This window comes from Kitasatospora sp. NPDC058492 (assembly GCF_042720685.1).
Classification (GTDB): Bacteria; Actinomycetota; Actinomycetes; order Streptomycetales; family Streptomycetaceae; genus Kitasatospora.
In genome coordinates this window covers 66620-123323 of record NZ_JBHXMU010000010.1, presented here as the reverse complement: position 1 = coordinate 123323, position 56704 = coordinate 66620, and the positions used below count along the sequence as shown (strand labels likewise).

General features: G+C 73.2%; 48 protein-coding genes, 2 tRNA genes and 1 pseudogene (1 of these 51 only partly in view). 25 read left to right on the top strand and 26 right to left on the bottom strand.

The features are described 5' to 3' along the window. Nucleotides 1-336: the 3' portion of a hypothetical protein gene (locus ACFWPI_RS09845; protein WP_063348539.1), read on the top strand. 291 nt of this gene lie to the left of the window's left edge; 336 of the gene's 627 nt are visible here — the last part of the coding sequence; the start codon falls outside the window, past its left edge; its stop codon occupies nt 334-336. Between the two features lie 7 nt (nt 337-343). On the opposite strand, the gene ACFWPI_RS09840 is transcribed toward ACFWPI_RS09845, so the two are convergent. The 4 genes from ACFWPI_RS09840 to ACFWPI_RS09825 all read right to left on the bottom strand — a co-directional run bounded on the left by ACFWPI_RS09840 (nt 344) and on the right by ACFWPI_RS09825 (nt 5104). After that, a complete protein-coding gene (locus ACFWPI_RS09840) occupies nt 344-1321 on the bottom strand; it encodes a LuxR C-terminal-related transcriptional regulator (protein ID WP_380369844.1) in 978 nt (325 codons plus the stop codon). Beyond that, entirely contained in the window at nt 1321-2325 is a 1005-nt protein-coding gene (locus tag ACFWPI_RS09835) for a LuxR C-terminal-related transcriptional regulator (RefSeq protein WP_380369842.1), read from the bottom strand. The genes ACFWPI_RS09840 and ACFWPI_RS09835 overlap by 1 nt, the downstream gene beginning before the upstream one ends. Nucleotides 2326-2415: 90 nt before the next feature. Beyond that, nucleotides 2416-3405, bottom strand: a complete 990-nt coding sequence (locus ACFWPI_RS09830) for a LuxR C-terminal-related transcriptional regulator (protein WP_063348536.1) — start codon at nt 3403-3405, stop codon at nt 2416-2418. Between the two features lie 577 nt (nt 3406-3982). Further along, nucleotides 3983-5104: a TDT family transporter gene (locus tag ACFWPI_RS09825; RefSeq protein WP_063348535.1), complete on the bottom strand. Its 1122-nt coding sequence runs from the start codon at nt 5102-5104 to the stop codon at nt 3983-3985. A 70-nt stretch (nt 5105-5174) separates the two neighbouring features. On the opposite strand from ACFWPI_RS09825, the gene ACFWPI_RS09820 reads away from it, so the two are divergent. The 4 genes from ACFWPI_RS09820 to ACFWPI_RS09805 all read left to right on the top strand — a co-directional run bounded on the left by ACFWPI_RS09820 (nt 5175) and on the right by ACFWPI_RS09805 (nt 10962). After that, nucleotides 5175-6125: a LysR family transcriptional regulator gene (locus ACFWPI_RS09820; RefSeq protein WP_380369837.1), complete on the top strand. Its 951-nt coding sequence runs from the start codon at nt 5175-5177 to the stop codon at nt 6123-6125. A gap of 80 nt (nt 6126-6205) precedes the next feature. After that, nucleotides 6206-8812: an ATP-dependent chaperone ClpB gene (gene clpB / locus ACFWPI_RS09815; RefSeq protein ID WP_380369834.1), complete on the top strand. Its 2607-nt coding sequence runs from the start codon at nt 6206-6208 to the stop codon at nt 8810-8812. Nucleotides 8813-9124: 312 nt separating this feature from the next. Beyond that, nucleotides 9125-9682, top strand: coding sequence for a YbjN domain-containing protein (locus ACFWPI_RS09810; RefSeq protein WP_063348532.1), 558 nt, complete (start codon nt 9125-9127; stop codon nt 9680-9682). Nucleotides 9683-9801: 119 nt separating this feature from the next. Beyond that, entirely contained in the window at nt 9802-10962 is a 1161-nt protein-coding gene (locus ACFWPI_RS09805) for a pyridoxal phosphate-dependent aminotransferase (protein WP_380369830.1), read from the top strand. Here ACFWPI_RS09805 and ACFWPI_RS09800 read toward each other — a convergent pair. Continuing rightward, nucleotides 10942-11556, bottom strand: a complete 615-nt coding sequence (locus tag ACFWPI_RS09800) for a TetR/AcrR family transcriptional regulator (protein WP_063348530.1) — start codon at nt 11554-11556, stop codon at nt 10942-10944. The two genes, ACFWPI_RS09805 and ACFWPI_RS09800, sit on opposite strands and share 21 nt — an antisense overlap. A gap of 92 nt (nt 11557-11648) precedes the next feature. Here ACFWPI_RS09800 and ACFWPI_RS09795 point away from each other — a divergent pair, with 92 nt between their 5' ends. The 5 genes from ACFWPI_RS09795 to pyrE all read left to right on the top strand — a co-directional run bounded on the left by ACFWPI_RS09795 (nt 11649) and on the right by pyrE (nt 17503). After that, complete coding sequence (locus ACFWPI_RS09795) at nt 11649-13064, top strand: amidase (RefSeq protein ID WP_380369827.1); 1416 nt, start codon at nt 11649-11651, stop codon at nt 13062-13064. A 490-nt stretch (nt 13065-13554) separates the two neighbouring features. Further along, entirely contained in the window at nt 13555-14085 is a 531-nt protein-coding gene (locus ACFWPI_RS09790) for a DUF2617 family protein (RefSeq protein ID WP_063348528.1), read from the top strand. A gap of 139 nt (nt 14086-14224) precedes the next feature. Then, nucleotides 14225-15859, top strand: coding sequence for a polyamine aminopropyltransferase (locus ACFWPI_RS09785; protein ID WP_380369825.1), 1635 nt, complete (start codon nt 14225-14227; stop codon nt 15857-15859). Between the two features lie 93 nt (nt 15860-15952). Next, nucleotides 15953-16936, top strand: coding sequence for an SRPBCC family protein (locus tag ACFWPI_RS09780; protein WP_380369822.1), 984 nt, complete (start codon nt 15953-15955; stop codon nt 16934-16936). Nucleotides 16937-16966: 30 nt separating this feature from the next. Further along, nucleotides 16967-17503 carry an orotate phosphoribosyltransferase gene (gene pyrE / locus ACFWPI_RS09775; RefSeq protein ID WP_063348526.1) on the top strand — a complete coding sequence of 179 codons (537 nt, stop codon included), beginning with the start codon at nt 16967-16969 and terminating at the stop codon, nt 17501-17503. 101 nt (nt 17504-17604) lie between these two features. Here pyrE and ACFWPI_RS09770 read toward each other — a convergent pair whose 3' ends face one another. Next, nucleotides 17605-18324 carry a DedA family protein gene (locus ACFWPI_RS09770; protein ID WP_079135742.1) on the bottom strand — a complete coding sequence of 240 codons (720 nt, stop codon included), beginning with the start codon at nt 18322-18324 and terminating at the stop codon, nt 17605-17607. A 342-nt stretch (nt 18325-18666) separates the two neighbouring features. On the opposite strand from ACFWPI_RS09770, the gene fbaA reads away from it, so the two are divergent. Beyond that, on the top strand, nt 18667-19689 hold the full coding sequence (gene fbaA / locus ACFWPI_RS09765; protein ID WP_063348525.1) for a class II fructose-bisphosphate aldolase: 1023 nt from the start codon (nt 18667-18669) through the stop codon (nt 19687-19689). Nucleotides 19690-19803: 114 nt separating this feature from the next. On the opposite strand, the gene ACFWPI_RS09760 is transcribed toward fbaA, so the two are convergent. Beyond that, nucleotides 19804-20223, bottom strand: coding sequence for a DUF3151 domain-containing protein (locus ACFWPI_RS09760; protein ID WP_063348524.1), 420 nt, complete (start codon nt 20221-20223; stop codon nt 19804-19806). 122 nt (nt 20224-20345) lie between these two features. Between ACFWPI_RS09760 and ACFWPI_RS09755 the strand changes: the two genes are divergently transcribed. Beyond that, nucleotides 20346-21224, top strand: coding sequence for a DUF3152 domain-containing protein (locus ACFWPI_RS09755; protein WP_380369818.1), 879 nt, complete (start codon nt 20346-20348; stop codon nt 21222-21224). A gap of 19 nt (nt 21225-21243) precedes the next feature. Here the strand turns inward: ACFWPI_RS09755 and ACFWPI_RS09750 are convergent, their stop codons facing one another. The 4 genes from ACFWPI_RS09750 to purS all read right to left on the bottom strand — a co-directional run bounded on the left by ACFWPI_RS09750 (nt 21244) and on the right by purS (nt 25396). Continuing rightward, a complete protein-coding gene (locus ACFWPI_RS09750) occupies nt 21244-22071 on the bottom strand; it encodes a sterol carrier family protein (protein ID WP_380369815.1) in 828 nt (275 codons plus the stop codon). 117 nt (nt 22072-22188) lie between these two features. Beyond that, a complete protein-coding gene (gene purL / locus ACFWPI_RS09745) occupies nt 22189-24444 on the bottom strand; it encodes a phosphoribosylformylglycinamidine synthase subunit PurL (protein WP_380369812.1) in 2256 nt (751 codons plus the stop codon). Beyond that, the gene (gene purQ, locus ACFWPI_RS09740; RefSeq protein ID WP_363579827.1) at nt 24444-25145 is read right to left on the bottom strand and encodes a phosphoribosylformylglycinamidine synthase subunit PurQ; all 702 of its coding nucleotides are present in this window, start codon (nt 25143-25145) and stop codon (nt 24444-24446) included. The genes purL and purQ overlap by 1 nt, the downstream gene beginning before the upstream one ends. Further along, nucleotides 25142-25396, bottom strand: coding sequence for a phosphoribosylformylglycinamidine synthase subunit PurS (purS, locus tag ACFWPI_RS09735; protein ID WP_045692676.1), 255 nt, complete (start codon nt 25394-25396; stop codon nt 25142-25144). The genes purQ and purS overlap by 4 nt, the downstream gene beginning before the upstream one ends. 467 nt (nt 25397-25863) lie before the next feature. On the opposite strand from purS, the gene ACFWPI_RS09730 reads away from it, so the two are divergent. The 7 genes from ACFWPI_RS09730 (at nt 25864) to ACFWPI_RS09700 (ending at nt 30493) form a co-directional block, all read left to right on the top strand. Beyond that, complete coding sequence (locus ACFWPI_RS09730) at nt 25864-26181, top strand: Lsr2 family protein (RefSeq protein WP_063348519.1); 318 nt, start codon at nt 25864-25866, stop codon at nt 26179-26181. Nucleotides 26182-26318: 137 nt separating this feature from the next. Beyond that, nucleotides 26319-26391: transfer RNA gene (locus tag ACFWPI_RS09725), tRNA-Gly, on the top strand. A gap of 39 nt (nt 26392-26430) precedes the next feature. Next, nucleotides 26431-26506, top strand: a tRNA-Gly gene (locus ACFWPI_RS09720). 158 nt (nt 26507-26664) lie between these two features. Further along, entirely contained in the window at nt 26665-27678 is a 1014-nt protein-coding gene (locus tag ACFWPI_RS09715; protein ID WP_380339112.1) for an ABC transporter ATP-binding protein, read from the top strand. After that, nucleotides 27675-28508: an ABC transporter permease gene (locus ACFWPI_RS09710; protein ID WP_063348517.1), complete on the top strand. Its 834-nt coding sequence runs from the start codon at nt 27675-27677 to the stop codon at nt 28506-28508. Before ACFWPI_RS09715 ends, ACFWPI_RS09710 begins: the two co-directional genes overlap by 4 nt. Before the next feature lie 103 nt (nt 28509-28611). Then, entirely contained in the window at nt 28612-29844 is a 1233-nt protein-coding gene (locus tag ACFWPI_RS09705) for a sensor histidine kinase (protein ID WP_380369807.1), read from the top strand. 28 nt (nt 29845-29872) lie between these two features. Continuing rightward, nucleotides 29873-30493 carry a response regulator gene (locus ACFWPI_RS09700; protein ID WP_380369805.1) on the top strand — a complete coding sequence of 207 codons (621 nt, stop codon included), beginning with the start codon at nt 29873-29875 and terminating at the stop codon, nt 30491-30493. 31 nt (nt 30494-30524) lie between these two features. Here ACFWPI_RS09700 and ACFWPI_RS09695 read toward each other — a convergent pair whose 3' ends face one another. The 4 genes from ACFWPI_RS09695 to purD all read right to left on the bottom strand — a co-directional run bounded on the left by ACFWPI_RS09695 (nt 30525) and on the right by purD (nt 36700). Continuing rightward, a complete protein-coding gene (locus ACFWPI_RS09695; protein ID WP_063348514.1) occupies nt 30525-31424 on the bottom strand; it encodes a phosphoribosylaminoimidazolesuccinocarboxamide synthase in 900 nt (299 codons plus the stop codon). A gap of 73 nt (nt 31425-31497) precedes the next feature. Further along, nucleotides 31498-33117: a N,N-dimethylformamidase beta subunit family domain-containing protein gene (locus ACFWPI_RS09690; RefSeq protein ID WP_380369800.1), complete on the bottom strand. Its 1620-nt coding sequence runs from the start codon at nt 33115-33117 to the stop codon at nt 31498-31500. A gap of 219 nt (nt 33118-33336) precedes the next feature. Continuing rightward, nucleotides 33337-34920: a hypothetical protein gene (locus tag ACFWPI_RS09685; protein WP_380369798.1), complete on the bottom strand. Its 1584-nt coding sequence runs from the start codon at nt 34918-34920 to the stop codon at nt 33337-33339. A gap of 532 nt (nt 34921-35452) precedes the next feature. After that, nucleotides 35453-36700 (bottom strand): phosphoribosylamine--glycine ligase, encoded by a 1248-nt coding sequence (purD, locus tag ACFWPI_RS09680; protein WP_063348512.1) that lies wholly within the window; start codon nt 36698-36700, stop codon nt 35453-35455. Nucleotides 36701-37075: 375 nt separating this feature from the next. Between purD and ACFWPI_RS09675 the strand changes: the two genes are divergently transcribed. Next, complete coding sequence (locus ACFWPI_RS09675; protein WP_363619432.1) at nt 37076-37861, top strand: SLATT domain-containing protein; 786 nt, start codon at nt 37076-37078, stop codon at nt 37859-37861. Between the two features lie 52 nt (nt 37862-37913). Here ACFWPI_RS09675 and ACFWPI_RS09670 read toward each other — a convergent pair whose 3' ends face one another. The 3 genes from ACFWPI_RS09670 to ACFWPI_RS09660 form a co-directional block, all read right to left on the bottom strand. Beyond that, the gene (locus ACFWPI_RS09670; RefSeq protein ID WP_063348510.1) at nt 37914-38561 is read right to left on the bottom strand and encodes a hypothetical protein; all 648 of its coding nucleotides are present in this window, start codon (nt 38559-38561) and stop codon (nt 37914-37916) included. A gap of 115 nt (nt 38562-38676) precedes the next feature. Next, on the bottom strand, nt 38677-39825 hold the full coding sequence (locus ACFWPI_RS09665; RefSeq protein ID WP_380369794.1) for a GntR family transcriptional regulator: 1149 nt from the start codon (nt 39823-39825) through the stop codon (nt 38677-38679). A 202-nt stretch (nt 39826-40027) separates the two neighbouring features. Next, on the bottom strand, nt 40028-40825 hold the full coding sequence (locus tag ACFWPI_RS09660; protein WP_380369791.1) for a carbon-nitrogen family hydrolase: 798 nt from the start codon (nt 40823-40825) through the stop codon (nt 40028-40030). Nucleotides 40826-40998: 173 nt separating this feature from the next. Here ACFWPI_RS09660 and ACFWPI_RS09655 point away from each other — a divergent pair, with 173 nt between their 5' ends. From ACFWPI_RS09655 to ACFWPI_RS09645, 3 genes are all read left to right on the top strand, one after another. Then, nucleotides 40999-41820 carry a maleylpyruvate isomerase family mycothiol-dependent enzyme gene (locus ACFWPI_RS09655; protein ID WP_380369788.1) on the top strand — a complete coding sequence of 274 codons (822 nt, stop codon included), beginning with the start codon at nt 40999-41001 and terminating at the stop codon, nt 41818-41820. A 165-nt stretch (nt 41821-41985) separates the two neighbouring features. After that, the gene (locus ACFWPI_RS09650; RefSeq protein WP_380369785.1) at nt 41986-42819 is read left to right on the top strand and encodes a Bro-N domain-containing protein; all 834 of its coding nucleotides are present in this window, start codon (nt 41986-41988) and stop codon (nt 42817-42819) included. A 333-nt stretch (nt 42820-43152) separates the two neighbouring features. Continuing rightward, complete coding sequence (locus tag ACFWPI_RS09645) at nt 43153-44001, top strand: Bro-N domain-containing protein (RefSeq protein WP_380369782.1); 849 nt, start codon at nt 43153-43155, stop codon at nt 43999-44001. Between the two features lie 57 nt (nt 44002-44058). Here the strand turns inward: ACFWPI_RS09645 and ACFWPI_RS09640 are convergent, their stop codons facing one another. From ACFWPI_RS09640 to pdhA, 6 genes are all read right to left on the bottom strand, one after another. Beyond that, on the bottom strand, nt 44059-45420 hold the full coding sequence (locus ACFWPI_RS09640) for a nitrate/nitrite transporter (protein ID WP_079135739.1): 1362 nt from the start codon (nt 45418-45420) through the stop codon (nt 44059-44061). 98 nt (nt 45421-45518) lie between these two features. Further along, entirely contained in the window at nt 45519-46697 is a 1179-nt protein-coding gene (locus ACFWPI_RS09635; protein ID WP_380369776.1) for a M64 family metallopeptidase, read from the bottom strand. A 230-nt stretch (nt 46698-46927) separates the two neighbouring features. Next, nucleotides 46928-48151, bottom strand: a complete 1224-nt coding sequence (locus tag ACFWPI_RS09630; RefSeq protein ID WP_380369773.1) for a benzoate/H(+) symporter BenE family transporter — start codon at nt 48149-48151, stop codon at nt 46928-46930. Between the two features lie 253 nt (nt 48152-48404). Next, nucleotides 48405-49880, bottom strand: a complete 1476-nt coding sequence (locus ACFWPI_RS09625; protein ID WP_380369770.1) for a dihydrolipoamide acetyltransferase family protein — start codon at nt 49878-49880, stop codon at nt 48405-48407. A 15-nt stretch (nt 49881-49895) separates the two neighbouring features. Then, nucleotides 49896-50870, bottom strand: coding sequence for an alpha-ketoacid dehydrogenase subunit beta (locus tag ACFWPI_RS09620; RefSeq protein ID WP_063348502.1), 975 nt, complete (start codon nt 50868-50870; stop codon nt 49896-49898). Then, on the bottom strand, nt 50870-52024 hold the full coding sequence (pdhA, locus tag ACFWPI_RS09615) for a pyruvate dehydrogenase (acetyl-transferring) E1 component subunit alpha (RefSeq protein WP_380369767.1): 1155 nt from the start codon (nt 52022-52024) through the stop codon (nt 50870-50872). Before pdhA ends, ACFWPI_RS09620 begins: the two co-directional genes overlap by 1 nt. 426 nt (nt 52025-52450) lie before the next feature. On the opposite strand from pdhA, the gene ACFWPI_RS09610 reads away from it, so the two are divergent. Together ACFWPI_RS09610 and ACFWPI_RS09605 are read left to right on the top strand one after the other, a co-directional pair. Beyond that, nucleotides 52451-53110, top strand: coding sequence for a response regulator transcription factor (locus ACFWPI_RS09610; RefSeq protein ID WP_063348500.1), 660 nt, complete (start codon nt 52451-52453; stop codon nt 53108-53110). A 67-nt stretch (nt 53111-53177) separates the two neighbouring features. Then, nucleotides 53178-54278, top strand: coding sequence for a phosphotransferase (locus ACFWPI_RS09605; RefSeq protein ID WP_079135737.1), 1101 nt, complete (start codon nt 53178-53180; stop codon nt 54276-54278). Nucleotides 54279-54298: 20 nt separating this feature from the next. On the opposite strand, the gene ACFWPI_RS09600 is transcribed toward ACFWPI_RS09605, so the two are convergent. Together ACFWPI_RS09600 and ACFWPI_RS09595 are read right to left on the bottom strand one after the other, a co-directional pair. After that, nucleotides 54299-55945 (bottom strand): protein kinase, encoded by a 1647-nt coding sequence (locus tag ACFWPI_RS09600; RefSeq protein ID WP_380424715.1) that lies wholly within the window; start codon nt 55943-55945, stop codon nt 54299-54301. 264 nt (nt 55946-56209) lie between these two features. Then, nucleotides 56210-56704, bottom strand: a pseudogene (locus tag ACFWPI_RS09595) (hypothetical protein); the annotation flags it as partial.

Below are 56704 nucleotides of genomic sequence, written 5' to 3'. Positions count from 1 at the left end.
GGGGCGCCGCTGTCGGCCGGGGTGAGCCTGGAGCTGGGGTGGGCGTCGGCGCTGCGGAAGCCGATCGTCCTCCTCGTCGACGAGGCCATCACGCACAACCCGCTGATCGCCACCATCGAGCAGGTCGCCCCCGTCCTGCCGCTGGTCTTCGACGACACCTGGTCGCAGGAGGCCCTCAACCACACCGTGGAGACCGCGCTCGACTGGGCCGGCATGGCGCTGTCCCTGCGCGAGGGCTTCTGGACCGCCCCCGGTGAGCAGTTCAACGTCCCCCGGCAGCAGCCCCCCGTCGTCGGCCGGGCCGGCTACTGGCCGACCAGCGCCGCCACCGGCTGACCAGCGCTCACCCATCGGGCTCCCCCGTCCGGGCTCCCCGCAGCTGCCAGCCCAGCTGGAACAGCGTCTCCGCGTCGTGCAGTTCGCGCAGCCGGGCGATGTGGCCGGCCACCGTCCGCTCGCTGAGACCGAGGCGGCCGGCGATGGCGCGCTGGGTGAGGCCCTGGGCGAGGAGCCGGCCGACCTGCTCGTGGGCCGTCGACTCGGGAGCGGACGCCTGGTCGGGGTTCCAGAGGAGGCGGCCGGAGCGGGCCCAGTCCCGTTCGAACACGGCCAGGAAATGGTCGACGGTCGCCGGATCCTCGATGAAGGTCGCGCTCCGGAGGTCGTCGGCGGACTGGAGCACGGCGATCCGGCGGTCGAAGATGTGCAGGTGGCGGAACGGCTCGGCCAGGACCCGGAAGCGGGCGCCCAGTTCGGTGCCGCGGGCGGTGTGGTCGGCGGTCGCCTGGTCCCGGACGGCGCCGGGTGCGTAGATCACCCGGATCCGGCCGCCCCGGCCGCAGAACCGGCCGATCCGTTCCAGGGCGTCCTCCAACTGGTGGGCGTGGCGGGGCCGGCCGGGCTGGGCGACGAGGATCTCCTGGCGGCAGTCCGCCTCCACCTCGGCGAATCGCCGGATGACCACGCCGAGGCCCTGGACGTGATGCACCGTACCGGCGCGGTCGGTCGGGCGCGGGGCCGTGTCGTAGGCCTTGGTCAGGTCGTCGAGGGCCTGCGGGAGTTGCGCGGCCTGGACCAGCAGCCGGGTGCCCTCGGCCCGGAGCTCGGCACTGATCCGGTCGCCGACCGTACGCGGGTTGACGGCGGTGCAGACGTCGGATTCGGGCCGGGCGAGCAGCAGCCCGAGCGCGAGCAGGTGTTCCAGGGCCGGCCGGTCGGCGGCGGCCACCTCGGCCCGGTCGATCCAGCCGCCGTGCCGGAGGATGCGCAGGTACAGGTCGTGTGCGGCCTGGTCGGGCCGCCCGGTGCCGCGCCCGTGCATCACGGCACCCGCCGACGGGCGGCGTCGGCCGCCGACCGGAGCTGCCAGCCGAGCTGGAAGAGCGTCTCGGCGTCGTACAGTTCGCGCAGCCGGGCGATGTGGCCGGCCACCGTGCGTTCGCTCAGGCCGAGGCGGGTGGCGATGGCGCGCTGGGTGAGGCCCTGGGCGAGGAAACGGCCGACCTGGTCGGGCAGGGAGTCGGCCGGCTCGGGGGCTTCCGGGCCACGGGCCCAGCGGACCCGGGCGGCGCGCTGCCAGTCGCGTTCGAAGGCGTCGGCCATGAAGTCGACCACCACCGGGTCCTCGACGAAGGCCGCGCGGCTGTTGTCGGACGCGGCGGGGATGACGGCCACCTTCCGGTCGTAGATCAGGACCCGCCGGAACGGCTCGCCCAGCACCCGGTACCGGCAGCCGACCTCGGCGGCCGCGGCGGCGAAGGCTGCGGTCGCCGGATCGGCGGCCGCCGCCGGCTCGTAGATGCCCCGGACGGTGCCGCCGCGCTCGGCGAGTCGCCGCATCCGGTCGAGGGCGTCCGGGAGCCCCTCGACGGGCCGGGCCCCGCCGGGCTGGGCGGCCAGCATCTCCTGCGAGCACTCGGCGTCGAGTTGGGCCAGGCGCAGGCGGATCTGCTCGAAGCCGTGCACGTACGTGACCTCGACGGAGCACTCGGGGTGGCGCGGCGTGACGTCGAAGGCCTGCGCCAACTCGGCGAACTGCTCGGGCGTTTCGTCCGCCCTGGCCAGCAATTCGCCACCCGTGGAACGCAGTTCGGACCCGATTCGGCCGATGACGACACGCGGGTTCACCGCGGCGTAGGCCGCGTCCTCGACCCTCGGGACGACCAGTCCGAGGTCGAGCAACCGCCCCAGGACCGGTTCGTCACCCGGAGCCAGGTCGGCCGCCCGGAGGATGCCGCCGTTGCCGACGACGGCGAGGTACAGCGCCCGGGCGGCGTCGTCGGGCAGGGGGGAGTCGGGCAGGGGGGAGGTCGACGGGTCGGTCATGGGGCTCCCCCCGGAGCTGCCGGCCGAGGTGGAAGAGGGTGTGGGCGGAGGGCAGGCCGGTCGGCGGGGGCGCGCTCGGCGGGGCCGGGTTCATCGGTCATCGCGGGCGCCTCTCATCAGCCAGCCGAGTTGGAAGAGGGTCTGGGCTCCGTGGCGGTCGCGGAGGCGGGAGATGTGGGCGGCGACGGTGCGTTCGCTGAGGCCGAGGCGGGTGGCGACGGCGCGCTGGGTGAGGCCGCGGGCGAGGAGGCGGCCGATCCGGTCGGGGACGGTGCGGGTGGGACCGAGGGTGGCGGCGGTGTCGGCGGTTTCGGCGCGGGCCCAGTCGCGTTCGAAGGCGCCGACCAGGAAGGTGATGGCGGCCGGGTCGGTGATGAAGGCGGCGGTGCTGTTGTCGTCGTTGGCGGAGATCACGGCGACGGCGCGGTCGAAGACGAGCAGCCGCTGGAACGGCTCGTCGAGCACGCGGATGAGGGAGCCGTGCCGGGTGACCTCCTCGACGTAGGCGAGGGCGGGCGGGTCGGCGAGGGCGACGGGCTGGTAGATGGTGCGCAGGGAGCAGCCGCGCTGGAGCAGGTGGACGTCCTGGAGGAGGGCGACCTGCAGGGTGCCGGCGGGGCGGTGGCCGGGTTGGGCGGCGAGGACTTCGGAGCGGCAGTCGGAGGCGAGCTGGGAGATCCGCTGGCGGATGTGGACGTGGCCCTCGACGTGGACGGCGCCGCCGGCCCGGCCGGAGGGCCGGGGCATCGCGTCGTAGGCGCGGGTGAGGCCGTCGAGGGCGCCGGGGAGGTTCTCGGCGCGGACCAGCAGCCTGGTCGCCTCGCTGCGGAGTTCGGCGCCCAGGCGGTCGGTGACGGAGCGTGGGCTGATGGCGGTGTAGCAGTGGTCCATCGGGTTGGCGATGAGCAGGCCGAGGTCGACGAGCTGCTGGAGCGCGGCCTGGTCGGCGTCCGGGGTGTCGGCGAACGGGATGCGTCCGCCCCGGGCGAGGATCGCCAGGTAGAACTGCCGGGCGGCCTCGTCGGGCTCCTCGCCCGGGGGCTGTCCGTGCTGCGGCGCGACCGCCGGTTCCACCGTCACGTCGCACACTCCCTGCCGGACGCTTCTCCCTCGTTGCCGCCGTCGCGCCGTCCGGCGCGGGGCTCGGCGGTCACGGTACCGGGCTGACGGCGGCCTCCGGGGTCCGGGTGCCGTCGCACTCCGGGGGCCCGGGGGCCACCGTCGCTACGCCCATGCCCAGGCGCTTCCGTCGAGGCGGAGCAGCAACGCCTCGACGGCTCCGGTTCCGGGGGCCATCACCACACATGGCGCCCCGACCGGCGCTCTTCCCCCCCGTTTCACGCGTGCGGGACGTTGCACCCGTGGTCAGTTTCGAAGAGCAAGTCGCCACCATCGGGCTGCGGTGCCCGGTCGGCCTGGCGTGACTCCACCCTCACAGTGTGACGGCCGGTGAACAAGTGTCGCCCGAGTGCAGGTTCGCGCAATTGCAGCTATCTGCACGGCGGGTGGGGCGGGCGGGGTCGAGCGGCGGGACGGATTCCGGTAAAGGCCGAGGCCAGCGGGGCTCGCGGGGGGCACCCGCCCGTACGGTCGGTCGGCCGCGCGCGGTCGGGCCGCGGGTGCGGGTTCCTGCAACGGCGGCGTGCGGCGGGAATCGTCAGGCACGCGCCAGCAGCCGTCCGCGGGCGAGCCCGGCGGCGGTCCCGCCGGCGGCGAGCACCCAGGCGGTGGCCAGCAGCAGGTAGAGCCCGGTGGCGATCGCGGTGAAGCCGCCGAACCCGGTGTGCCGGGCGAGCGCGGAGGCGCCGGTGACGCAGGTGCCGATCGGGAAGGTGTACGCCCACCAGGTCATCGCGAACGGCATGCCGGCCCGGCGGGCGCGCAGGTTGGCGGTGAGCGCGACGGCCAGCCAGAGCATCGCGACGCCGAGCACCGCGACGCCGTACAGCTCGGCGAAGGGGAGCATGGCTGGGGCCAGCGCGGGCAGCACCGGGCGGGCGGCGTCGGCGAGTTGGTGGACGGCGGTGACGGACTGGCCGAGCGGGCCGAGCACCAGGAACAGCGAGGGGGTGAGCACCAGGGTGGGCAGCTTGCTGTGGAACAGCCCGGTGAAGACCACCGGCAGCAGCACCAGGGTGGCCAGCAGGCCGATCCCGAAGAGGGCCCAGCAGGCGTACAGCATGGTCTGCTGCGCCAGCCCGGCCGGCAGGTGCGGGATGAGGGCCGGGCCGGTGGCGGAGGCGACCAGCGGGGCGACCACCGGCAGCAGCCAGGTCGGGTTGGCCTCCAGGGCGGAGACCGGGTGTCGGGTGATCATCAGGTACGGGATGCCGCCGGCGACGGCCAGCGCGTACAGGGTGCCGACGCCCCACAGCACGGCGTCGACGGCGACCGCGGGGCCGGTGCCGATCACCCGGGAGCCGAGCAGCAGGGTGCCGAGGCCGACCGAGAGCAGGGCCATCGGCGGGCAGCCGTAGAAGACGGCGGTGGCCGGGTTGTCCAGCAGCTGGGTGCGGGCGGCCTCGCGGTGCCGGGTGAGGTGGACCAACCGGGCCGCGCCCAGCACCAGCAGGGCGGCGAGTCCGAGCGCCCACATCACCTCGCCGAAGCCGATCAGCCCGGGCAGCCGCAGCGGCAGGACGGCCGCGCCGTTGCCCAGGATCGCGGTGCCCATGACGGCGGCGTACCAGTTGGGGCCGAGCTGGGCGAGGTCGAGGCGGGCACGCAGCGAGGAACGGGAGGGGCGGGTGAGCGGGCGGGCATCGGCCAAGGTGGACATGGTTCCACCGTGCCGCCCCGGGCCGGGCTCCGGTAGCGCCGCGGGCTCTATGAGGACATAGCCTGGACCTATGGCCCTCTCCCCCCGCGTCCCCGAGCTCGGCGCCCTGGAACTGCTGCTCGCGGTGGCCCGGCTGGGCAGCGTCGGGCGGGCCGCGGCCGAACTGGGCGTGAGCCAGCCGACCGCCAGCGCCCGGATCAAGGGCATGGAGCGGCAGATCGGCGTCCCGCTGCTGGAGCGCTCCCCCCGGGGCAGTCGGCCGACCGTGGCGGGGCGGCTGGTGGTCGAGTGGGCCGGGCACGTGGTGGAGGCGGCGCAGGCGCTGGACGCCGGGATCGACGCGCTGCGCGAGCGGCGGGACGCCAAGCTGCGGGTGGTGGCCAGCCTGACCGTCGCCGAGTACCTGATGCCGGGCTGGCTGCTGGCCCTGGCCGAGGCCAGTCCGGGCACGGCGGTGACGCTGCGGACGGCGAACTCGGCGGAGGTCGCCGGGCACGTGCTGGCCGGGGACGCCGACCTCGGCTTCGTCGAGGGCCCGTCCACCCCACCCGGGCTGGCCGGCGCCGTGGTGGCGGCGGACCGGCTGGTGGTCGTGGTGGCGCCCGGCCACCCGTGGGCGCGCCGCCGGACGCCGCTGACCGGGCCGGAGCTGGCCGCCACCCCGCTGGTGCTGCGCGAGTCGGGCTCGGGCACCCGGGAGATGCTGGAGATGGCGCTGGCGCCGTACGGGGGCGCGGTGCGGCCCCGGCTGGAGCTGGCCTCGTCCACCGCGCTGAAGGCGGCGGCGATGACCGGGGCCGGGCCGGTCTGCCTGAGCGAGCTGGCGGTGATGGAGGAGCTGGCCGTCCGGCGGCTGGTGGCCGTCCCGCTGGCCGAGGGGCTGGACCTGCGGCGGCCGCTGCGCGCGGTGTGGCCGGCCGGGCAGCGGCCGAGCGGGCCGGCCCGGGAGCTGCTGGGGCTGACCCGCCAGGTGCCCCGCGCGCAGCGGGTGGAACGCACGGAACGCGCGGAACGGGCGTAAAAACTTGAGCGGAGTAGACTCAACTTAGTGCATGCTGTACGTAGCAGCATTGAAGGACGACGAGGGAGGACCCCCCAGCAGTGGACGCCAGCAAGTTCACCACCAAGACGCAGGACGCCCTGTCCGCCGCGATCCGGCAGGCGGGCGCGGCCGGGAACCCGGACGTCAAGCCGGTGCACATCCTGATCGCCCTGCTGGAGCAGCCCGAGGGCATCGCCCGGCCGCTGTTGGAGGCCGTCGGGGCGGACGTCACCCGGATCGACGCCGAGGCCCGCCGCCAGCTGACCGCCCTGCCCAGCGCGATGGGCTCGACGGTCGCCGCGCCGCAGCTCGCCCGGGACACCCTCGCGGTGCTCACCGAGGCCGGCAAGCGCGCCGACGACCTGGACGACCAGTACGTCTCCACCGAGCACCTGATGGTCGGCCTGGCCGCCGAGGGCGGGCCGGTCGCCGAACTGCTGGCGCAGCAGGGCGCGACGGCGAAGGGCCTGCTCGCCGCGTTCAAGGACGTGCGCGGCAGCGGCCGGGTCACCTCTCCGGACCCTGAGGGCACCTACAAGGCACTGGAGAAGTACGGCACCGACCTGACCCAGGCCGCCCGGGACGGCAAGCTCGACCCGGTGATCGGCCGGGACCAGGAGATCCGCCGGGTCGTCCAGGTGCTCTCCCGCCGGACCAAGAACAACCCGGTGCTGATCGGCGAGCCGGGCGTCGGCAAGACCGCGGTGGTCGAGGGCCTGGCCCAGCGCATCGTCGCCGGCGACGTGCCGGAGTCGCTGCGCGGCAAGCGGCTGGTCTCGCTGGACCTCAGCGCGATGGTCGCGGGCGCCAAGTACCGCGGCGAGTTCGAGGAGCGGCTGAAGGCCGTCCTGAACGACATCAAGCAGAGCAACGGCCAGGTCGTCACCTTCATCGACGAGCTGCACACCATGGTCGGCGCGGGCGCCGGCGGCGACTCCGCGATGGACGCCGGCAACATGCTCAAGCCGATGCTGGCCCGCGGCGAGCTGCGGATGGTCGGCGCCACCACGCTGGACGAGTACCGCGAGCGGATCGAGAAGGACCCGGCCCTGGAGCGCCGCTTCCAGCAGGTGCTGGTCGGCGAGCCCAGCGTGGAGGACTCGATCGCCATCCTGCGCGGTCTCAAGGGCCGCTACGAGGCGCACCACAAGGTGCAGATCGCGGACGCCGCGCTGGTCGCCGCGGCCACCCTGTCCAACCGCTACATCACCTCCCGCTTCCTGCCCGACAAGGCGATCGACCTGGTCGACGAGGCGGCCTCCCGGCTGCGGATGGAGATCGACTCCTCCCCGGTCGAGATCGACGAACTCCAGCGCTCCGTCGACCGGTTGAGGATGGAGGAGCTGGCCCTGGAGAAGGAGTCGGACGCCGCCTCGATCGACCGGCTGGCCCGGCTGCGGCGCGATCTCGCCGACAAGAACGAGCAGTTGAGCGCCCTGACCGCGCGCTGGGAGCAGGAGAAGAAGAGCCTCAACCGGGTCGGCGAGCTCAAGGAGCGGCTGGACGACCTGAACGGCGCGCTCGAACGGGCCCAGCGCGACGGGGACTTCGAGCGGGCATCGAAGCTGATGTACGCGGAGATCCCGGCCGCCGAGACGGAGCTCACCGAGGCCCAGGAGCGGGCGGCGGACCAGGACGCCTCCGCCTCGATGGTGAAGGAGGAGGTCGGCCCGGACGACGTGGCCGACGTGGTCGCCTCCTGGACGGGCATCCCGGCCGGCCGCCTGCTGGAGGGCGAGAGCGCCAAACTCCTGCGCATGGAGGAGGAGTTGGGCGAGCGCCTGATCGGCCAGGCGGAGGCCGTGCGAGCGGTCTCGGACGCGGTGCGCCGCACCCGTTCCGGCATCGCCGACCCGGACCGCCCGACCGGTTCGTTCCTCTTCCTCGGCCCGACCGGCGTCGGCAAGACCGAACTCGCCAAGGCCCTGGCCGACTTCCTCTTCGACGACGAGCGGGCCATGGTCCGGATCGACATGAGCGAGTACGGCGAGAAGCACTCCGTCTCCCGCCTGGTCGGCGCCCCGCCCGGGTACATCGGCTACGAGGAGGGCGGCCAGCTCACCGAGGCGGTGCGCCGCCGCCCGTACAGCGTGGTGCTGCTGGACGAGGTGGAGAAGGCCCACCCGGAGGTCTTCGACGTCCTGCTCCAGGTGCTGGACGACGGCCGGCTCACCGACGGCCAGGGCCGCACGGTGGACTTCCGCAACGCGATCCTGATCCTCACCTCCAACCTGGGCAGTCAGTACCTGGTCGACCCGGCCACCCCGGAGGACCGGAAGAAGGCCCTGGTGCTGGACTCCGTCCGGGCCACGTTCAAGCCCGAGTTCCTCAACCGGCTGGACGACATCGTGGTCTTCGACCCGCTGGGCACCGCCGAGCTGAGCCGGATCGTCGACCTCCAGGTGGCCCGTCTCGGCGACCGGCTGCGCGAGCGCCGGCTCACCCTGGACGTCTCCGAGGCCGCCCGCGACTGGCTGGCCCTCACCGGCTACGACCCGGCGTACGGCGCCCGCCCGCTGCGCCGGCTGGTCCAGTCCGCAATCGGCGACCAGTTGGCCCGGGCCATCCTGTCCGGCCAGGTGCACGACGGGGACACCGTCCTGGTCGAGCGGGACGAGGAGGGCGACCGCCTCACCGTCCGCAGCCGCGGACTGCTGGAGAAGTAGCACCACCAGACCGGGCCGCCCGCACTATCATGCGGGCGGCCCGGTCAACACCCTTGCCGCACAGCACAGTTGACGGCACACTCGGCCACGGTCGCACCCGCCGCACCCCGCCGGCGCCCCGGCCGCGGCGGCCCTCCAGCCGGACACGCTCCGTCACCATCACCGCTTGCGGCGGGCGTCGGGAGCGCCCCGGACGAAGATCGACGCGTGGCCGGGTGCCCCTGTGAGGCAGGCCCCGGATGAGGCAGGATGGGAAGTGGAAAGGGCGGCCTCTCATTGCCGGCCACCACGTGCACTGAGGAAGAGGACCCCATGAGCATCGACCCGTCGTCCATCCCGTCGTTCGGCGCGCCCCAGGGCGGCGGCCAGCCCGGCGACCAGGGGCGGCCGGCCGGCCCGCCGCCGATCATCGTCCCGGACCAGGGCCTGGTGACCCAGCTGCTGGACCAGATGCAGCTCAAGCACGTCGTGGACGAGGAGGGCGACCTCACCGCCCCCTGGGAGGGCTTCCGCGTCTACTACATGTTCCGCGGCGAGCAGAAGGAGCTCTTCGCGGTGCGCGCCTTCTACGACCGCGCGTACCCGCTGGAGAAGAAGGGCGAGATCCTCGACCTCATCGACGAGTGGAACCGCGAGACCCTCTGGCCCAAGGTCTACACCCACACCCACGAGGACGGCGTGGTCCGCCTGATCGGCGAGGCCCAGATGATCGTCGGCACCGGCGTCAACCTGGACTACTTCGTCACCACCACCGCCAACTGGACCCAGGCCGCCGTCGGCTTCGAGCAGTGGATCGTCGAGCGCCTCGGCCTGCAGAACGAGATCGAGGGCGAGGACGGCGAGACTCCCGAGGGCACCAACGAGGCGTGACCCTGCCCGCCCCGCGAGCGCACGGCCCGACCACTTGGCCCCAGGTGGTCGGGCCGTCCTTGTCCCCGGCCCCCGGCTGACCCAGGATGGGGCCGACGACGACGCGTGAGGAGCCACCGATGGGCAACAGGCCGCTGCTGAACCGCCGACTGGCCGGTATGGGGACGACCATCTTCGCCGAGATGTCGGCCCTGACCACGGCCACCGGCTCGATCAACCTCGGCCAGGGCTTCCCCGACACCGACGGCCCGGCTTCGGTGGCCCGGGCCGCTGCCGACGCCGTGCTGAACGGCCGCGGCAACCAGTACCCGCCCGGCCCCGGCATCCCGGAGCTGCGGGCCGCGATCGCCGAGCACCAGCAGCGCTTCCACGGCCTCTCCTACGACCCGGACACCGAGGTGCTGGTCACCGCCGGTGCCACCGAGGCCATCGCCGCCACCCTGCTCGCCCTGCTGGAGCCCGGTGACGAGGTGATCGCCCTCGAACCCTTCTACGACTCCTACGCCGCCTGCATCGCCATGGCCGGCGCCACCCGCCGCCCGCTCACCCTGCGCGCCCCGGACTTCCGCCCCGACCTGGACGAACTGCGCACCCTGATCACCCCGCGCACCCGCCTGCTGCTGATCAACACCCCGCACAACCCGACCGGCACCGTGCTCACCGCCGACGAGCTGGCCGCCATCGCCGCCCTCGCCGTCGAACACGACCTGCTGGTCGTCACCGACGAGGTCTACGAGCACCTCGTCTTCGGCGCCACCCACCACCCGATCGCCGCCCTGCCCGGCATGCGCGAGCGCACCGTCTCCATCTCCTCCGCCGGCAAGACCTTCTCCTTCACCGGCTGGAAGGTCGGCTGGGTCACCGCGAACCCGGCCCTGGTCACGGCCGTCCGCACGGCCAAGCAGTACCTCACCTACGTCAGCGCCGGCCCCTTCCAGTACGCCGTCGCCGAGGCGCTGCGGCTGCCCGACAGCTACTTCGACGGCTTCCGCGCCGACCTGCTCCGCAAGCGCGACCTGCTGGTCGACGGGCTCACCGCGGCCGGCTTCCGGGTGTTCACCCCCGAGGGCACGTACTTCATCACCACCGACATCACCCCGCTCGGCGAGAAGGACGGCATCGAGTTCTGCCGCGCCCTGCCGGAGCGCTGCGGCGTCGTCGCCATCCCGAACGCCGTCTTCTACGACAACACCGAGGCCGGCCGCAGCCTGGTCCGCTTCACCTTCTGCAAGCAGGACTCCGTGCTGGAGGAAGCGGTGTCACGGCTCCAGCGCCTCTGAGCCGTCGCCCGGCCGCCGCCCGAGGCCGGACAGGTGGGCGTTCAGGATCGCCCGGGCCTCGGGTGCGGTGAGGCGGCCGACGAGGACGTGCGTGGTGAGCCCGTCGGCAAGGGCCAGCAGCGTCTTCGCCTCCCGGGCGGCGTCCGGCCCGGCCGCCGGCGAGGCCTCGGCGATCAGCCGGGCGAACAGGCCCTCCAGGGCGGCGTAGTCGGCGTTCAGCGGGCCCGCCAGCCGCTCGTCGACGGCGGCCTGTGCGACGAAGGCCAGCCAGACCCGCGCCTGGGAGCGCTGTCCGTCGCCGAGCAGCGCCACCTCGGCGGCCGCGTGTGCCAGGGCGGCGGCGGGCGAGGGCGCCGGGTCGTCGGCGGGGTACGCCTGGACCCGGGCGGTGATCTGCTCGCCGACGTGGCCGAGGGCGAAGCGGAGCATCTCGTCCTTGGTGCGGAAGCAGCGCTGGACGGCTCCGGTCGACACCTGCGCGCGGTCGGCCACGTCGCGCAGGGTCACCCCTTCCAGGCCGCGTTCGTCGGCGAGCCGGCAGACGGCCTCGGCGATCCGTCGGCGTCGGCCGTCGTGGTCCACCTGTCTGGGCACGGGCTCCCCCTCCGATTTATTCGATGCACTCGTATCGGTTCCCAGGCTACGGTACCGATACGAGCGCATCGGAACGAGGAGGGGAGTACGTCATGCAGGACGCCCTGTGGCGACTGACGGCCACCGCGCAGGCGGCGGCGGTACGCGGCAAAGAGGTCTCGGCCGTCGAACTGCTCGACAGCCACCTGGAGCGGATCGGCGCGGTGAACCCGCAGGTGAACGCCGTCACCCAGGTCCTGGCGGAGCGCGCCCGGGCACAGGCCCAGGAGCTCGACCGGCGCCTGGCCGCGGGCGAGGACCCCGGCCCGCTGGCGGGCGTGCCGTTCACCGTGAAGGAGACCACCGCCATCGAGGGCGTGGCCACCACCTTCGGGGTGCCGCGCTTCCGCGACCTGGTGGCGCGGGCCGACGCTCCCCCGGTCGCCCGGCTGCGCGCGGCCGGGGCCGTACCGATCGGGCACAGCAACATGCCCACCATGATCCTGGCCGGGATGCACACCCGCAGCGAGCTCTACGGCGACACCGCCAACCCGTGGGACCGCGGCCGCACCCCGGGCGGGAGCAGCGGCGGTGACGGCGCGGCCGTCGCGACCGGCCTGGCCGCGCTCGGGCTCGGCAACGACTCCGGCGCGTCCATCCGCGTCCCGGCCTCGTTCTGCGGGGTCGCCGGGCTGAACCCGTCCAGCGGCCGCTTCCCCGCCGACCACCGCGCGTTCGGGCCACAGGACCCGGGGCCGGCCTCCCAGTGGCTGGTCTCCGACGGCCCGCTCGCCCGGAGCGTCGCCGACCTGCGGCTGGCCTACGAGGTGCTGGCCGGCCCCGATCCGCGCGACCCTCGCGCCCTGCCCGTGCCACGCTACGGCGAGCCGCTGCCCGGGCCGGTGAAGGTCGCGGTGGTGGCCGATCCGGGCGGCCACGGCGTCCACCCGACCGTCCGGGCCGCGGTCGAGCGCGCGGCGGCGGCGCTGCGGGACGCCGGGTACGACGTGCGCGAGGTGGCGGACGTCCCGCGGCTCGACGAGGCCCTGGAGGTGTGCGACCGGATCACCATGACGGAGTTCGCGCCCAAGTGGCCCGCCGTACGCTCCCTGCTCGGCCCGGGCGGCGACCGCTACATCGAGCTGACGATGGCCCGCACCCCGCCCGCGACGGCCGCCGAGCTCATGGAGCTGATGGGGAGCTGGCTGGGCATCCGCCGCTCCTGGGCCGAATTCCTGGACGAGTACCCGCTGCTGCTCGGACCGGTGTTCACCGAACCGCCGGTCGAGCCGGGCATCGAGTCCCGGGACGCGGCCGGGTGGGAGCTGGTCCGCACGGCGATGCGGCTGTGCAAGGTGACCAGCTTCGCGGGGCTGCCGGCGGTGGCGGTGCCCACCGGCCTGGCCGACGGACTGCCGACCGGGGTGCAGCTCGTCGGGCGGGCGTTCCGGGAGGACCTCTGCCTGGAGGCGGCGCAGGCGGTCGAGGACCGGCTCGGGGTCCTCGCGCCGATCGACCCCCGGCCGTGAGGGGAGCAATGATGGCCCGGCGAGCGGGCTGGACTTCCTCAACTCGCCTGACAGTCATGCCTGGTTGACACCTGGTTGACGATTGAATGATGCCTGTGAGGCAATTCCCTCAACCTCGGCGGAACGCTCCGACCGCCCTGCCCGCCCGGTGCGTGCAGGGCGGTGGCGCACGAGGCGCGTGCCCGGCGCACTACCAGCGTGCACGGCGCACGACCCGGTCATAGGGGCGCGCGCTGTGCAGAGTCGCACACCGGGTCGATCAGAGCCGGGAAGCAGGTGTGCTCGAAACGGTGAATGCTTGACAAAGTTGGGTAAATCACCGGCGGACCCGGCGTATTCATGCTTCTCTGCTGCTGAATCTCCAGCCGGAATCCCTCCTTCCACGGTCGGCCGCGCCCAGGGCCGCACAGCCACGAACAGCCTCGCCATCGCCTAGGCCTACTCGGTGCTGCTCGGCGGGCGCGCACGGAGCTGAAACGCGGAGCCGAGCATGCTCACCACACTGCAGACCTCCTACACGGACACCCGCGCCGGTGACCTGGCCTGGTGCCTGGGCGGCGACCCGCTGCCCGCTCTCGCGGTCCGCGACCTGAGACTCGACGGAGGCGGCCACCCCGCCACGGCCGGCACCCTCCAGCTGCGACTGCTGGGCGCTTCGCACCAGGTGGTGATCGCCGCCGGCCCCGGCGAGTGCCTGGAGACCGTCGCCTGCCTGCCCGGCCGCCGCACCCCGCTGCCGGCCCGGGTGGCCAAGCAGGTCGGCGGCTGGGAGTACGAGTTCGCGGCCCGGATCGAGGCGCTGCCCCCGCACGACTTCGCGGCCCGCGCCCAGGAACTGCTGGCCCTGGTCGAGGGCCACCCGCGCGGCCTGGCCGGGGTGTTCCCGGGCGACCCGAGCGCCTTCACCGCGCTGGTCACCCAGGGCGGCGCCGACCGGCTGCTCTGGCGGACCTGGCACGCCTACCCGCAGGAGGGCCGGCTGGTCTGCACCCGCTCCTCGCTGGTGGTGTCCGGGGCATGACCGCCGGCCGCCCGACCAGGGTCACGGATCCCTCCATGGCCTATGAATCGCACGCAGGAACGATTCGTCAATCCGGCGTCCCGCACTGTCCGTCGAATGGGCGCAGCTATCCGTCCCGAACGTCCCCTAGCGTTTGTTCGTGATCAACCATCCGGCCGGTCCACCCGCCCGCTCGCGAGTGGACCTCGACGACGGCGCCCCACCCCGGCCCGGGCGGAGCCTCGCCCCCCTGCCCGCCCGCCGTCGGTCCCGGCTGCGCTCCCACCCCCGACTGGCCCGCCTCACCGTCCTGCTCGCCGCGTTCGTCTGTGCGGCCTGCGGACTCGTCTACGAACTCGAACTCGTGGCGCTCGGCGACTACCTGCTCGGGGACGCGGTCACCCAAACCTCCGTCGTGCTCTCCGTCATGGTGTTCGCGATGGGCCTCGGCTCGCTCCTCGCCAAACGCCTCACCCGGCAGCCCGCCACCGCCTTCGCCCTGGTCGAATGCGCCCTCGCGCTCACCGGCGGCCTCTCCGTCCTCGCGCTCTACTCCTGCTGGGCCTGGATCGGCCGCTACCAGGCCGCCATGGTCGGCCTCACCTGCCTCATCGGCATCCTCATCGGCGCCGAGATCCCGCTCCTGATGACCCTCATCCAGCGGATCCGGCGCGAGGACGCCGGCCGCGCCGCCGCCGACCTCTTCGCCGCCGACTACGTGGGCGCGCTGATCGGCGGCCTCGCCTTCCCCTTCCTCATCCTCCCCGGCCTCGGGCCCGGCGACGGCGCCCTCGTCACCGGCGCCGTCAACGCCGTCGCCGGAGCCGCCGTCGTGCTCTGGCTCTTCCGCGAGGAACCCGCCCCCCGGATACGGCTCCTGCTCTGGGGCGGCTGCGCGCTCGTCCTCGCCCTGCTCGCCGCGGCCGCCGCCGGCTCCGGCGCCATCGAACGCGCCGCCCGGCACGCCCTCTACGGCGCCCAGGTCCGCTTCGCCGCCCGCAGCCACTCCCAGGAGATCGTGCTCACCGGCCCCGCCGAAGGCCCGCTCCGGCTCTACCTGAACGGCCGTCTCACCGTCTGCGGACCCGACGAGTACCGCGGCAGCGAAGCCCTGGTCCACCCGGCGATGGCCGCCGGCCCGGACGCCCGCGTCCTGCTCCTCGGCGGCGGCGACGGCCTCGCCCTGCGCGAGGTGCTCCGGCACCGCGGCGTCCGCTCCGTCCGGCTCGTCGACGCCGACCCCGAGCTCCCCCGGCTCGCCCGCACCGACCCCGGACTCGCCGCCCTCACCGACCACTCCCTCGACGACCCGCGCGTCCACGCCACCGCCGCCGACCCGATGGCCTGGCTGCGCGGCGCCACGACCGGCGGACCGTACGACGTGGTGCTCGCCGACCTGCCCGCGCCCGCCGACGGCGGACCGGTCACCTTCCACTCCCAGGAGTTCTACGGCCTCGCCACCCGGCTGCTCTCCCCCGGCGGCCGCGTCGCCGTCCGGGCCGGCGGCGACCCGGGCGGCCTCTGGCCGATCGAGTCCGGCCTGCGGACGGCAGGGCTGCAGACCGTCCCGTACGCCGTCCAGGGCAGCGCCACCGCGAGTTGCCGCCCCGACCCGCCGGGCGCCGCCCAGACCTTCCTCCTCGCGGCCGCCGCCCGGCCCCCGCTCACCCTCGCCCCCGACGCCCCACCGCCCCGCGCCCTCACCCCCGACGCGCTCCGCGGCTCCGCCACCCGCCTCGCCGCCCTCCGCCCCGCCCACCCCCCGGCTGCCCTCACCCTGCTCGGCCCCCGCTGAGCCGGGGGCGCGGGGCGGGACACCGGTGGTCCCGGGGAAGTCGGGTGGCGGTGGGTAGGGACCGGGCGGGGTCGGGTCGGTAGGCTCCCTGACATGGAGCATGAGGTTGTCGTCCCGATGCCCGCCGAGTTGGTGCGGCAGGCCTTGCAGGATCCGGCTCTGCTGGCCCGTAGCGTGCCGGGGCTGAGCACCGAACCGGCCGCGGTCGGCGCAGGGCCGGCGGAGGAGATCGGCGGCCGGCTGAAGCTGCGGATCGGCGGCTCCACCATCACATACAAGGGCGTGCTGTCCCTGATCGAGGGACGCGAGGGCGTGCTGACCGTGTTCGCCGAGGGCCAGGAGGCCCGCGGCAGCGGCGAGGCGACCGCCACCGTCCGGGTCAGCGTCGCGGACGGCGCCGAGGACGGCACCGCGGTGGTCCGCTTCACCGGCGACCTGAGCGCCACCGGCCGGCTCACCGAGTTCGACGAGGAGACCCTCGACGCCGCCGGGCGGCGCCTGCTGGACCGGTTCGCCACCGCGCTCGCCTCCCCGGACGCCGAGCCCGAGCCGGAGAGCGAGAACGACGGCGAGGGCGACCCGGAGACCGGCAGCGAAGCCGAGGCCGGGACCGACGCCGGCGTGGTGTTCATCGAGGAGCACCAGGACCAGCCCGGCGACGACCTCGACGACGACCTGTCCGACCTGATCGCCTTCTCCGACGCCGACGCCGAGCGCTTCGGCCTGCCCACCGGCGGCGGCGACGAGGACGGGCCCGAGGAGGGCGTCGCCGAGGAGCTCCCCGCCGAGCCGCTCTTCGAGTACGAGGAGGAGCCGGCGGGCGGCGGCCCGGTGCGCCGCAGCATCGTCGGCCGCTCGGCCGAGGAGGTGGACCACGCGCCGCCGCGCGGGCGGTACGCCCCGGCGCTGCCGGCCCGCAGTGCCCGGGCCCGGGCGGCGTCCCGGTGGGGCGGCGAGGCCGGCGGGATCGTGGTGCCGGGTTCGGGCGGCCGCAGCGCGGTGCCGTGGGTGATCGGCGGCGGGGTCGCGCTGCTGGGTGGCGCCGTGGTGCTGGTCAGGGCCTTGCGTCGGCGCTGACCGGCGGGAGAGGGCCTAGACTGGACGCTCATGAGCAACGACCGCGACGCCCTGCTGGCACAGATCAAGGACAAGGCCGTCGTACACGGCAAGGTCACCCTTTCCTCCGGCAAGGAGGCCGACTACTACGTCGACCTGCGCCGGATCACGCTGGACGGCCAGGCCGCCCCGCTGGTCGGTCGGGTGATGCTGGACGCGACCTCGCACCTGGAGTACGACGCCGTCGGCGGTCTGACCCTGGGCGCCGACCCGGTGGCCGCCGCGATGCTGCACGCCGCCGCCGCGCGCGGGCGTGAGCTGGACGCCTTCGTGGTCCGCAAGGCGGGCAAGGCGCACGGCCTGCAGCGCCGGATCGAGGGCCCGGAGGTCAAGGGCCGCCGGGTGCTGGCGGTCGAGGACACCTCCACCACCGGTGGCTCGGTGCTGACCGCCGTCGAGGCGCTGCGCGAGGCGGGTGCCGAGGTGGTCGGCGTCGCGGTGATCGTGGAGCGCGGCGGCGCGGCCGCGGTCGAGGCGCAGGGCCTGCCGTACGTGACCGCCTACGACCTGGACGACCTGGGCCTCTGAGCCCGGCCGGACCTGACAGCACGAAGGGGCCGGGTCCTGTTTCACGTGAAACGTGAGACGGGACCCGGCCCCTTCGCGTGTGCTGCGCGAAGCCCCGGTGCTCAGCCGCGCCGGTGGCGGCCGCCGCTCTGCACGGCGTCGGCCTCGGTGCTCTCCACGGCGCCGCCGGCCTTCCGCTTCTTGCGCTCGCGCAGGACCTCGATCAGGATCGGCGAGATCGAGAGCAGGACGATCAGCAGCACCGCCGGGATCAGGTACTTGTCGATCACCGGGGCGAGCGCGTCGCCGAAGAAGTAGCCGATCAGCAGCATGGACTCGGTCCAGAGCACGCCGCCGACGACGTTCCACAGGAAGAACGTCCGGGCGGGCATCTCCAGGGTGCCCGCGACCGGGTTGAGGAAGGTCCGGACGATCGGCATGAAGCGGGCCAGCACCACGGCCTTGCCGGGCCCGAACTTGTTGAAGTACTCCTCCGCCTTCATCACGTACTCGCGGCGGAAGATCTTCGACTCGGGCTTGTCGAACATCTTCGGCCCGACCTTGACCCCGATCAGGTGCCCGAGCTGGGCCCCCGCGACCGCGGCCACCGGGGCGCCGACGAGCAGGACGGCGATCGGCAGCTTGGCGCCGTCGCCGAGCACCGACGAGGCGGCGTTCGACGCCGCGACGCCGGCGATGATCAGCAGTGAGTCACCCGGGAAGAAGAAGCCGACCAGCAGGCCGGTCTCCGCGAAGATGATCGCGATCAGCCCGATGGCGCCGACGGACGAGATCAGTGATTTGGCGTCGAGAAGGTTGACGGCCAGCTGGTTGTAGTCCACGGCCGCAGGATAGCTGGCCGTTCTGTCCGGAGGCTTCGCCCGGCAGGTGTATCCGGTGTCCGCCGAACGTCGTAGGAGCGGGCCGTCCGCGTCGTCGCCGGCGACGGTCCGACTGGCGGGCTCCTGCTGACCTGCGGGCACGAGTCTGGGAGGATGGCACGGGCGTCCGGTCCGCAGCGGCACACCACCCTCATTGCCGTACCGCGGAGGTCGCTCGAACCTTGGTGCCGGAGAGCCACACCGCAGCGCCGCGCGTCGGCGGCCGGCACGGAGTCGTACCGAAGGCGTACACAGCGTCGGACAGCACCGTCCGTACGCCGCAACCCGACAGGAGCGGATCGCATGCCCATCGCAACTCCCGAGGTCTACAACGAGATGCTGGACCGGGCCAAGGCGGGCAAGTTCGCCTACCCGGCCATCAACGTCACCTCGTCGCAGACGCTGCACGCCGCACTGCGTGGTTTCGCCGAGGCCGAGAGCGACGGCATCATCCAGATCTCGACCGGTGGCGCGGAGTTCCTGGGCGGCCAGCACAACAAGGACATGGTGACCGGCGCCGTGGCGCTGGCCGAGTTCGCGCACATCGTCGCCGCCAAGTACGACATCACCGTCGCGCTGCACACCGACCACTGCCCGAAGGACAAGCTGGACGGCTACGTCCGCCCGCTGCTGGCGGTCTCCGCCGAGCGCGTGGCCAAGGGCCAGAACCCGCTGTTCCAGTCGCACATGTGGGACGGCTCGGCCGAGACCCTCGCCGACAACCTGGCGATCGCCCAGGAGCTGCTGGCCCAGGCCGCCGCCGCCAAGATCATCCTTGAGGTCGAGATCACCCCGACCGGCGGCGAGGAGGACGGCGTCACGCACGAGATCAACGACGAGCTGTACACCACCGTCAACGACGCCGTGCGCACCGCCGAGGCGCTGGGCCTGGGCGAGAAGGGCCGCTACCTGCTGGCCGCCTCGTTCGGCAACGTGCACGGCGTCTACAAGCCGGGCAACGTCGTGCTGAAGCCGGAGCTGCTGCGCGAGCTGCAGGACGCGATCGGCAAGCAGTACGGCAAGACCGACCCGTTCGACTTCGTCTTCCACGGCGGTTCGGGCTCGACCGCGGCGGAGATCGCCACCGCGCTGGAGAACGGCGTCGTGAAGATGAACCTGGACACCGACACCCAGTACGCCTTCACCCGCCCGGTCGTGGACCACATGTTCCGCAACTACGACGGCGTGCTGAAGGTCGACGGCGAGGTCGGCAAGAAGAACACCTACGACCCGCGCACCTGGGGCAAGCTCGCCGAGGCGGGCATGGCCGCCCGCGTGCTGGAGGCCGCGCAGCAGCTGCGATCGGCCGGCAACCGCCTGAAGTGAGCCCGGCGGCCGGGCTGAGCCCGGCCACCGTGTGAACGCGGATGCGCCCCCCGGTGGACTTCACCGGGGGGCGCACCTGTGTTGTGGGTCTGCTGCCTCGGCAGCCGTGCGGGTCTACTGCTTCAGCTCCGCGTACGCCTCCGCGCTGCTGTCCTTCAGGAACTGCCAGCAGCGGGCCTCCTCCTCGGTGTCCTTGATCGCGCCGGCCGCCCGTGCGAGCCCCGCCAGGCAGCGCAGGAAGCCGCGGTTGCCGCGGTGCTCCCACGGCACGGGGCCGTGGCCCTTCCAGCCGTTGCGACGCAGTGCGTCCAGGCCGCGGTGGTAGCCGGTGCGGGCGTAGGCGTAGGACTCGACGTAGCGGCCGGCCGCGTAGGCGTCGTCGGCGAGCATCGCCCAGGCGAGGCAGAAGGTCGGGAAGTCGGCGGCCACCTGGGTGGGTGAGGCCGATTCCTCCGCCAGCATGCGGTAGGGCTGCTCGTCCTCCGGGAGAAGGGTCGGGTCGGGGCCGTCGAGAAGATTCCGGTGAATCGCCATGCAGGCAGTCTGCCACCCGAGACGCCAGGGTCAACCGCCGTCCCGGGATCGGCGGCGGCCGCCGGGCGCCTGCATACCCGGTATGTGGACATTCACCCGTTCGCCATGTCAGGGTGTCGATCATGCCCGCAGCCAGATCCGCCGCCAGGAGCAGCAGTGCCCGCGGCCGCCGACGCCGCCGGCCGCCGCGCCGGCTCGGGCCCGGCATGCTCGCGGCGCTGGTCACGGCGGTGGCGGTGCTGGGCGGTACGGCGGTCGTGCTGACCCGCTCCTCGGACGCGCCCGACGGCGGGCCGACCGCCCAGGCGCGGATCGCCCCGCCGACCGAACAGGCCCCCTCGCCCGCCGGCCCGACACCGACCCCGACGCCGACCGACACCCCGAGCGAGCCCCCCGCCCCGCCCTCGCCGCCCGCCCCCACCACGCCCGACCCCGGCCCGGCCAAGGGCGCGGGCACCTTCAGCATCGCCGCCGCCACCGCCCAGCCGGTCGGACGCGGCACCGTGCGCCGCTACCGGGTGGAGGTCGAGGACGGCATAGGCATCGACGCCGCCTCCGCCGCCGCCCAGATCCACGGCTTCCTCGGCGACAAGCGCGGCTGGACCAACGACCGCAAGAACGGCTTCCAGCTGGTCGCCGGCGGCGGGTACGACTTCACCGTGAAGATCGCCTCGCCGGCCACCGTGGACCGGATCTGCGGCGCCTCCGGCCTGGACACCCACGGCGAGGTGAACTGCAACGTCGGCAACCAGGTGCTCGTCAACTCCAAGCGCTGGAACACCGGTTCACCGCAGTTCAGCGGCCCGCTCGACGAGTACCGGGCGCTGATCATCAACCACGAGGTCGGCCACCGGATAGGCCACGGGCACGAGACCTGCCCCGGCCCGGGCAAGCCGGCGCCCGCGATGATGCAGCAGATCTACGGGCTCAAGGGCTGCGAGCCGAACGCCTGGCCGTACTCGGAGAACGGCACCTACCTCAGCGGGCCGTCGGTGCCGTAGGACGCCCCCTGAAGCGCGGCTACCCGAGCACCGGCAGGTACTCCCGCAGGTCGCTGCGCTCGCCGGAGGCGGAGACCGCCGCCGCGTCCACCGCGGCCGCCCAGTCGGCCCGGCCGGTGGCCAGCCGGATCCAGGTCAGCGGGTCGGTCTCGACCACGTTCGGCGGGGTGCCCCGGGTGTGCCGGGGGCCCTCGACGGCCTGCACGACGGCGTACGGCGGGATCCGCAGCTCGACCGCGCCGCCCGGCGTGCGGTCGGCGAAGGCGTCGGCCAGCAGCCGGGTGACGGCGGCGACGGCCTGGCGGTCGTGCGGGAAGCCGTCGAGGCCGAGCGCGGCGGCCAGGTCGTCGGCGTGCACGACGGTCTCCACCAGCCTGGTCACCAGCATGTCGGCGAGGGTTATCGAGCCGAGTCGGATCTCGAACCGCCGTACCGGGTCGGCGGCTTCGGGCCGGTCCAGCAGGCCGGTCAGCGCGTCCGCCGCCCGGGTGAAGGCCTGCGCCACCGAAGCCGCGTCCCCGCCGAAGTCGCCGGCGGCCCTCGCCCGGGCCTGCTCGTCGAGCAGCGGCGCGACCGTGCCGACCGCGGCCACCCACCCCGGCAGGTCCAACGGCGCCCGCCCCTCCAGCGGATCGTCGAGGTGCTCGGGGACGAAGTCGAGCTGGACGGCGAGGTGCGCGATCAGCTCGCGGACCGTCCACTCCCCCAGCCTGGTCGGCCGGGCCAACCACTGCTCGGCGTCCGGGCGTTCACAGAGCTGCCGGACGGCGTCGCGCAGCGCGCCGGTCTGCGCCGCGAGCGCGGTGCGCACCTTCTGCGGCTGGTAGGTACGGGGCTTGGGGGGCATGGCCCTCAACATACGCCGAGGGGCGGACAGCCCCGCCTGCACCGGGGTGCGGACAGCCCCGCACACGCCGAAGGGCGGACGGCCCCGTCGGACCCTCCGCCCCTCGAACCGTGCGGGTCAGGCGAGCAGAGCCTCGATGACGCCGGTGTGGGCGTCCTTCAGCTCGGCCAGCGAGACGGTGAACTGGCCCTGGACGTCCAGGGATTCGCCGTCCACGACACCGATGCGGGTGGCCGGCAGGCCGCGCGCGGTGCACATGTCGTTGAACCGGAGCTCCTCGCTGCGCGGCACCGCCACGACGGCGCGGCCGGCCGACTCGGAGAACAGGAACACGAACGGGTCCGCGCCCTCGGGCACGATGATCCGCGCGCCGTGGCCGCCCTTGAGGCAGCTCTCCACGAGCGCCTGGCCGAGGCCGCCGTCGGAGAGGTCGTGCGCGGCGTCGATCATGCCGTCGCGCGAGGCGGCGATCAGGATGTCGCCGAGCAGCCGCTCGCGCTCCAGGTCGACCTTGGGCGGCAGACCGCCGAGGTGGTCGTGGACCACCTGCGACCAGGCCGAGCCGCCGAGCTCGTCCGCGGTGTCGCCGAGCAGGTAGAGCAGCTGCCCCTCCTCGGCGAAGGCGGCCGGGGTGCGCCGGGTGACGTCGTCGATGACGCCGAGCACCGCGACCACCGGGGTCGGGTGGATGGCGACCTCGCCGGTCTGGTTGTACAGCGAGACGTTGCCGCCGGTGACCGGGGTGCCGAGCACCAGGCAGGCGTCGGCCAGGCCGCGGGTGGCCTCGGCGAACTGCCACATCACGTCCGGGTCCTCGGGGGAGCCGAAGTTGAGGCAGTCGGAGATCGCGAGCGGCTTGGCGCCGCCGGCCGCGACGTTGCGGTAGGCCTCGGCGAGGGCCAGCTGGGCGCCGGTGTACGGGTCCAGCTTGGTGTAGCGGCCGTTGCCGTCGGTGGCGACCGAGACGCCGAGGTTGGTCTCCTCGTCGATCCGGATCATGCCCGAGTCCTCGCCGACCGAGAGCACGGTGTTGCCGAGCACGTAGTGGTCGTACTGGTCGGTGATCCAGGACTTGGAGGCCTGGTTCGGGGAGCCGGCGACCTTCAGCAGGTCGGCCTTGAGGCCCTCGCCGGTGGTCGGGCGGGCCAGCCGCTCGCCGGTGGGGGCGTCGGCCTGCAGCGCGTCCTGCCAGCTCGGGCGGGCGTACGGGCGCTGGTAGGTCGGGCCCTCGTGGGCGACGGTGCGCGGCGGCACGTCGACGACGAGTTCGCCGTGCCAGAAGATCTCCAGGCGCTCGCCGTCGGTCACCTCACCGATGACGGTGGCGATGACGTCCCACTTCTCGCAGATCTCCAGGAAGCGGTCGACCTTGCCGGGCTCGACGATGGCGCACATGCGCTCCTGCGACTCGCTCATGAGGATCTCCTCGGGCGAGAGCGTGTTGTCGCGCAGCGGCACGGTGTCCAGCTCGACCCGCATGCCGCCGGAGCCGGCGCTCGCCAGCTCCGAGGTCGCGCAGGACAGGCCGGCGCCGCCCAGGTCCTGGATGCCCTTGACGAGCTTCTCCCGGAAGATCTCCAGGGTGCACTCGATCAGGAGCTTCTCCTGGAACGGGTCGCCGACCTGGACGGCCGGGCGCTTGGTCGGCTTGCTGTCGTCGAAGGTCTCGGAGGCGAGCACGGAGACGCCGCCGATGCCGTCGCCGCCGGTGCGGGCTCCGTACAGGATGACCTTGTTGCCGGCGCCGGAGGCCTGCGCGAGGTGGATGTCCTCGTGCTTCATGACGCCCACGCACAGCGCGTTGACCAGCGGGTTGCCCTGGTAGCAGGAGTCGAAGACGACCTCGCCGCCGATGTTCGGCAGGCCCAGGCAGTTGCCGTAGCCGCCGATGCCCGCGACGATCCCGGGCAGCACCCGCCGGGTGTCCGGGTGGTCGGCCGCACCGAACCGCAGCGGGTCCATCACGGCGACCGGGCGGGCGCCCATCGCGAGGATGTCGCGCACGATGCCGCCGATGCCGGTGGCCGCGCCCTGGTAGGGCTCGATGTACGACGGGTGGTTGTGCGACTCGACCTTGAAGGTCACGGCGTAGCCCTGGCCGACGTCGACCACACCGGCGTTCTCGCCGATGCCGACGAGCATCGCGTCCGAGTCGGGCTTCTTGTCGCCGAACTGCTTCAGGTGGACCTTGCTGCTCTTGTACGAACAGTGCTCCGACCACATGACCGAGTACATCGCGAGTTCGGCGCCGGTCGGGCGGCGGCCGAGAATCTCGCGGATGCGCGTGTACTCGTCCTCCTTGAGGCCGAGTTCGGCCCAGGGCTGGGCGACGTCCGGGGTCTGCTCGGCGTTCTTGACGGTGTCGAGGCTCATCAGGCGTTCACCAGCTGCTTCAGGACGGAAGTGAAGAAGCCCAGGCCCTCGACGGTCGGACCGGTGAGCGGCTCCACGGCGTGCTCCGGGTGCGGCATCAGGCCGACGACATTGCCGGCGGCGTTGGTGATGCCGGCGATGTCGCGGTACGAACCGTTCGGGTTACCGCATCCGTCAGCGGCATCGCCGCGGGCCACGTAACGGGCCACCACCCGGCCCTCCGCCTCCAGTTGGTCCAGGACGCGCTCCTCGGCGACGAACCGGCCCTCGCCGTTCTTCAGCGGAACGACGATTTCCTGGCCCGCCGAGTAATCCCGGGTCCAGGCGGTACCGGTGTTCTCGATGCGCAGCTTCTGGTCGCGGCAGACGAAGTGCAGCGAGTCGTTGCGGGTGAGCGCGCCGGGCAGCAGGTGCGATTCGCAGAGCACCTGGAAGCCGTTGCAGATACCGAGGACCGGCATTCCCAGCTTCGCCTGCTCGATGACGGTGTCCATCACGGGCGAGAAGCGGGAGATCGCGCCGCAGCGCAGATAGTCGCCGTAACTGAATCCGCCCGGCAGGACGACGGCGTCGACCTGGTGGAGATCCTTGTCACGGTGCCAGAGCGCGACCGGCTCGGCGCCGGCCAGGCGGACCGCGCGCTGGGCGTCACGGTCGTCGAGGGAGCCGGGGAAAGTGACGACGCCAACGCGGGTGGTCACTTCGCCGCCTCCTCGACGCGGACGGTGAAGTCCTCGATCACGGTGTTGGCGAGAAAGGTCTCGGCGGCTTCGCGGATACGGGCGAGCGCGGCGTCGTCGACCGGGCCCTCCACTTCCAGCTCGAAACGCTTGCCCTGGCGGACGTCGGCGATCCCGGTGAATCCGAGACGGGGCAGTGCACGCTGCACCGCCTGGCCCTGGGGGTCGAGGATCTCCGGCTTGAGCATGACGTCGACTACGACGCGTGCCACTGGCACTCCCGGTGGTGTCTTCGGTGAGGCGGGGGAACTCCAGACTACCGGGGGTTTCGGGCGGGATTGCTGGCCGGGGCAGGCGACGCGCGTAGACCCGAGACCCTTACGCGGCAAGGGATCCACGCCCGTGAACCCCCGGCCGGGCCGTGCGGTTTCCACGGATTCGGCCCCCGGAACGAGAACACCCGAAGAACACCCGAATACGGCACTCCGGGACAGATCGACCCGTCCCGCACTCCGGTATCCGGCACTCCGGCGAAGACACGTGAATATCCGGAAAAGAATGCCGGACTCTTCGATTTCGACCCCCTTCGGGTGCAGAATAGGGCCACCTGTCGCGGCAAGTGCTGCGTATCCGGCGGGCCACCAGGCCTGCCCGTATGCGCTTGCGCGAGTGGTGCACATCAGGCCCCCGGACGCACCCCGCGGACCGGCGGCCGAATTGCCCGAGAGGATTGACACCCATGGCTCAGCGTGTAGTTGTCACGCTCTCCGACGACCTGGACGGCGGCGCCGCGGCGGAAACCGTCCACTTCGGCGTCGACGGGAAGTCGTACGAGATCGACCTGTCCGTGGACAACGCGGAAAAGCTGCGGGAGGCCCTCGCTCCGTTCGTCGCGGCCGGCCGCCGCCAGAGCCGCACCGGAAAGTCCTTCCGCCGCACCGCGCTCACCCCGGACCCGGCCGCGGTGCGCGCCTGGGCCCTGTCGCGCGGCATGGAGCTGCCGGCCCGCGGACGCATCCCCAAGCACGTGTACGAGCAGTTCGCCGAGGCGAACTGACCGCCCCGGGCACCCCGGTCGCCCCGCCCGCCTGGACCGAAAGGGTGGGGCGACCACCCCGAACGATGCTGTAGAGTAATCCTCGTCGCCGCAACGGAGAGATCCGAAGAGGCGGCGGGTGCCCCACCAGGCACCGTGCGGACGTGGCTCAGTTGGTAGAGCATCACCTTGCCAAGGTGAGGGTCGCGAGTTCGAATCTCGTCGTCCGCTCGCAGTGCGCGAGCACAGCACAACTCCATAGTTAGACCTGCGGACGTGGCTCAGTTGGTAGAGCATCACCTTGCCAAGGTGAGGGTCGCGAGTTCGAATCTCGTCGTCCGCTCCAGAACGAAAGGCCCCCTCGATCGAGGGGGCCTTTCGGCATTCCCGCACCACCTTGATCCCGGGCCCATGACATTTGTCATCGCCGACCCGTGGATCTCCACCGCCGGCTCATGACGGCGCGCACTGCCCGCCCGACCGGGGAGGCGGAAGGCTTGAGCCATGGAAACGAGCCAGCCCCTGCGCCCCGGCGACAGCGTGATCGAGGTCACCGACCTGCACCGCCACTACGGCACCGGCACCACCGGCTACCACGCCGTCCGCGGCATCGACCTGACCGTCGGCCGCGGTGAGCTGTTCGCCCTGCTCGGCACCAACGGGGCTGGCAAGACCTCCGCCATGGAGCTCATCGAGGGCCTGGCCGCCCCGTCCGGCGGCACCGTCCGGGTGCTCGGCCACGACCCCCACCGGGAGCGCGCCGCCGTCCGCCCGCGGATCGGCATCATGCTCCAGGAGGGCGGCTTCCCCGGCGACCTCACCATCGCCGAGACCGGCCGCAGCTGGGCCGGCATGACCAGCGGCGCCCGCCCGGTCGACGAGGCCCTGGAGCTGGTCGGCCTCGGCCACCGCCGCGACGTCCGGGTCAAGCAGCTGTCCGGCGGCGAGCGGCGCCGGCTCGACCTCGCGATGGCCCTGCTCGGCCGCCCCGAGGTGCTCTTCCTGGACGAGCCCAGCACCGGCCTCGACCCCGAGGCGCGCGCCGCCGTCTGGCGGCTGGTCCGCGAACTGCGCGCCCAGGGCACCACCGTGCTGCTCACCACGCACTACCTGGAGGAGGCCGAGGAGCTCGCCGACCGGCTGGCCATCATGCACGGCGGCCGGGTCGTCACCACCGGCACCGTAGCCGAGGTGATCGCCGGCCGGCCCTCCCGGATCAGCTTCGACCTCCCCGAGTTCACCGGGACCGCGCTGCCGGTCCTCGCCGGGGCCGAGATCGCCGTCGACGGCCGCAAGGTCACCGTGCAGACCGGCGGCCTCCAGCGCACCCTCTTCGAACTGCTCGGCTGGGCCCAGCAGCACGGGATCGCGCTCGGCTCCCTGGACGCCCGCAGCGCCTCGCTGGAGGAGGCCTTCCTCGCCATCGCCTCCGAGGCCGCCCACCAGGCCCCGCCCCAGTCGCCTGCCGCCCCCACCGCCCGCACCGCCCGCCGCCGCCTGATCGGATCCGCCCGATGACCACCGCCACCGCCGCCAAGACCGCCGCCGGCCCGCAGAGCACCACCGCCCGCCGGCTGCTCTCCCTCGGCCGCGCCGAGGCCACCCTGCTGCTGCGCAACCGGGCCGCCCTGTTCACCGCGCTGCTGCTGCCGCTGCTGCTGATCGCCGGCCGGCGCAACATGCTCAAGCAGCAGGCCGAGTCCCACCCCGGACTGGACGTCGACACGCTGCTGATCACCGGCACCATCGGCGGCATCCTCGCCTTCGTCGTCTACTACAACCTGACCGCCGCGTACGTCGCCCGCCGCAACGAGCTGGTGCTCAAGCGGCTGCGCACCGGCGAGGCCCGGGACATCGAGATCCTGGCCGGCACGGCGGTGCCCTCGGTGAGCCTCGCCCTGATGATGTGCGCCGTGGTCGGCGTCGGCGCAGCCGCCCTCCTCAAGCTCAGCACGCCGGTGAACCCGCTGCTGCTGGCCGTCGGGCTGGTCCTGAGCATCGCCGTCTTCATCGCACTGGCCGCCATCTCCAGCGCCTTCACCAAGACCGTCGAGACCGCCGGCATCACCACCCTCCCGGTGCTGCTGGTCTCCCAGTTCGGCTCCGGCCTGCTCATCCCGCTGGAGATCATGCCCCCCGGGCTGGCCGACTTCTGCCGCCTGCTGCCCACCACCCCGGCCTTCCAGCTGATCCGGATCGGCTGGACCGGCAGCGACGGCTCGGCCGCCGCCACCGGCTTCGCCGGCACCTGGTCCACCGCCGCCCCGCACCTGGTGACCGGCGCCGTCTGGCTCGGCCTGGCGGTCTGGGGCGCGGTGCGCTACTTCCGCTGGGAGTCGCGCCGCTGACGCCCCGGCGGGCGCCCTCTCTGGAAGTGCGAAGGTCAGACCCCCGTTCCGCCTCTGATATGAAGGTAGCGACACGATCTTGATCGATACGGGGAGCGATTCGATGGCCGTCCAGGGGCCGGTTCGCAGATGGAAGGGCTTCGGCAAGCCCCAACGCGCCGAGCTGTACTTCCGCTGGTCGCTCTACATGGTGGCCTGGTGTATCGTTCCGGTGAACCTGGTGCTCAGCGCCTCCTCCGTCGCGAACCTCGACCGGTCGGTCGGCGCCGTCCGGGTCACCCTGGTCGTCTCGCTCGCCTCCACCCTGCTCTGCCTCCGGGCGTTCCGCACCTCGCTCGACCACTACCTGCACCGCCCCACCGAGCACCTGCGCTGGCTGATCGTCAACAGCGCGCTCTCGGTCGCCGGTTCCTGGGCCGTCCTGCTGCTGGGCCCGTCCGCCGCCGAATCCGGGCAGCCCGGAGGGACTCCGTTCACCGCGGCGATCGCCATCGCCATGCTGTGCGCCGCCATCGGTCCGATCAGCGTGGGCCTGCCCCTGCGCCAGGTCTTCCCCGCCGGACTCGGCCTGATCCTGCTGACCGCCCCGGCGATGCTGCTGACCGGGGTGAGCCCCGCCACCACGGCCGGACTGGCGGTCGGGGCGGCGATCAGCCTGACCGCCCTCGTCGGCACCTGCCGCAGCTTCGCCTGGGTGACCGCGATCATCTGGGAACTGGAGACCGCCCGCGAGGCCCAGTCCCGGCTGGCCGTCGCCGAGGAGCGGCTGCGGTTCTCCCGCGACCTGCACGACGTGATGGGCCGCAACCTCACCACCATCGCGCTCAAGAGCGAACTCGCCGTCCAGTTCGCCCGCCGCGGGCGCCCGGAGGCCGCCGACCAGATGGCCGAGGTGCAGCGGATCGCCCAGGAGTCGCAGCGCGAGGTCCGGGACGTCATCCGCGGCTACCGCACCGCCGACCTGCACGCCGAGGCGATCGGCGCCCGCGCGGTGCTCCGCAGCGCCGACGTCGCCTGCGAGATCGACCTCGGCGAGAACGCCGACCAACTGCCGCCGCCGATCCAGTCGGTGCTCGGCTGGGTGATCCGCGAGGCCACCACCAACGTGCTGCGGCACAGCGAGGCCGCCCACTGCCTGATCCGGCTGGACCTCCAGGACGGCCGCGCCGTCCTGGAGCTGGAGAATGACGGGGTGCCCGCCGTCCCGCTCCCCTCGCAGGGCGGCGGCACCGGACTGCGCGGCCTGCGCGAGCGGCTGGCCGCCCACGACGGCGAACTGACCATCCCCGAGACCGCCCAGGGCACCTTCCGGATGCTCGCCGCCGTACCGCTCTGACCCGCACCCACCGACGGAGGACCGCCCGATGACCGACCCCGCACCCGTGCGCGTCCTGCTCGCCGACGACGAGCACCTGATCCGGGGCGCGCTGGCCGCGCTGCTCTCCCTGGAGGAGGACATCACCGTGGTCGCCGAGGCCGGCTCCGGCCCGGAGGCGCTGGCGATGGCGCAGGCCCACTGCCCGGACGTCGCGGTGCTGGACCTCCAGATGCCCGGCAAGGACGGCATCGAGGTGGCCACCGAACTGCGCCGGCTGCTGCCGGACTGCCGCTGCATGATCGTCACCGGCCACGGCCGCCCCGGCTACCTCAAGCGGGCGCTGGAGGTCGGGGTGCGCGGCTTCCTGCCGAAGACCGTCTCGGCGGCCGACCTGGCCGGCATCATCCGGACCGTCCGGGCCGGCGGCCGGTACGTGGACCCGGAGCTGGCCGCGGACGCGATCAGCGCGGGCGAGACCCCGCTCACCCCGCGCGAGACGGACGTCCTGGAGCTGGCCGCCGACGGCACCTCGATCACCGAGATCGCCGAACGGGCGGCGCTGTCCCCCGGCACCGTCCGCAACTACCTGTCCTCGGCGGCCGGGAAGCTGGGCGCCGAGAACCGGCACGCGGCGGTGCGGATCGCCCGCGAGCACGGCTGGATCTAGGTCCGGGCACCGGCTCGCGGGCGGCCGGGCGTCAGGCCCAGGCGGTGCCGGTCAGCCGCTCGTACACCTCGATGTACTTGGCGCGGGTCTGCTCGACCAGCTCGGCCGGCAGCTCCGGCGGCGGCTGCTCGCTGTAGCGGTCCCAGCCGGAGGCCGGGGAGACCAGCCAGTCGCGGATCAGCTGCTTGTCGAAGGACGGCTGCGAGCGGCCGGGCTGCCACTCGTCGGCCGGCCAGTACCGGGAGGAGTCCGGGGTGAGCACCTCGTCGCCGATCAGCAGCTCGCCGTCCAGCAGGCCGAACTCGAACTTGGTGTCGGCCAGGATGATGCCGCGGTCGCGGGCGATGTCCCGGGCCCGGCCGTAGACGTCCAGGGTGGTGCGGCGCAGCTGGGCGGCCAGGTCGGCGCCGATCCGGCGGGCGGTCTCCTCGTAGGAGACGTTCTCGTCGTGCTCGCCGACCTCGGCCTTGAGCGCCGGCGTGTAGATCGGGGCGGGCAGCTCGGAGCTGTTCTCCAGGCCCTCCGGCAGGGCGATGCCGCAGACCGTGCGGTTCTCCTGGTACTCGGCCAGGCCGGAGCCCGCCAGGTAGCCGCGGGCGACCGCCTCGACCGGGACCATGTCCAGGCTGCGGCAGATCAGCGTGCGGCCCTTCCAGTCGGCGGGGGCGCCGGACGGGACCTCGGTGGAGATCACGTGGTTGGGGACGATGTCGGCGATCCGCTCGAACCACCACAGGGACAGCTGGGTGAGGACGCGACCCTTGTCGGGGATCTCGTTCGGCAGCACCCAGTCGTGGGCGGACATCCGGTCGCTGGCGACCATGACCAGCTCGCCCGACTCGGTCCGGTAGAGGTCGCGCACCTTGCCGGTGTGCAGGTGGACCAGGCCGGGCACCTGGACCGGCTCGGGCTTGGTGACAAATCCGCTCAAGGTGTCTCAGTCCTCAGGGGTCGTTCGCGGGCGTGGGGCGCGCGAAAGGGGAGGTCACTGCCCCCGCAGTCTTTCACGAACCCCCGAGGCCCCGTTTCTGGCCGAGGGCGGCCCCGCTCCGGCCGAGGGCGGCACCGTTCCTGCCGGGGGCGGGCTCGTTCTTGCCGAGGCGGTCGAGCAGGTTCGCGGTGGCCCGCTGGATCCGCTCGTCGGTGAGGCCGGGGCGGCCCAGCGCGGGCGACCAGGCGAAGGTGCCGGCCGCGAACACGTACGCGCCGCTGGGCGCCCGGTACAGCGAGGTCTCCTGGTAGCGGGTGCGGCCGCCGAGGTCCTGGTACGGCGAGTGCGCGAGCAGCACCCGCTCGGTGTGCTCGGGCAGCGCCACCTTGGGGTAGTAGCGGTCGGCCTCGCCGGCGACCAGGCCGGGCAGTTCGTCGCCCTCCTGCAAGCCGGTGCCGTCCCAGAGCCAGTGCGCGGTGTGCCGGGCGATCAGCGGGACGGGCGCGGCGACCCGGCCCGAGTACTGCAGGCCGAGCACCTGCTGCTCGGGCTCGCCGGCGTCCCGCCACAGCGCGCTGGCCGAACCGGGCACCCCGACGGCCGGGTTGCCCGGCTGGACCTTCTGCCGCTTGCGGCAGTTGAGCAGCCGGTTGGGTTCGCCGGAGGCGGCGGCGGTCAGCTCGACCCGCCAGTACATGGTGTTGGCGGACAGGAACACCAGCGAGGTGCCGTCGTCCCTGGCCTGCTCGACGGCCCGGCGCATCGGCTCGGACCAGTACTCGTCGTGGCCCGGGAAGATCAGCGCCCGGTGCCGCCCCGGGTCGACCAGGCCCGCGTGCAGGTCGGTGGCGGTGGCGTAGGAGAGGTCGTAGCCGTAGCGCTCGGCCCAGCGGATGAAGTCGTACGCGTGGCCGACGTGCAGCGGCAGCCCGGCGGTGGCGTGCGGGCGGTCGAAGGAGACCGTGACGGCTGCCTCCGGCTCGCCGACCAGGCCGCCCCGGCCGTCCCAGGCGTGGTAGAGGCTGGCGCCGCTGCGGCCGTCCTCGGGGAACAGGTTGTAGGCCTGCCAGGTCACGTCCGGGACCACCAGGAGCAGCTCGGCGGCGTGCTCCCGGTCCTCGAAGTCCCGGACGGTGAACGGGATGTGGCTGCGGTGCAGCATGTCCGCGGTGGTCAGCACGGCGACGTACGCGCCGGGCTTCCAGTGCACCGGGATCTGCAACCGCCAGGAGTGCCACCAGTGGTGGCAGGAGACCGTCCGCTCGACCACCAGCGGGGCGGGCTGGGCCAGCCCGGCGATCAGCGGGCTGGACGTCATGTGGCGGGCGCCGTCGCCGCCGTAGTGGCCGATCCGCCAGACGTCCACGGTGAACTCGCGGGGCGGGTTGACGGTGACCCGGAAGTCCACCGAACCGCCGGGGCGGATCACCCCGGCCGAGGCGAAGCCCTTGATCTGCTGGTCCACGTCGTTGGCGCTCTGCGGGGTGCCGACCGGCGGCTTGGGCCGGGCGCCGACCGCCAGCGGCCGCTGGCCGGGCGCGTCCACCGAGACGTACCAGGGGACGGCGCCCTCGGCGCCGGCCAGGTACTGGTCCGGGCTGCGCAGCCAGGGCAGCGGGCCCTGGCCGAAGGGGTCGGAGACGCTGTAAGCGTGCGTTCCGGACTCCCAGCGGCGGTTGAGTTCCGTGCCCACGCGCCCCTCCCAGGTGCACTTCCGCCCGGTTGGCACGTGCCCCCCGGATGTGCGTGCGGTCTAATACACCACAGAGTGCTGGCGCTCCGTCACCCTGTGGTCGCAATTGGTGCCGGGAATCTCACGCCCTCCCCCGGCCGGGCCTCCGGCCTGCGAAGACGGCCGCCCGCCGGTCGGTTTGGGGGCGCGCGCCGGAGCGCCGAGCGCCGCCTGTCCGGCTCACAACCGGACGGGTTTCTCCAGACGGACGTCGGCGGCGTCCAGCCAGGCCCGCAGCGGGCCGTCCTGGCCCTGCTCGACGGCCTGGGCGACCGGCCCGGCCAGGTCGGTACGGCGGATCCCGCCCAACAGCAGCACCGGACCGTCCAGCCAGTCCAGGCCGGGCGCGCCGCCCGCGGTGTCCACGGCGGCGCAGCAGACCATCGCGGTGACGTGGTCGACCAGCAGGTCACGGCCGCTGCGGGCGGTTTCGAGCAGCGGGGCCGGGGCGGTCGTGCGGGCCAGCTGGGCGGCCAGCGCGGCGGCCAGCTGCTCCCCCTCGCCCTCGGCGAGCCGGACCAGCAGCCGGGTGAGCGTCGGGGAGCCGGGGCGGGCCTGCGGGGCGAGCCGGTCCAGGGCGGTCTGGAGGGCGGCAGCACGGGCCCGCCAGCCGGCGTCCACCACGTCGGCCGGGTAGTCGGTCCACTCCAGCTCGTGCCAGGCGCCGGCGGCCGGGCTGCCGAAGAACAGCTCGGCGGCGAGCCGGGAGACCGCCCGGTCGACGGTGCCGGGCTCCTCCAGCAGGTCGCAGGCGGGGCGGTCGCCGAGCCGGGTGCCGTAGCCGTCGGCCAGGCGGTCGCGCCGGGACAGCTCGGTGAGGGCGGAGACGACGCCGGCGTTGAGGTGGGCGGGGTGGCGGCCGAGCCGCCAGGCGGGCAGCGCGACCCGGGTGAGCAGCCGGTCCCAGCCCGCGTAGGCCAGGCCGACCTGCTCCTGGGCGGCGATCCGCAGGCCGTAGTCGACCGTCCTGGCCTGCTCGGAGGCCCAGCTCGCGACGGAGCGCTCCAGCTCGGCGGCGTGGCCGCGGCAGGCGCCGAGCAGCCGACGGGTGATCCCGCGGGTGATCCGCTCGGCGAGCGCGGCCGGACCGCGGCGCTCCGGCCGGGGCGGGCCCGCCAGGGTGCCGCCGCCGAGGCCGGGGGCGGCGCTCCGGCCGGAGTCCAGGCTGGCGTCCAGGCTGCGCAGGAAGCGGCGGGCGGCGGCGATCTCCGGGTCGGCGGAGGCCGCGGTGCCGGCCACCACGGGGGCGAGCAGGGCGCGCAGTTCGCCGGCCCGCATCCACCACAGGAAGGGCGAGCCGATCACCAGGACCGGACCGGGCGGCTCGGGGTGCGGCCGCAGCGGGCGGGCCCGCCGCGCCTGCGGCACGTCCTCCAGCCAGCTGTCGCAGTCCGGGGTGAGGGCCACCGCGGAGGGCGCGGGCACGTCCAGCCGGTCGGCGAGTTCGTCGATCAGCCGGTACAGCTCGGGCGCCTCGACGCGTTTCAGCGGGACGGCCGGGGTCCGGGGCGGGACGGCCCGGTGGTAGGCGCGGGCGGTCAGCCCGGCCACCAGGAGGGTCAGCGCGGCCACTGCGCAGACCGCCCAGCGGGCGGCGTCCCACCCGGCGGCGTCGGAGGAGCCGGGTGCGCCGATCCGCCCGGTGAACCGACCCGCGAGCAGGACCACCGCGACGGCGGCGGGCATGACGGCGGCGGCCAGGGCGAGACCTCGGACCCGCAGGACCGCCTGGGCGTGAGCGCGCGCGGTGTCGACTGCGGCCATACGGTGCGGCACCCCCTTCGGAGCCCTCGGGCGCCCGGCGACGGGCCCTGAGCCGACTCGAAACGATCAGTTCCGACCGGGAAGCGGAGGCGTCCGATCCCCGGTAGTGCATGCTGTGTGGCGCTTCTGCCATGTTCGACGCACCGGCCCGGGTGGGTGTTCCGGATCGCCCCGGTTTCCACTCGTCCCGGTGACACCGCCCGGATTCCGGACGGTCACGACCGGTCCGGTGCGAAGCACCCGGGCACCCGCCCGGCCGGACGCCGTCCAGCATCCCCCCGTGGGAACACCGCTACCCGGCGGCGACCCCGGCGCACGGCCACGTCGCACTGCGATCCAGCGCACCATAAGGCCGGGCGCCCGGCTACGTCAGCCGGATGCGGGTGCTGTCACCCGATGGGCTGGAATCCGACCGCCGAACGGTGCGCCGGCCCCCGGAGTCACTCCCGCCCCGGAAACGCCGCAGGGCGCTGCGTCCATGGGGGGAAATCCCACGGTGCGCGGCGCCCTGCGGGCGGAGGCGGGGCAGGGCCTACTCGGTGGCTGCCTTCAGGGCGATGTCGGTGCGGTGCTGGCCGCCCTTGAGGGTGATCCGGTCCACGGCGGCGTACGCGCGGTCGCGCGCCTCCACCAGGTCGGCGCCGGTCGCGGTGACCGACAGGACGCGGCCGCCGGCGCTCAGCACCCGGCCGTCCTCGTCGGCCCTGGTACCGGCGTGCAGGACGAACGCGGTGCCGTCGGCCTCGGCCTCGGCCAGGCCCTCGATCGGGTCACCGGTGCGCGGCGCGGCCGGGTAGCCCTCGGAGGCGACGACCACGGTGACGGCCGCGCCCTCGTCCCAGCGCAGCGGCTCCAGCTGGTCCAGGGTGCCGGTGGCGGCGGCCAGCAGGACGGCGGCCAGCGGGGTGCGCAGCCGGGCCAGCACGACCTGGGTCTCCGGGTCGCCGAAGCGGGCGTTGAACTCGATCACCCGGGTGCCGCGCGAGGTGAGCGCGAGGCCCGCGTACAGCAGGCCGGAGAACTCGGTGCCCCGGCGGCGCAGCTCGTCGACGGTCGGCTGCAGGACGCTCTGCTGGACCTCCTCGACCAGCCCGGCGGGCGCCCACGGCAGCGGCGAGTAGGCACCCATGCCGCCGGTGTTGGGGCCCTCGTCGCCGTCCAGCGCGCGCTTGAAGTCCTGCGCGGGCTGGAGCGGGACGACGGTGGTGCCGTCGGTGATCGCGAACAGCGACACCTCGGGGCCGTCCAGGTACTCCTCGATGACCACGCGCTCGCAGGAGGCGGCGTGCTCCAGCGCGGCCGCGCGGTCGGAGGTGACCACCACGCCCTTGCCGGCGGCCAGGCCGTCGTCCTTGACCACGTACGGCGCGCCGAAGGCGTCCAGCGCCTCGGCGGCCTCGGCAGGGGTGGTGCAGACGTAGGAGCGGGCGGTGGGCACGCCGGCCCCGGCCATCACGTCCTTCGCGAAGGCCTTGGAGCCTTCCAGTTGGGCGGCTTCGGCGGACGGGCCGAACACCGGGATGCCGACCGCGCGCACGGCGTCGGAGACGCCCGCGACCAGCGGGGCCTCCGGGCCGACGACGACCAGGGCGGCGCCGAGCCGCACGGCCAGGTCGGCGACCTGCGCGCCGTTCAGCTGGTCGACCGGGTGGACCGTCGCCACCTGCGCGATCCCGGCGTTGCCCGGGGCACAGTGCAGCTCGGAGACAGCGGGATCTTGGGACAGAGAGCGGCACAGGGCGTGTTCGCGGGCGCCGCCGCCGATGACGAGGACCTTCACGCTTGGCAAGGGTAGTCGGTGGCCAGTTCCGGCCGCTCTCCGGTCCCGTCCGATCCTCCAGTCGGGGAGGTCCGTACGCCGAGGATGTCGGAGAAACCTCCAACTCGGACCGGCTCGGTGCGCACCGGGTGCCCGAGTCAGGACGGCGGGTCACCGGCCCCTCCCTCGGACGGGTGAAATCTCGCCGCCCCCCGCATCCCTTCCACCTCGGGCTCCGGTGGCCGAATCCGGTAACGATCACCGGGGAAGCGACCCCATGGTCAGCCATTTGGCGGTAAGAAGTGCTGTTGGACAACCAACGGCAGACGCCGCGTCAGCCGATGGACCGCCAGACCGCCAGACCCAGCAGTCCGCCCGCCACAGGGAGCCCCACAGGTGAGCCAGCCGGAAATGCAGCCCGAGGAGAGTGCCTGGGGCAAGGAGATCGGCGAGGAGGACCCGCCCGCCGCGACCATCGCCCGCCAGGCGTCCACCCGCCGACGGACCGATCTGAGCACTCGACAGTTCCCCCTCGGGGACTGGGGCGAGCCGGCCGAGCGCCTGGAGGAGCTGTACCGCTGGTCCGAGGAGCGGGCGGTCGAGGCGATCGAGTGGTACCGCAAGGACCGGATCTGGAAGCGCCGCTGGGCGCGCCTGCTGCGGTTCGGCACGGCCGGCTTCGCGGTGGGCGGGGTGACCGCGCCGCTGGTCGACCTGACCGGCGCGGTCTCGCACGGCACCAGCTGGGGCTACGTCGGCCTGGCCCTCGCCGCCGCCTGCTACGGCACCGACCGGGTGTTCGGCCTCACCTCCGGCTGGATGCGTGACGTCAGCACCGCGCAGGCGCTGCAACGCCGGCTGGAGGCCTTCCAGTTCGACTGGGCGTCGGAGTGCGTGCGCGAGGTGCTCGGCCCGACCGAGGGCACCGCGGGCGAAGCCGCCGAGCGCTGCCTCGGCGTGCTGCGCCGGTTCTGCGAGGACGTCTCGGACATGGTCCGCACCGAGACCTCGGAGTGGATGCTGGAGTTCCGCGCGTCCATGACCCAGCTGCCCACCCAGGCCCCGGGCACCTGGGGCGGGCGCAGCGAGAGCGGGGTGGGCGCCCAGGTGCGGGTGCTGCCGCCGCCGGGCACCCGGCCCACCATGCCGCGCCAGCGGCCGCCGGAGGGGCCGCTGCGGTAGCGGGCGGGCTGATGCGGCGGGCGGCGCCTCGGGCGGAAGGCGGCCGGGTGCCTCAGGCGAAGACCACCATCGAGCCCTGGGCGAGGCTGCGGGTCGCCGCCGCGTACAGGCCCGCCCAGGCGTGCCGCTCGCGGGCGAAGGGGTGCAGGTCGTCCAGCGGCGGCCCGAACGGCTGCTCCAGGCCGGTCGGGCCGAGCGGCCGGGTCGGGCCCGGCGGGTTGAGCGGGTCGAGGCCCAGCGCCGGGGCGACGGCCTGCAGTTCGCGCAGCAGCCCGTGGCTGGAGCCGAGCGGACCACCGGAGGCGAGCAGTGCGTCGTCCACCAGCGGCGCCGGGAACTCTATCGGCACGTAGGCGCCCGCGTGGTCGAAGTGCCAGACCAGGTGCGACTGTTCGGCGCTGCTCTCGAACATCTCCAGCAGCTGCTCGTAGTCGCCGCCGAGCGAGTCCACCGGCGTGATGTCCAGCCCGGTGAGGCCCAGCAGGTAGGCGCGGCGCAGGAAGTGCAGCGAGTCGTAGTCGAAGGCGGCTATCGGCTCGACCGCCCCGCTCAGCCCCGGCACGTACTGGTAGACCGGCACCTCGGGCAGCCCGCGGGAGGCCAACACCGAGTTGTAGAGGGCGAGATCGTCCCTGAAGGGATTGTCGGGGCTGTGGCTCAGCACGTCCACGAGCGGGACGAGCCAGAGGTCGCAGGCCATGGCCGGCAGTTCCTCTCCGGGCGGCGGGGTCGCCCGCAGGACGGGACGACGACGGGGGCGGGGTCGGTACCCGGACGGCCGTTGTGCGGGACGCCCGGTTCGACGACCGCCCACCCTACCGGCCCGGGGCGGGGCGCGGGTCGGGCCGTCCCTGCGGTGCGTCCGGGGGCGGTTCGGGCAGCCGCCGGCCGAACCGGCCGTACGGCACCGAGCGCGGCTGCGGCACCAGGCCGAGGCCCAGCCCGAGTTCGCGGCCGAGCTCCCGGCCGAGCTCCCGGCCGACCTCCTCGCCCGGCCGGCGTCGGCCCCTCCCGACCTGGTCGAACGCCTGGCCGGGAACCGGTTCGGCCGCCACCGACGGGACTTCGGCGGACGGGGCCGGCGGCACGGGCTCGCCGCCCAGGAACCCGCCGCCGGGCCCGCCGCCATCGGGCTCGCCATCCAGGGGTTCGCTATTCAGGAGTTCGCTATTCAGGAGTTCGCTGTCCAGAGGCTCGCCGTCCAGCGGCTCGTCGTCCAGGGGCTCGCCGACCAGGGGCTCGGTGAGCAGCCCCAGCACCGTCACCGACTCCAGCGGCCGCCCGGCCAGCCCGGCCAGCAGCCGGGCGGTGTACAGGTTGTACTCGCAGATGATCCGGTGCGCGCCGACCAGGTCCCGCGCGCCGATGGCGTCGACCAGGTCGAGGTGGCGGTCCCAGCAGATCTCGGCCAGGACGGGCAGCTCCCGCAGGTAGGGCGCGGCGAACATCCACGACTGCACCCGCAGCCAGTCCAGGTAGTCGCCGATCCGGCGGTTGCCGATCAGCGCGGCGACCTCCTGCCAGAACCGGCGGTCGCAGCCCACCATCACGTCCAGGTTCCCGGCCCGGGCGGCCCGGACCGCCGCGTCGGCGCGGCGGCGCAACGAGGGCAGCCTGGCGAGGTCCGGCAGCGCCCGGCGGGCGGAGAACTGACGGTAGTAGCTGTCGGTGACCAGCACCCGGGACTCGAAGATCTCCAGGAAGTCGTCCCAGCCCAGCTCGGGCACGGTGAACCCGCGGTGGTGCTCGGCCCGCAGCAGGCCCTGCGCACCGAGGTCGACCAGCGCCTCGCGGGCCGGGGTCGCCGAGACTCCGTACAGCTCGGCGATCTCCTTGACGGTGAAGTTGCGGCCGGCCGCCAGCCGGCCGGCCATCATCTCCTCGCGCAGCGCACCGGCGATCTGCTCGCGCAGGCTGTTGCGCTGGATGACGGGACGGGTGTCGCCTGCGCCGTTGCCGGGCATGCGCGCAACCTCCTGGGGCGGGCTGATCAGGCCGCCCCTCGGCGGACCGGCCAACGAGCGGCGGGGAACACGACGAGTGCTCATCTTCTCAAACCCGCCCCGAGAAGGTACAAACCAACCCCCCGGAGGCCTCCGACACCCCCGGACTCCCCCCGCCAGGGCCGTGCCGGGCGGGGCCGGGCGGGGCGGGGCGGGGCCCGGGTCAGCGCTGGACCGGCGCCGGGATCCCCAGCAGGCGGTCCCGCAGCACCGGGAACTCCTCGCGGGCCCTGCCCACCTCGGCCGGATCGAACTCGACGGTCAGCACCTGCTCCTCCGTACCGGCCTCGGCCAGCACCCGGCCCCACGGGTCCACCACGATGCTGTGCCCGGCCTGCTCGACCCCGGCGTGCGTCCCGGCGGTGTTGCAGGCCAGCACGAACGCCTGCTCCTCCACCGCGCGCGCCCGCGCCAGCAGCGTCCAGTGCTCGCGCCGCCGGGCCGGCCAGGCCGCCGGAACCACCAGCAGCTGCGCGCCGGCGTCCAGCAGCGCCCGGAACAGCTCCGGGAAGCGCAGGTCGTAGCAGGTGGCCAGGCCCAGGGTGGCGAAGTCGGTGGCCGCGGTGACGATCTCCTGCCCGGCGCCCATCACCACCGCCTCGCCGCTGTCGAAACCGAAACGGTGGATCTTGCGGTAGGTGTGCACCAGCTCGCCGTCCGGGGCGAACAGCAGCGAGGTGTTGTAGATCGGCCCGTCCGGATCGCGCTCGACGATCGAACCGGCGTGCAGCCAGACCCCGGCCGCCCGCGCGGCCGCCGCCATCGCGTCCGACGTGGGCCCGTCCAGCGTCTCGGCGCCGTCCGACCACAGGTCGTAGGCGAAGCCGCCGAGCGGCCACAGCTCCGGCAGGACCACCAGGTCCGCACCCTGCTGCGCCCGGACCAGCGCGGCGGCCCGGGCCCGCCGTTCGGCGGGCGGCTCGGCGTCGGAGACCCCGAGTTGGATCAATGAAGCGCGCACAGTACCACCGTCCACGGCAAGAGACCTACGATCGTCACCCGAAAGCGCTGCCCAGCTGTCTCCCGGCAGCGTAACGTGCGGTTAGCTTGTGCGCCCGGAAGCCGGACCATCCCGGCCGACCGGGGAGGCCGGGCGCAGAGGGCAAGGAAGCTGACGGAGGGCCGGAGATTCCCGTGACGGACAACCAGACCGTGCAGGCTTACACGGAGGCGTGGGCCCAGAGCATCGAGTCCATATCGGAGCTGGTCGCCCCCCTCCCCGAGGGCTCCTGGAACCGGGCCACCGAATGCCCCGGCTGGTCGGTCCGGGACGTCGTCTCGCACATCATCGCGGTCGAGTCCGAACTCCTCGGCGACCCCCGCCCGATCCACTCCCTGCCACGTGACCTTCGCCACGTCACCACCGACTTCGCCCGCTACATCGAACTGCCGGTCGACAAGCGCCGCTGCCACACCGCGCTGGAGATGACCAGCGAGCTGGAGTACACGATCATCCGCCGCTCCCGGGCGCTGCGGAACGCCAAGCAGATGCCCCTGGAGCCGGTGCGCTGGCCGGGCGGCCCGAACAGCCGCGACGTGCCGTACCACGAGCTGCTGCGCCTGCGGGCCTTCGACGTCTGGGTGCACGAGCAGGACCTGCGCCGCGCCCTGGACGCCCCCGGCAACCTCGACTCCCCGGCCGCCCTGATCGCCCGGGACGTCCTGCTGGGACTGCTGCCCAAGGCCGTCGCCCACCAGGCCGGCGCCCCGGCCGGAACGGCCATGGTCCTGGACGTCACCGGCCGCGTGGAGTTCCTGCGCACCATCCGGGTCGACTCGACCGGCCGCGGCACCGTCGACGAGTCGATCAGCCTGGCCCCCGACGTCCAGCTCACCATGGACTGGGAGACCTACCTCCGGCTCGCCTGCGGCCGCGGCCGCCCCGGCCCGGTCACCATCGACGGCGACAAGGAACTCGCCGACCGCGTCCTGTCCGCCTTCGCGGTCACCATCTGACCCCAGCCACCCCACAGCGCACGCCACCCGGCGTACACGCACGAGTGCGCGCCGGGTCGGCACCACTCGTGCATCCATCCGTCAATCCAGCACCAACACCTCACCCGTTCGACCTCGTTGTTCCGGGCACTCCCGCCACCACCCGGAAGAAGGAGGGGCGTCCCCATGGACGACGAACAGCAGCAGATGACTCTGGTCCGGTCCAGCTTCCCGGTCACAGGCCAACCGATCAGAGTCGTGATGATCGACGGACAACCGTGGTTCGTCACAGCGGACGTGTGCACGATTCTCGATCGAGGCAGCGCAAGCCGCGCGAGCAAGACCGTGGATCCCAAGGACACTCGCACTGTCGATATGCGATCCGTATGCCTGACTAAAAGTCAGGCATACGGCGTTTCCGCAGGTGGGAAGCTGTACAACGGCGGAAATCCCTTCCTGAACCTCGTCAACGAGGCCGGCTTGTACAGCCTGCTGATGAGGTCCAACAATCGGTCATCCAAGCCGTTCAGGGACTGGGTCACCCGCGACCTCCTTCCCTCCGTCCGTCGCGGGGACACCGACATCCCCATCCAGCAGCGACGGATGGCGGAGACCCTGACCGAGGCGATCGGGCAGAACGTACGGATCGTCGCCGAGATCAACCACGAGGACTGGCCCGGCCTGACCGTCCACTCGGACGGGACGGTCCACTGCCAGCACGGCGAGATGGTCCTCCACCTGCCGAACCGCGAAGAGGACAGCGGACCACCGTTCGGCGCCTACTTCGCCTGCCCAGGCGAGGAACGGGTCGGAATCCGGGCCAGCCGGATCGTCCCCGGCTGCCCCAAACTGAAGCTGGTGGACCTGATCCGCATGCGGCGCGAAGCACTACCCAGGCCGGACCGTGAACCCGAGCCCGATCGCGGGCTCATGTACGCAGAAGTGAACGACGGCCACATTGGCCGCATCTACGGGACGCCGCCACAGCTCGCCGAACTGCTGCGTGAGTACCGGCGCTGAACCACCGATGCCGTATACCGGGGGCATGACGCTCGAGACCCTCGCTGAAAGCTAGGGTTACGAGGTTTTCGCAGGTCAGAAACCCTACGCCCCAGCCGCCGCAACCTTCCGGCGCAGGCGTAGGAACTCTCCGACCGCGTCCTGTCCGCCTTCGCGGTCACCATCTGACCCCGACCGCCCCACAGCGCACGCCACCCGGCGTACACGCACGAGTGCGCGCCGGGTCGGCACCACTCGTGCATCCATCCGTCAATCCAGCACCAACACCTCACCCGTTCGACCTCGTTGTTCCGGGCACTCCCGCCACCACCCGGAAGAAGGAGGGGCGTCCCCATGGACGACGAACAGCAGCAGATGGTCCTGGTCCGGTCGAGCTTCCCGGTCACCGGCCAACCCATCAGAGTCGTGATGATCGACAAACAACCGTGGTTCGTCACAGCGGACGTGTGCCGAATCCTGGGGCGAGGAAACCCGGCCTTCGCCGTCAAAGGGCTGGAACCCCACCAGCACCGCACCGTCGACCTGCGTTCGGTAACCATCAGCCGAGCTGATGGTTTGGCCATTTCCCCAGCTCAGAAAGCCTATCAACGAGGAAATCCATTGCTCGGCGTGGTGAGCGAGGCAGGGCTGTACACCCTTCTCATGAGGTCGGACAAGAAGTCCGCCCGGCCGTTCCGCGCGTGGGTCACTGAAGAACTTCTCCCCTCCGTCCGCCGCGGGGACACCGACATCCCCACCCAGCAGCGGCGAATGGCAGGGACTCTGACCGAGGCGATCGGACAACAGGTACGGATCGTCGCCGAGATCAACCACGAGGACTGGCCCGGCCTGACCGTCCACTCGGACGGGACGGTCCACTGCCAGCACGGCGAGATGGTCCTCCACCTGCCAAGCCGGGAAGAGGACAGCGGGCCGCCGTTCGGCGCCTACTTCGCCTGCCCGAGCGAGGAACGGGTCGGCATCCGGGCCAGCCGGATCGTCCCCGGCTGCCCCAAACTGAAGCTGGTAGACCTGATCCGCATGCGGCGCGAAGCCGCCGAGCAGCCGGCGCGACCGGGGGCGCATCCGGCTCGTACACCGATGATGCCGCCGGAGGGCACGGTGCTCTGTGTGATCGACCGGGTCCAGCTCTACGGACGGCCGCCGGAGGTCACCGAGGTGCTCCGGGGTATCGGGCTGTAATCGCGGGAGACCCTTGTTCTGAACAAGGGTTTCCCGCATCTTCGCAGTTCAGAGACCCTACGCCCCCGCCGCGACCTTGCGGCGCAGGCGCAGGATCATCGCCGTGCCGACTGCCAGCGGGACGTACTGCCAGCAGAACGCCCAGCGGAAGGCGTCGGCCGAGTAGGAGTCGGTGCCGGCCGGGGAGAGGCCGTCGAGGAGGACGCCGATGCCGAAGAGGGTGATCATCGTGCCGATGAAGCCGCCCATGTTGACGATTCCGGAGGCGGTGCCGAGGCGCTCCACCGGGTTGCGGGCGCGGGCGTAGTCGAGGCCGACCAGTGAGGCGGGGCCGTTGCTGCCCATCACCACGATGATGGCGGACAGCAGCCAGATCGGCGGGTGTCCGCCGGGCCAGGCCAGGACGAGCGCCCAGCCGAGGGCGGTGGCCGTGATGACGGTGAGGACGATCGGCATCCGCGCTCGCGCCGAGACGGAGAGCACCCGGCCGAACAGGAAGCCGAAGGCCATGTTGCTGAGCACCAGCAGGGTCAGCATTCCGCCGGCCGCGGCCCGGGAGAGGCCCTGCGCCTCCACCAGGTAGGGCAGGCCCCAGAGCAGGCCGAAGGCGTTGCCGGGGAACTGGGTGGTGAAGTGCACCCAGAGCCCGAGCCGGGTGCCCGGTTCGCGCCAGCACGCGCGGACCTGCCGGCCGACGTTCGGCCGCGGCGCGGGCGGGTGTTCGACCGGCCGTACGGCGGCGGCCGGGGCCTCCTTGAGGAAGAGCGCGACCAGCGCGAAGACCGCGACGCCGAGCAGGGCGATCGCGGTGAAGGTGGGTGTCCAGCCCTCGCGGTGCAGGGCCTGTGCGAGCACCACGGTGGTGATCAGGTTGCCGCCCATTCCGGCGAGGCCGGTGAGCTGGGCCACGAACGGGTTCCGGGCGGCGGGGAACCACCGGGCGGCGAGCCGCAGCACGCTGATGAAGGTCATCGCGTCGCCGCAGCCGAGCACCGCCCGGGAGGCCAGCGCGGGGGCGAAGGAGGAGCTGAACGCGAAGGCCAGTTGGCCGAAGCTCAGCAGGACGACGCCGATCAGCAGCACCCGGCGCGGCCCGATCCGGTCGACGAGCAGGCCGACCGGTATCTGCATGGCCGCGTAGACCAGCACCTGGAGGATCGAGAAGGTGGAGAGCGCGGAGGCGCCGATACCGAAGCGGTCGGCGGCGTCCAGTCCGGCCACGCCGAGGCTGGTGCGGTGGATCACCGCGAGGATGTAGACGCTGACGCCGATGGACCAGGCGAGCCAGGCCGCGCGCCCGCCGGGCGGGGACGGCGCGGGGGCTGCCGACGGTGCGGGGGCGGCCGACGGCGGCGAGTCGGCGGTTCGGGGAGCGGGGACGGACAGGGGTGCGGCTGAACGGGCGGGCTCCACGGTCATAGTGCGACCAGACTAGTCATCCCATGATGGGACGCCCAGTGCGGGGTGCGGTCGATCGTCCACGGACCGCGGATTCCACGGATTCCGCAGACCGGGCGTCAGCCGGTCACCGTCCAGGCCACCGACCGGGTCATGTAGCGGTCCCGGAAGGCCTCGTCCCGCACCCAGTCGGTGGTGTCCCGGACGGTCGCCGTGACGGTGGCCGTCCGGCCCGGGGCCAGGTTCAGCTGGTCGGTGTCGAGCCAGGTGCCGTCGGCGGCCTGCGGCGTCACCGCGACGCCGTCCACCTTCCATTCGACCTTCAGCTGTCGCGGGCCGGTCAGCGGCACCGGCCGGACGTTCAGCCGGGGGTGCCCGCTCACCTCGCCGGGCGGCGGCGACGGGGCGTCGGTGGGCCGGATCCTGCGGTACAGCTCCTCCATGATCGCTTCGCGCGACGGCAGGTTGTAGGCGCTGCCCAGGGTGCGCATCACCGAGTCGGGGGTGGGCCGGTAGAGGCCGTTGGCGCTGCGGTAGGCGCCGACCGTCCCGGCGCCGTCCGGGGACTGCGCGCCCAGCCAGCGCCACCACTTGGTCTGCTTCTTGCGCATGTCGTCGGCGTCGAGGGTGGCGAGGTTCGGGTACTCGGCGTCGTCCGGGGCGCTGTCGTACTCGTCGCCGAGGTCCCCCACGGTGTGCCCGATCTCGTGCTGGATGATCCGCCCGGCGTCCGGGCTGCCGCCGGCCAGGGTGGTCACCCCGGTGCCGCCGGCGCCGCCGTACTCGGTGGAGTTGGCCAGGGCTATCAGGTACTGCGGCCCGGAGCTGTCGCCCGCGTACCGGGCGGTGGCGGATTCGTCGGCGCAGAGCAGCCGGGCGGTTCCGTCGCACCAGAAGTGCATGCCGAGCGGGGTGGCGGGGTTGCGGCCGCGGCTCTCGGTCTCGGCTATCCCGGAGACCGGGGAGACCACTTCGACCCGCCGTATGTTGAAGAACCCCTGGTAGGTGCGGAACGGCTCGATGGCCATCAGCGCGTGCCAGGCCCGGTCGACCTGCTGTCGGAACAGGTCCTGTTCGGTGGCCGTGTAGCCGTCGCCGAGCAGGACCAGGGTGATCCGGTTGGCCGGGTCCCCGGTGCGGCGTATGTCGACGGTGGGGGCGGCCGTGACGGTCCGGCGGTCGGAGCGCTGTGCGCTGTGCGGCGGGACCGCCCGGTCGGCGGGGGCGCCCGGCCCGATCACGCCGAACGGCGAGGGGCCGACCAGTTCCAGGGCGGCGGGGAGTACGGCGGTGGACACCAGCACGAGCGCGGCCAGACTCCGAACGAGACGGCCAGGGTTGCCAGGTGGCATACGGGTGCGTCCTCGGGGTTCCGGTCACCCGGCGTAGCCCGGGTGGTGGAGCGAAGACGTACCCGGACGGGTGTGTCACCCCTACCGCGCGCCGAAAATGTCACCGACCTGGCCGAATGACCCTCACCTCACCAGTCATCCCAATGACTGGAATATGGCCGATGACAGGCCTCTCGTCAGCGCCTGCGGAGGTTCAGCACCAGGTGGGTGCCGAGCCCGAACAGCAGGCCCCAGAAGGCCGAGCCGATCCCGAACAGGCTCATCCCCGAGGCGCTGGCCAGGAAGGTCACCACCGCCGCGTCCCGCCCCCGCTCGTCCGCCACCGCCGCCGCCAGGCTGCCCTGCAGCGAGGCCAGCAGGGCGACCCCGGCGATCACCGCGATCAGTTCCTTCGGCAGGCCGGTGAACAGGCTCACCAGCACCCCGCCGAAGCTGCCCACCAGCACGTACAGCACGCCCGAGGACATCCCCGCGACGTAGCGGCGGCGCGGGTCGGGGTGGCTCTCCGGGCCGGAGCAGATCGCCGCCGTGATCGCCGCCAGGTTCACCCCCGGCGAGCCGAACGGCGCCAGCAGCAGCGACACCACACCGGTCGACCCGATCAGCAGCCGGTCGTCCGGCCGGTAGCCGAAGGCCCGCATCACCCCGAGGCCCGGTGCGTTCTGCGAGGCCAGCACCACGATCGTGAGCGGCAGCGCCAGCCCCACCGTGGCCGCCCAGGAGAACCCCGGCACGGTGAACACCGGCCGGGTCGGCCCGCCCGCGCCCAGGTGCAGCGGGAGTCCGACGGTCAGCGCCGCCAGCACCCCGCCCACCAGCAGCGCCACCGGGACGGCGTACCGCGGGGCCAGCCGCTTGGCCAGCAGGAAGGCCGCGAGGCTGCCCACCACCAGCACCGGCGCGCCGTGCACGGCGCCGAAGATCCCGGCGCCGAAGGAGAACAGGATGCCCGCCAGCATCGCGTTGACGATCCCGGCCGGCACCGCCGCGATCAGCCGGCCGAACCAGCCGGTCACCCCGAAGAGCGTCACCACCACCGCGCTCACCAGGAACGCCCCCACCGCCTCCCGGTACGGGTACGCGCCCAGGCTGGTCACCAGCAGCGCGGCGCCCGGGGTGGACCAGGCGGTGATCACCGGGGTCCTGGTCCACCAGCTCAGCGCGAAGCCGCTCAGCCCGCTGCCGATGGCCACCGCCCAGATCCAGGACGCCGTGTGCGCCGCGTCCAGCCGTCCGGCGGCCGCCGCCGCGAGCACCACCACCAGCGGCCCCGAGAACGACACCGCGATGCAGACCAGCCCCGCCAGCAGCGCCGGCCCCGACACGTCCCGTCGCAGCGACCGGCGCTCCTCGCCCCCGTCCGGCACCGTCTCCGGTCGGACCGTCAGCTCTTCAGTCATGCCGGAAGTATCCCGAACGCCGCGCCGGGCCCCGGAAAAGTCTTTGAAACCACCTGCAACCCCCGGCGAGGATGCACGTCTGTACGGATGAAGGCACGGAGAGCGCGTCCGTCATCGGCTGGTCCTGATCGCCGTCCGCCGGCCTCGCTCCCAGCGCCGGCCGACGGGCGGGCAGAAGCGGAGGGGCCTTCCCCCACACGGCGGTGTGGGGGAAGGCCCCTTCGCGGCTTCCCGTTCGTGACGTCCCGGGCCGTCAGCCCCAGGTGATCAGGCGCTTCGGGCGCTCCAGCAGCGCGGCCACGTCGGCCAGCACCTTGGAGCCCAGCTCCCCGTCCACCAGGCGGTGGTCGAAGGAGAGCGCCAGCGTGGTCACCTGACGCGGGACGACCTTGCCCTTGTGCACCCACGGCATGTCCCGGATCGTGCCGACGGCGAGGATCGCGGCCTCGCCGGGGTTGAGGATCGGGGTGCCGGTGTCGACGCCGAAGACGCCGACGTTGGTGATGGTGATGGTCCCGCCCTGCATGTCGCCCGGCGAGGTCTTGCCCTGGCGGGCGGTGTCGATCAGCTCGCCCAGCGAGACGGCGAGGCCCGTGAGGGTCTTGCCGCCGGCGTCCTTGATGTTGGGGACGATCAGGCCGCGCGGGGTGGCCGCGGCGATGCCGAGGTTCACCTGGCCCTTGATGACGATCTCCTGGGCCGCCTCGTCCCACTGCGCGTTGATCTCGGGGTGCCGCTTGACCGCGGTGAGCAGCGCCTTGGCGACCAGCAGCAGCGGGCTGATCCGGACGTCCCGGCCCAACTCGCCGCTCTCCTTGAGCCGGCGGACGAACTTCATCGTGCGGGTCACGTCGACCTGGACGAACTCGGTGACGTGCGGGGCGGTGAAGGCCGAGGCCACCATCGCCTGCGCGGTCGCCTTGCGGACGCCCTTGATCGGCACCCGGACGTCGCCCGTCACGGTGACCGGCACCGGCACCGCAGCACCGACCGGCCCGGCCTCGACGGGCGCCGCCGCCGGGGCGGCCTGCGCGGTGGCCTGCGCGGTGGCCAGGGCCGACGCGTGGGCGTGCACGTCCTCGCGGGTGATCACACCGTCCCGGCCGGTCGGGACGACCGCGCGCAGGTCGATGCCGAGGTCCTTGGCCAGCTTGCGCACCGGCGGCTTGGCCAACGGCCGCTCCCCGGCGGGCTGTTCGGCCAGGACGGGCGAGGCGGGCACGGCCGGTGCGGCCGGTGCCGGAGCGGCCGGCACGACGGAAGCGGCCGGCACGACGGGCGCGGCCGGAGCCGGCGTCGCGGTGACGGTCGTCGTGGTCGTGCGCCGGGCCCGGCGCTGGGCGGTGCCGGTGCGCGGGCCGTAGCCCACCAGCACCTCGCGCCGCTCGGGCTCGGCCGGTTCGGCCGGCACGGCGGCGGCGACGGACGCAACAGCAGCAGCAGGAGCGGCAGGAGCCGCGGCCCCGGCCTCCCCGGCGACCGCGACCGAGATGATCACGGTGCCGACGTCGACCGTCGCGCCCGCGGGGAAGAAGAGCTGCTCGACGACCCCGTTGAACGGGATCGGCAGCTCCACCGCCGCCTTGGCGGTCTCCACCTCGCACACGACCTGCCCGTCGGTGACGGTGTCACCGGGCTTGACGTACCAGCTGAGGATTTCGGCCTCGGTCAGGCCCTCGCCCACATCGGGCATCTTGAACTCGCGGAGCGAGCGAACTTCGGTGGTCATCTTCGCTCCCCCGGATCAGTACGCGAGTGCGCGGTCGACGGCGTCGAGCACGCGGTCCAGGTCGGGGAGGAAGGCCTCCTCGACGCGGGACGGCGGATACGGCGCGTGGTAGCCGCCGACCCGCAGGACGGGCGCCTCCAGGTGGTAGAAGCACCGTTCGGTGAGCCGGGCGGCCAGTTCGGCGCCCATGCCCAGGAAGACCGGCGCCTCGTGCACCACGACGGCCCGACCGGTGCGCTTGACCGACTCCTCCAGGGTGGTGAAGTCCACCGGGGAGAGCGAGCGCAGGTCGACGACCTCCAGGCGGCGGCCGTCCTCCTCGGCGGCCGCGGCGGCCTCCAGGCAGACCTTGACCATCGGGCCGTAGGCGAGCAGCGTGGCGTCGGTGCCGGAGCGCACGATCCGGGCGTCGTGCAGTCCGAGGTCGGCGGCGTCGCCGACCTCGCCCTTGTCCCAGTACCGGCGCTTGGGCTCCAGGAAGACCACCGGGTCGTCCGAGGCGATGGCCTGCCGCAGCATCCAGTGCGCGTCGTGCGCGTTGGACGGGCTGACCACGCGCAGGCCCGCGGTGTGCGCGAAGTACGCCTCGTGCGACTCGCTGTGGTGCTCGACCGCGCCGATGCCGCCCGCGAAGGGGATGCGGATGGTGACCGGGAGCTTGATGTTCCCGAGCGCGCGGGCGTGCATCTTGGCCAGCTGGGAGACGATCTGGTCGAAGGCCGGGTAGACGAAGCCGTCGAACTGGATCTCCACCACCGGGCGGTAGCCGCGCAGCGCCAGGCCGATCGCGGTGCCGACGATGCCGGACTCGGCGAGCGGGGTGTCGATCACCCGTCCCTCGCCGAAGTCCTTCTGCAGGCCGTCGGTGATCCGGAAGACGCCGCCGAGCTTGCCGATGTCCTCGCCCATCAGGACGGTCTTCGGGTCGCTCTCCAGCGACTTGCGCAGCGCGCCGTTGAGCGCCTTGGCAATGCTGAGCTGACCGGCCATCAGTGGTTCTCCCCCGCCTCGAAGGAGGCCGCGTACTGGACGTACTCGGCCCGTTCCTCATCGACCAGCGCGTGCGGCTCGCTGTACACGTGGTCGAAGATCAGGGTCGGGTCCGGGTCGGGCATGCCGCGCACGCCCTCGCGCACCCGCAGCCCCAGCCGCTCGCTCTCGGCGTCGATCGCGGTGAAGAACTCCTCGTCGGCCAGGCCCTCCCTCTCCAGGAGGGCGCGGAGCCGGGCGATCGGGTCCTTGGCCTTCCAGGCCTCGGTCTCCTCGGTGGGCCGGTAGCGGGTGGGGTCGTCGGAGGTGGTGTGCGCGCCCATCCGGTAGGTGAACGCCTCGATCAGCACCGGGCCGTTGCCGCTGCGGGCGTGGTCGAGCGCCCAGCGGGTGACGGCCAGGCAGGCCAGCACGTCGTTGCCGTCGACCCGGACGCCGGGGAAGCCGAAGCCGGAGGCGCGGCGGTACAGCGGGATCTTGGTCTGGGTGGTGGTGGGCTCGGAGATCGCCCACTGGTTGTTCTGGCAGAAGAACACGACGGGCGCGTTGTAGACCGAGGCGAAGGTGAAGGCCTCGTTGACGTCGCCCTGGCTGGAGGCGCCGTCGCCGAAGTAGGCGATGACCGCGTCGTCGGCGCCGTCCTTGCTGATGCCCATCGCGTAGCCGGTGGCGTGCAGGGCCTGCGCGCCGATCACGATGGTGTACAGGTGGAAGTTCTTCTCGTTCGGGTCCCAGCCGCCGTGGTTCACGCCGCGGAACATGCCGAGCAGGTTGAGCGGGTCGACGTCGCGGCACCAGGCGACACCGTGCTCGCGGTAGGTGGGGAAGGCGTAGTCGCCGGTGCGCATGGCGCGGCCGGAGCCGACCTGGGCGGCCTCCTGGCCGAGCAGCGAGGCCCACAGGCCCAGCTCGCCCTGGCGCTGGAGTGCGGTGGCCTCGCCGTCGAACCGGCGGACCAGCACCAGGTCGCGGTAGAGGGCGCGCAGCTCCTCCGGGGTGGTGGTGAGCGGGTAGTCCGGGTGCTCGACCCGCTCGCCTTCCGGGGTGAGCAGCTGTACGAGCTCCGGCTGGGCGTCCTTCCCCGTGGCGCGGAGGGTGTCAGGGACGCCGGGGGCCGCCTTCTTGCGGGCCCTCGCCGTGCTTTTGACGGTCACGTTCACTCCTCGGTCTGTCCGGCCGCCCGGGGTCGCCGGTGACCGGTCCGGTCACCGCCTCGCGGGGCGCGCGTGGGTGTGCGCTCCTACTGCGGGGCAGGTGGTGATCCTGTTCCGACGGCGTCCCTCACGAGAACGTTACCCAGCGTCCGCCCTTGGCGCGCTTGCGCTAGGACGTCCTACTTGTTCAGGGCCTACAACCCCGAGGGTGCCGCGGGCAGCGCGCCGTCGGAAGGGTGGGGGTGACGGACCGCGTGACGCAGCTCTCAATTCGGGCGCCTTCAGGACACCAGCGCACGTTATCCGGGCGCGGGCCCGTACGTAAGGGGGTTCTCGGTATCGGTTTCGGACCGCCCCGGTCGGACCACCTGGCTGCGGCACCAGGGACGATAGGTCTTCCGTACGGTGATATGGGAGGCTTTGGACGTGACTGATAACGGACAAATCAGGGTGTTCCTGCTCGACGATCACGAGGTTGTCCGGCGGGGCGTGCACGATCTGCTCTCGGTCGAGGACGACATCGAGGTGGTCGGCGAGGCCGGCACCGCCGCCGAGGCGCTCACCCGGATCCCGGCGGTCCACCCCGATGTCGCGGTGCTCGACGTCCGGCTGCCGGACGGCAACGGGGTCGAGGTCTGCCGGGAGATCCGGTCCCGGATGCCGGAGATCAAGTGCCTGATGCTGACCTCGTTCTCGGACGACGAGGCGCTGTTCGACTCGATCATGGCGGGCGCGTCCGGCTACGTCCTGAAGGCGATCCGCGGCACCGACCTGATCACCGCCGTCCGGGACGTCGCGGCCGGCAAGTCGCTGCTCGACCAGGTCGCCACCAGCCGGGTGCTGGCCCGGCTGCGCGACGGCGGCGAGAAGGAGGACGAGCGGCTGGCGCAACTCACCAAGCAGGAGCGCCGGATCCTCGATCTGATCGGCGAGGGGATGACCAACCGTCAGATCGGCAACGAGTTGCACCTGGCCGAGAAGACGGTGAAGAACTACGTCTCCAGTCTGCTCGCCAAGATGGGCATGGAGCGACGCACCCAGGCAGCGGCCTTCGTGGCACGGCACCAGGCGGACCAGCAGCACTGATCAGAACAGCGATCACAGAACTGACGACTTGTCAAGGGCCCCCGCACGGGGGCCCTAACCTCTGGCTGTGACTTTCAGCCAGACCCTCTCCTGTTCCCCGGCCCGCCCCGACCTCTCCGCGCCGCCGATAGGGACCCTCAGTCCGCCCGTCCCGCGCGCCGCACTCGCCGAGGTCCTGGGCCGCTACCGGGTGGGGGGGCTGCTGACCGCCGAACCGGTCGCCGAAGGCCTGCTGAACCGCGGTTACCGGGTCACCACCGAGACCGGCGCGTACTTCCTGAAGTGCTACGTCGACGCCGCCACCGCCAGCCGCCCGAAGATCGTCGCCCACCACCGGGCGATGGCCGGGCTCCAGGCCCTCGGACTGCCCGTCGCACCCCCGCTGACCTGCGCCGAACGAGCCGGCACGGTGGCCGGCTACGGCGGCCGGCTGTTCGCGCTGTTCCCCTGGGTGGATGGCCGACACCGGCACGGTACCGACCTCTCCCCGCCGCAGTGCGACGCGCTCGGCGCGCTGCTCGGCCGACTGCACGGCGCGCTCGACGACGTGTGCGCCCCCTTCGAACAGCCCCCCGGCTACCGCACCGCCGACCCCCTCGACAGCGCCGACCTCGCCCGCGACCTGCGGCGCCACGCCCGCGACCACCGCCCGTACGGCGACCTGGACGCGCTGGTCGAACGGCGGCTCACCGAACGGCTGGAACTGCTCGCCGAACACGCCCACCGCCGCCCCGCCCCGCAGACCGCCCCGCCCACCGGCTGGACCCACGGCGACTTCCACGGACTCAACCTGCTGTACGGCGACGGCCCCGACGGCGGCCCGGTCGCGGCCGTCCTGGACTGGGACAAGCTCGGCCCGCAGCCGCGCGCCGAGGAGGCCGTCCGCGCCGCCACGCTGCTCTTCAACGACCGGGCGTCCGGCACCCTCGACCTGGTGCGGGTCCGCCACTACTCGCAGTCCTACCGGGCCACCGGGGCCGCCACCGCCGAACACCTGGCCGCCGCCGTCCACCGGGTCTGGTGGGAGCGGCTGAACGACTTCTGGATGCTCCAGTGGCGCTACCAGCGGGCCGACCACCGGGCCGACCCGCTCTACCCCGCCTCGGCCGGCCAGTTGACGTGGTGGTGCCAGGAGTACGAACAGGTCCTGGACGCCTTCGCCAACTGACCGGTGTCAGCCCGGCCCGATCAGGGCGTCGCCGGCGGCTGGGTCGCCGGCGGCTGGGTGGCCGGCGGGTTCGACTTGGTCGCCGGCGGCTGCGTGGCCGCCCCCGTGCTGCCGCCACTTCCCGTGCTCGGGGTGGTCGGCGCCGTGCTGGGCGTGCCGGGCGCCGTGGTGGGGGGCGGAGTGTGGCTGGGGGTCTGGCTGGGCGACGGGGTCGTCGAGTGCTTGCCCGAACCCGGCGACGGCGACATGTTGTTGTTGCCGTTGTTGTTGCCGCCGTTGTTGTTGCCGTTGTTGTTGCCGCCGTTGTTGTAGCTGCCGCCGTTGCTGCCGTTCTCGGTCGGCTGCGTCGGGCGCCGGCTGCCGGTGTTGGACGCGGGCGGGCTCTGCGAGCCGCTCTGGGGCGGCGTGCTGGGCTCGGTCGTGCTGACCGCCGGGAGCGGCGTCGGCGGCACGATGTGCGAGTTCCCGGGTTCGTTGCCGCTGAACGCGAACGCCATGCCGACCCCGGCCGCGAGCAGCACGGCCACGGCGCCGGCCACCCAGGCCCACGGCCCGCGCCGACGGCCGGAGTCGCCGTCGTCGTCGCCACCGTAGGGGCCGCCGGCCCCCGGGTAGGGCGTCGACGGGGTGTGCGGGCCGCCCGGGCCCCCCATCCCCTGGTAGGGCAGCACCGAGGTCTGGTCGCCGGGGCCGATCGCGCCGAAGGCCGCGGTGGCCGCGGTCTGGTCGGGCCGGATCACCTGGGTGGCGTCGGTGTTCCCCTGCCCCGCGGCGGCCAGCCCGGCCGTCGCGCCGGCCCAGCCCGCGCCGCCCGCGCCGTGCATCTCGCGCAGCGCGTGCTGGAGGTGCGCGCGGAACTCGTCGGCGTCCTGGAAGCGGTCGTCCGGGTTCTTGGCCAGCGAGCGCAGCACCAGCTGGTCCAGCCCGACCGGCACCCGGCCGTTGGCCTGCGAGGGCGGCACCGGCATGTCCTGGACGTGCTGGTAGACCACCGAGAGCGGGGTGTCGCCGGTGAACGGCGGGCGCAGCGCCAGCAGTTCGTACAGCATGCAGCCGGCCGCGTACAGGTCGGAGCGGTGGTCGACGGGCTTGCCGAGGGCCTGCTCGGGCGAGAGGTACTGCGGGGTGCCCATGACCATGCCGGTCTGGGTCATGGTGCTGGCCGTGCCGGTCAGCGCCCGGGCGATGCCGAAGTCCATCACCTTGACGGCGCCCGCGGTCGTGATGATCACGTTGGCGGGCTTGATGTCCCGGTGGACGATGCCGTTGCGGTGGCTGTAGGCCAGCGCCTCCAGCACCCCGGCGATGATGATCAGCGCCTGGTCGACCGGCGGCGCGTCCTCGTCCACCAGCAGCTCGCGGACGGTCCGGCCCTCGACCAGCTCCATCACGATGTACGGCGTGGACTCGTCCCCGGCGTACTCCTCGCCGGTGTCGTAGACCGCGACGATCGAGTGGTGGTTGAGCCCCGCGACGGCGTGTGCCTCGCGGGTGAACCGCAGCCGGGCGATGTCGTCCTGGGCCAGCTCGCCGCGGAGCAGCTTGACCGCGACCGTCCGGCCCAGCCGTACGTCCTCGGCCGCGAACACCTCGGCCATGCCGCCGCGGCCGAGCCGGTAGGTCAGCCGGTAGCGGCCGTCGCCGACCGTGCCCAGCGGCGCGGCCATGCCGCGGCCGGGGGTCTGCGGGCCGCCGGGCCCGACCGGGGGAAACGCGCTGGTCGCGGCGTCGTTGCCGGGTCCGGGCATCCTCGGCGTCCCGCCGGTCCGGCCGTCAGCTCCGGCACCCGTTCCGTCATCCGGCTGCTGCGTCTGTGCCATCGCTCCTCGCCCCGGGCGTTCGCTCGGATCGCGGTGCCCTGTCGCTTCGTATCCCCGAACGCTACCGCCTCCGACGCGGGCCCGTGGCACGCCCGAACCGGCCGGAAAGCGTCAGAGCAGGCCATTCCGGTCGACCGGAAGGTCAACCACCAGCACCACTGCGGGCCGCTCACCGGCGGTGTGCCCGGTCTTGGTCTTCGTCTTGTTGTCCTGTGCCTTGTTGACCACGATCGCGATGATGATGCCGGCCAGCACGAGCACGCCGACGATGATCGCGATGACGACCACGGCCGTCGAGCAGCCGCCGCCGCTGGGCGCCTTCGGCTGCTGGTACGGCGGCATCGGCTGCGGCGGCGGGGTGTGCGCCCGCTGCGGCGGGGCCTGCTGCAGGTACTGGGGGTGCGGCGTGTGCGGCCCCTGCGGACGCGGCGGCTGGAAGGCCGGCGGCGGGGTCCGGTACTGCGGCTGCTGCGGCGGCGGAGGCTGCTGGAGGTACTGGGGGTGCGGGGTCTGCGGCCCCTGCGGACGCGGCGGCTGGAAGGCCGGCGGCGGGGTCCGGTACTGCGGCTGCTGCGGCGGCGGAGGCTGCTGGAGGTACTGGGGGTG

What these genes read in the sequence shown, in the direction of transcription:
- ACFWPI_RS09840 (WP_380369844.1), bottom strand. Translation starts at nt 1,321, where the DNA reads ATGCACGGGCGCGGCACCGGGCGGCCCGACCAGGCCGCACACGACCTG.
- ACFWPI_RS09835 (WP_380369842.1), bottom strand. Translation starts at nt 2,325, where the DNA reads ATGACCGACCCGTCGACCTCCCCCCTGCCCGACTCCCCCCTGCCCGAC.
- ACFWPI_RS09825 (WP_063348535.1), bottom strand. Translation starts at nt 5,104, where the DNA reads ATGTCCACCTTGGCCGATGCCCGCCCGCTCACCCGCCCCTCCCGTTCC.
- ACFWPI_RS09820 (WP_380369837.1), top strand. Translation starts at nt 5,175, where the DNA reads ATGGCCCTCTCCCCCCGCGTCCCCGAGCTCGGCGCCCTGGAACTGCTG.
- ACFWPI_RS09810 (WP_063348532.1), top strand. Translation starts at nt 9,125, where the DNA reads ATGAGCATCGACCCGTCGTCCATCCCGTCGTTCGGCGCGCCCCAGGGC.
- ACFWPI_RS09805 (WP_380369830.1), top strand. Translation starts at nt 9,802, where the DNA reads ATGGGCAACAGGCCGCTGCTGAACCGCCGACTGGCCGGTATGGGGACG.
- ACFWPI_RS09795 (WP_380369827.1), top strand. Translation starts at nt 11,649, where the DNA reads ATGCAGGACGCCCTGTGGCGACTGACGGCCACCGCGCAGGCGGCGGCG.
- ACFWPI_RS09790 (WP_063348528.1), top strand. Translation starts at nt 13,555, where the DNA reads ATGCTCACCACACTGCAGACCTCCTACACGGACACCCGCGCCGGTGAC.
- ACFWPI_RS09780 (WP_380369822.1), top strand. Translation starts at nt 15,953, where the DNA reads ATGGAGCATGAGGTTGTCGTCCCGATGCCCGCCGAGTTGGTGCGGCAG.
- pyrE (WP_063348526.1), top strand. Translation starts at nt 16,967, where the DNA reads ATGAGCAACGACCGCGACGCCCTGCTGGCACAGATCAAGGACAAGGCC.
- fbaA (WP_063348525.1), top strand. Translation starts at nt 18,667, where the DNA reads ATGCCCATCGCAACTCCCGAGGTCTACAACGAGATGCTGGACCGGGCC.
- ACFWPI_RS09760 (WP_063348524.1), bottom strand. Translation starts at nt 20,223, where the DNA reads ATGGCGATTCACCGGAATCTTCTCGACGGCCCCGACCCGACCCTTCTC.
- ACFWPI_RS09755 (WP_380369818.1), top strand. Translation starts at nt 20,346, where the DNA reads ATGCCCGCAGCCAGATCCGCCGCCAGGAGCAGCAGTGCCCGCGGCCGC.
- ACFWPI_RS09750 (WP_380369815.1), bottom strand. Translation starts at nt 22,071, where the DNA reads ATGCCCCCCAAGCCCCGTACCTACCAGCCGCAGAAGGTGCGCACCGCG.
- purL (WP_380369812.1), bottom strand. Translation starts at nt 24,444, where the DNA reads ATGAGCCTCGACACCGTCAAGAACGCCGAGCAGACCCCGGACGTCGCC.
- ACFWPI_RS09730 (WP_063348519.1), top strand. Translation starts at nt 25,864, where the DNA reads ATGGCTCAGCGTGTAGTTGTCACGCTCTCCGACGACCTGGACGGCGGC.
- ACFWPI_RS09715 (WP_380339112.1), top strand. Translation starts at nt 26,665, where the DNA reads ATGGAAACGAGCCAGCCCCTGCGCCCCGGCGACAGCGTGATCGAGGTC.
- ACFWPI_RS09710 (WP_063348517.1), top strand. Translation starts at nt 27,675, where the DNA reads ATGACCACCGCCACCGCCGCCAAGACCGCCGCCGGCCCGCAGAGCACC.
- ACFWPI_RS09705 (WP_380369807.1), top strand. Translation starts at nt 28,612, where the DNA reads ATGGCCGTCCAGGGGCCGGTTCGCAGATGGAAGGGCTTCGGCAAGCCC.
- ACFWPI_RS09700 (WP_380369805.1), top strand. Translation starts at nt 29,873, where the DNA reads ATGACCGACCCCGCACCCGTGCGCGTCCTGCTCGCCGACGACGAGCAC.
- ACFWPI_RS09685 (WP_380369798.1), bottom strand. Translation starts at nt 34,920, where the DNA reads ATGGCCGCAGTCGACACCGCGCGCGCTCACGCCCAGGCGGTCCTGCGG.
- ACFWPI_RS09670 (WP_063348510.1), bottom strand. Translation starts at nt 38,561, where the DNA reads ATGGCCTGCGACCTCTGGCTCGTCCCGCTCGTGGACGTGCTGAGCCAC.
- ACFWPI_RS09665 (WP_380369794.1), bottom strand. Translation starts at nt 39,825, where the DNA reads ATGCCCGGCAACGGCGCAGGCGACACCCGTCCCGTCATCCAGCGCAAC.
- ACFWPI_RS09650 (WP_380369785.1), top strand. Translation starts at nt 41,986, where the DNA reads ATGGACGACGAACAGCAGCAGATGACTCTGGTCCGGTCCAGCTTCCCG.
- ACFWPI_RS09645 (WP_380369782.1), top strand. Translation starts at nt 43,153, where the DNA reads ATGGACGACGAACAGCAGCAGATGGTCCTGGTCCGGTCGAGCTTCCCG.
- ACFWPI_RS09640 (WP_079135739.1), bottom strand. Translation starts at nt 45,420, where the DNA reads ATGACCGTGGAGCCCGCCCGTTCAGCCGCACCCCTGTCCGTCCCCGCT.
- ACFWPI_RS09630 (WP_380369773.1), bottom strand. Translation starts at nt 48,151, where the DNA reads ATGACTGAAGAGCTGACGGTCCGACCGGAGACGGTGCCGGACGGGGGC.
- ACFWPI_RS09625 (WP_380369770.1), bottom strand. Translation starts at nt 49,880, where the DNA reads ATGACCACCGAAGTTCGCTCGCTCCGCGAGTTCAAGATGCCCGATGTG.
- ACFWPI_RS09620 (WP_063348502.1), bottom strand. Translation starts at nt 50,870, where the DNA reads ATGGCCGGTCAGCTCAGCATTGCCAAGGCGCTCAACGGCGCGCTGCGC.
- ACFWPI_RS09600 (WP_380424715.1), bottom strand. Translation starts at nt 55,945, where the DNA reads ATGGCCGCGCCGCTGGGCACGGTCGGCGACGGCCGCTACCGGCTGACC.